The following is a 54,970-nucleotide window of genomic DNA, read 5'->3' as shown; positions in this document are numbered from 1 at the left end:
GAACTCGCACATGCAACCCCTCATAAATTACGACATACAGGAGCTACACTCGCTAAACAGGCTGGAACCTCTATGGAGGCTATTTCTGAAGCACTCACTCATAGTGATACGATTACAACTAAGACTTATGTGAACACTTCAAACGTAATCCCAATGGCTGTTGGAGAAATTGCCTTTCGTAATCTTAAAAAGTAATGGTGTGAATTTGGTGTGAAAAGTGGTGTGAATTTTGCTAAAAATCATCAAAAAAACACTCCATGGTGTGAACCATGAAGTGTTTCGAAACGTTGATATAATCGTATTGATTAACGTTTTGAGAATTGTGATGCTTTACGAGCTTTCTTAAGACCTGGTTTCTTACGTTCAACTTTACGTGAGTCACGTGTAAGAAGTCCTGCGCGTTTCAATGAATCGCGGAAGTCTGGGTCTACTTGAAGAAGGGCACGAGCAATACCATGACGGATAGCTCCTGCTTGACCTGCGTATCCACCACCTACAACGTTAACGAAAACGTCGTATGAACCTGCAGTTGAAGTAACTGCGAATGGTTGGTTGATTACAAGACGAAGGTCAGCGTGTGGGATGTACTCTTCAACATCTTTTTTGTTAACAGTGATTTTACCAGTTCCTGGAACAAGGCGAACGCGTGCAACAGCGTTTTTACGACGTCCAGTACCTGCATATTGTGCTTGTGACATACTTTATTGTTCCTTTCCTTAGATAAGTCCTGAAATATCAAGAACTTCTGGTTGTTGGGCAGCGTGAGTGTGCTCAGCTCCAACGAATACTTTCAATTTCATACCTTGAGCGCGGCCAAGAGTATTGTGTGGAAGCATACCTTTAACTGATTTCTCGATCAAACGTACTGCATTTTTAGAACGAAGTTCACCAGCAGAGATTGATTTCAATCCACCTGGGTGGTTTGAGTGAGTGTAGTAGATCTTATCAGTTGCTTTTTTACCAGTCAATTTAACTTTTTCAGCATTGATAACGATTACGAAGTCACCTGTATCAGTGTGAGGTGTGAATGTTGGTTTGTTTTTTCCGCGAAGCACGCTTGCAACAACTGCTGAAAGGCGTCCAAGAGGTACATCAGTTGCGTCAACAACGTACCATTTGCGTTCTACTTGGCCTGGTTTAGCCATGAATGTAGTTTTGTTCATGATTTCTCCTATATGAATGTCGTTTTTGTTTACAGGGCGGATGTTCCGGTCCGCAGGGTATTTGAAAGGTTCCGGGGCCTTACAAATGGGGTAAACAATACCGCCTACTATTGTATCAAAATTCTAAGATAAAAGTCAACCGATTTGGAAAATTATTTGCGATTTTCTTTTCCTATGACAAATCCGATCAAGGAATTTGGGCCGACGTGGGCGGAGATGACTGGTCCAAGGGGCGTTACAAGGACTTCGTCGATGCCTTCAAGCGCAAGCATTTCTGCCTTCAACGCTTCGGCTCCTTCTAGATCGTTTGTATAAGAGACCAAGGCTGTGCTTTCACCGATATCGGTTTTGATCAACTCCAGTAATTCTCGGACGGCTTTTTTGCGTCCACGAACTTTCGTAATGGGCACTAATTTCCCTTCTGCATCAATCCAGAGAATGGGCTTGATGCTGGCTAGACTTCCCATGATCGCAGCGCTCTTTGAGAGGCGACCACCACGCATGAGGTGGTAGAGATCATCGACGAGGAAATAGGTCCGCAGTTTTGGAGCTAGAGCCATGATCTCTTCTTTGGCTTCTGCTAATGAGCGACCCGCATCGCGCGCTGCTACTGCCCGCATGACCAGGTAGCCCTCTCCAATCCCAGCAGCCTTCGGATCGACAATCTCGATCACGGCTTCCGGGTAGTCTTCTAAAACCAGGTCTCGTGCCATGACTGCACTCTGATAGGTCCCAGATAAGACCGATGAAAAGGCTACATAAAGTACAGCTTTTCCATCTTTTGCAAAGTGCTTAAAGGTCTCCTGAAATTGGCCCACATTGACCTGACTGGTTGTCGGTTTGGCTCCATTTTTCATGGCTTCTAAAAGCTCAGGGCTGGTCAATTGACCTTCTCCTACTGTCTGGTAAACCGTCCCATCTAACTCAATGGTCAAACCCAGAATGGTTACCTGGTGTTCCTTGGCCCAGTTTTGGTCCAAATCTGCGGTCGAATCGGTTAAAATAGCAAATGTCATTACTTGTCTCCCATCATTTCTTGTAATTGTCGCAATACTTCGTGATCGAGTGGTCGCATGGGTGGTTTTTGATCGTTGACCACTCGCTGCGCCTGGTTGAGGTTTCCTTTGACGACTGCGACCCGTTTTTCTAACTCTCTGGCAGATACCCGAAGAGCTCCTTGAGCAAATACGGTCCATTGCTCATTTAAGTCACTGGTCGCTACCGAAACTTGGTGGAGGGGCGTATTAAGCTCTGCCGCCAAGCGCTCGATATAGTCATCTGCCGTCTCATCCTCACCGGTAAAGACCACCTGAACATTGAACTCCTCATAGGTCTGCCGCACTCCTGGCATATACTGGGCATCAAAGACACAGATGACTTCGATCCCTTCAAAGCTAGCATAGTGGCTCAGTTTTTGCAGGAGGATGTTGCGGGCTGCATCGAGCTCACTTTTTTGAAAGAGCTGGCGGGTCTCCTGCCAAAAGGCAATCATATTATAGCCGTCAACCAATAAGATTTTTCGTTTCATATCATTGCCTTTCTAGGATTATAGTCGATTGCGAAAGACCTCATACATAAGGATGGCTGCTGCCACACTGGCATTGAGGCTTTGCACATGACCATTCATGGGAATGGTAATCATCTCATCGACTTGCTTTTTGATGTTGGCTGAGATTCCTTTTCCTTCATTGCCAATGATCAAGGCTAACTTGCCTGCCGTATTCCACTGGTGCGATGGCGTGCCGTTCATGTCGGTTCCAAAGACCCAGAAACCCTCTTCCTTTAGCTTGTCTAAGGTTTGGCTAAGATTGGTCACACGCGCAATGGGAATGTGTTCCACTGCTCCGGTAGAAGTTTTAGAAACCACTGGGGTTACCCCGACTGCCCGGTGCTTAGGAATGATGACTCCTGATACATTGGTCGCATCAGCTGTCCGTAGGATAGATCCAAGATTGTGCGGATCTGTTAAACCATCGAGAATCAACAAAAGCGGGTTCTCTTCTTGGGCTGTCTGTTTCAGAATCGCTGCCAAGTCTGTGTAAGCAAAGGCTGCCACACGAAGAACGAAGCCTTGGTGAACAGCTCCTTCTGTCATTTCCTGCAGGGTTTTCTTTGGCGTCCAAGAAATCGACACCTTCTTTTCAGCTGCTAAGGTCTTGATCTTATCGACATTTTTTCCTCGGAGGTCTTCTTGAATATATAATTTATTGCCTGTATTGGCTTGTAAAGCCTCGGTGACTGCATGGACACCGTATACGATATCGTTATTTTCCATAGAACTAGTATACCACAAGAAAGGAGGATGAGGCCAATTCATGATATAATGAAATGAAATCTATCTCAGCGAAACCAGCAAAATAGAAAGGAAGCCATGCCTCTTTTTCAACGAACCATCAAGCTCACCTTGGCCACCTGTTTAGCAGCTGCCCTTGCTTATGCTCTGGGCTTGACCTATGCCATCTCAGCTGGCGTCATTGCCATCTTGAGTATCTCTGATACGCGTCGCAGTACGATCAAGCAAGCCTATCAGCGTTTTATGTCGACTTTGCTGGCCCTTGTGATCGGAAGTCTCGCTTTTTCCTTTTTTGGCTTCAACCTTTGGGCACTGGGAGTCTTTATCGCTCTCTATGTTCCATGCGCCTTTCTAATGGGCTGGCAGATCGGCATCACCCCTAGTACGGTCCTCGTCACCCATCTCTTGATTGAGCAGTCTACTTCCTGGGGGCTCTTGCTCAATGAACTTGCCCTCTTTTTAATAGGAACCAGCTTTGCCTTACTAGCCAATCTCTATATGCCCTCTCACCAGGCAGCGATCGATCACTATCATGATGTTGTCGAAGACCAACTAAAGAAGATTCTTGCCCGTTTTGCGGAATTACTTGGTAAAGGGGATGGTCGCAACGATGCCCGCTTGATCAAGGAATTGGATAGTATCCTAAAGGACGCTTTAAATCTGGTCTATCTGGATCATTCTAACCACCTTTTTCACCAAACCAACTACCACATTCACTACTTCGAAATGCGCAAGCGCCAAAACGATATCCTGCGGGATATGGCAGAAAACGTCAACCGCTGTCAGTTAGCAGCGAGTGAAAGTATGATCTTGGCTCAACTTTTTAAGAAGACTGCGCAACAGTTAAGTCAGGAAAATCCTGCCCAAAATCTTCTAGATGATATTACTCAGTATTTGGCGATCTTCCGCGAACGGCCCTTGCCCAAGACCCGGGAAGAATTTGAAACACGCGCCACCTTGCTCCAATTGTTAAGAGATTTAGAAACCTTCATTCAGGTCAAGGTTGATTTTTACCAACAATTTCATCAGGAGACAGAATAGACAGAGAAGCCCTTGCGAAATGCAAAGGCTTCTTTATTGCGGGAAATGTTGAAAACGCTTTCCTAAAATGGTATACTGGAGTAGGAAAATAACTTTTTAAGGAGGGTCTTCTATATGAAGTCTTCGTATAAGAAACATTTGTACACTACGACACTCAGCCTCTCAGCTGCTGTCTTGCTTTCTGTCATCGGTCATGGCCAAGTATCAGCCGATAGCTTAGAAGCGCCTCAAACAGAGCCAAGTACGGTCCTTGAAGCGGCACCCGCTACTGAGCAAGCTGTGACAGCTGAGACTGCCAGTCCTGCTACAGCTGAAAAAGGAGACACCGCAGCCCCTGCCACTTCTGCAGAAGCAACAGCGACTTCTGATGTGGCTTCTACTACAGAAGTTGCGCCAACCGCTAGTCCAAGCACTACCCGTGCGACAACGACCGCTGACCAAGCGACACGATTGGCTGATAGCACCATTTATCTCTCTGAAAAGAGTACGATTGATGACAAAGTCCAAGAAAAAGCTCAAGCTGCTGGCAAGATCAACTGGACCTTAGACAATAAGCCTCTCTCTGAGTGGAAAACTTGGGATATGGAGACAGGAACACTAAGCAAGGATCCATTCCTTACCATCACAGAGACCGCAAACGGAAATGATCTGGATCTCCACATCGACGTGCAGGATCTCTTTGGTGAAGATCTTAGCCTTCGGAGCCCAAATAATATCCGCCGGACTTATCGCAACTACATCGGCAATCATGAGCTGGTCGGAACCAATGCAGACTTGGGTGTGACCATCAATAAAACTCTTGTTTTTCGACCTTACCAAGACTACCATACACATGAAGAGATGCTAGCTGCTATCGAAAAATCCAAGGAAGAAGCGAAACCCGATCGTTTAGTGCAGCTGGAAACCCTTGGCAAGAGTGCCCAAGGCCGGGATATGAAGATGGGGATCGTGAGCAAGGACCAAGCCAGCATCGATCACTACCTGTCTAGTACCAACCCTACAGCTTTGACTAAGCCAAGCGAAATGCTGGCCGCACTAAAAGACAAGACCTTGGATTACAAATTACCTGTCTTAGTCCACAACACCCACGCGGATGAACAGCCAGGCATTGATATCATCACAGGCCTCTTCAATACCTTTGCGACCAAGGAAAAGGTGACCTTTAACACCACAGATGAAGCTGGAAATGCTAAAACAGTCACGCTAGATATTCCAAGCTTGCTCAATAAATTCATTTTCTTATTTGACTTCACGGAAAACCCAGATGGGGATGCTCTCAACCTGCGGGCCCTAGCAAACGGGCTCGATCCAAACCGGGATGCCAGCTACCAAACCAACCCTGAAGTTCGCACGGTTATCCAAATGATCAACAAATGGAATCCGATCGCTCTCTACGACTTACACGGTTTTATCAAAGAATTCTTGATCGAACCTGCAACGCCACCACATGATCCGAACTTCGAATACGATCTTCTGTCAGACCTGATGCTAGAAAATGCCCATCATATGGGACGGGCAGGAGTTGCCAATTCTAAATACAATAGTTACATCATTCCAAAACTGGATTGGGGCGATGGCTGGGATGACTCCTTCTCTGGCTATACAGGGGTTTATGCTGTCTACCATGGTATCTTAGGTCATACCATTGAAATTCCAGAAGGAAATGAAGAATCCTACAAAGCAGGTCGCAATGCTGTCCTAGGAGGAATTGACTTCCTTAACCAAGATCCGGACCGTCTCCTTGAGATGCGTCTCAACTTCTACCTGCGTGGTCTCAATAGAACCGAAGATCCAAAAGCCGAAAATGAACTGGTTGGCCCAAATGGGGAAATCGTTGGACGTGTGAAAAACAGTCGTCCGAAATTCTTCCCAGACTACTACGTCATCCCAATGAGCCTCGACAAAGACAACGATGCCCAAGAAGCCTTCAATATGATCGACTACTTCAAACGCAATGGTGTCCTCGTTAAGGAACTCAAAGAAGATATTGGCAACTATAAAAAAGGGGACTTAGTCATTGACATGGCCCAAGCCAAACGGGGCTATGCCAACCATATTCTCTACAAGGGCTCCAACGAATCTGCCTGGGCTGCGATGTACGCAGAATTGCTGGTTAACTTCCCAGATATGAGAGGGTTCAAGTCCGAACCTGTCTTTGCGGATGGTCTTTTCAATGGAAAATTAGGGGAAGTCACCACTACCCGTGCGACTCGTACTTCTGAGATCGATCCAAAAGCTCCTTACTATGTGATCGCAAATACCTCAGCCAGTGCCGTTAAAGCGGTTAACCAGGCTATTGCACAAGGAAAATCCGTCTACCTAACAGACGATGGCTACATCGTTGACCGCGATACCTTTGCTTCGCTCCTGCCAAACTATGCCATTTATGGGGATGCCCTCTACAAGGTACCAAGCGGACCAACCTTGAAACCGATGAAGGTCTACTCTCCAAACTACCACTATAATTGGGCTGGAGTCGATGCGCCTGCTCATACTAGTCTGGTCCTTGAAAAATTAGGCTTCCAAATCGTCAATACGCCAGAAGAAGCGGATGTTGTTATTTTGGAAAGCAACCGCTTTGATGCTTCCATATTTGGTAAGAAACCAACTCTCGTCATCGGCGGGGAAGCCATGCAGAAACTGGAAAAATTGGGAGTTCTTGCAGGATTTGACGCTGAAAAATTAAAAGGCGGTAGCGACTACGAAGGCTTGATGAAAGCGATCATTGATGATCAGGATCCATTGACCAGCGGATACAAGAAGAATACCCTCTTCTACTCCAACTCAGGAAACTGGATTGAAAAGGTTCCAGAGCATTTCAAAACCTTGATGAGTATCGCTCCGAGCGACTACTACATTGCTGGCTGGTGGCCACATAACGATGTTCTAGCCAACAAAGTCATGGCGATCTCTGGAGAACTCATGGGACAACCACTCTTTGTCTATGCAGGAAATCCAACCAACCGTCAACACCCTGTCCACTTCTTCCGCTGGGTAACCAATGCGATCTTTGGCAGCAAATTGGCTAGCTTGATGGATTACGTTCCAGCTAAAGAACCAGATCAAGTGGTGGTTCCAATTCATAACCAAACAACCACTCCACAGCCAATCTTGGCCAAGAAGGACACTCCTAAAGTGCTCCTTCCACAAAAAGAAACAACTGTGGAAAATGGAGAAAGCGTGCAAGCTTTGACTTACCAAGTAGGACAAAGCTTCCAAGAAAGTCCAGCTAAGGCACAATTGCCACAAACTGGAGAAGACACAACCGCACACTTCATTCTTTCAGGCTTCTTGTTAGCCGTTAGCGGAGGCTTCCTCCTCTTGAAAAAGAAAGAAGTTGAGTAAGTTCCAGGTTTAGACTTGGATGACACGAAAAGAACCTTCGCAGACGCGAAGGTTCTTTTTGGAGATAAAATATCTTTCAAAACTTTCCTTAGGTGAGTACGGACGTCAGCGAACTTCTTCGAAGTTCCATGACTTAGTTTTGAGCCTAAGGTCTCAAAACTCCCGAGTGTTTGAAACAATAATGTTTCAAACACTTTTCTCACAGCGGAAAGTTTCAGTTTATACTTGACTGATTCTAAAGTATAGAAAACTTTTATAATGTTCTCCAGAATATTTAATGAACATACTATTCTACATTAAATCCTAACACTGATGCAAAGTTTCTCCTTATTCCACCAATTCCAACACAACCGTTTGGTAAGGAGCTAATTCTAGCACTTGGTCTCCTTCTTGGAATAATCCTGCTGTATTATTTAAAACGACTGTTTTAATCGGAGCTGGCAACTCCAAGGTAGCCTGGCGATTTTGGAAATTGCTGACAACCAAGAGACGCTTGTCCCCACGGCGTTCGAAGGCAATGATATTCTCGCGGTCCCGATAAGCTGGGATCATATCTCCAAACCGGATGGTATTCCCATAGAGGGGATGGCGATACAAGGCCGTCAGCTGACGGTAATAATTCAAAATAGAATCTGGATCCTTTTCCTGATCTTCCACATTGATGGCAACATCTGGTTTGGGACTGATCAACCAAGCTGACCCATCGCTAAAGCCCAGACCTGGCTCTGCTGACCATTGCATGGGTGTCCGTGCATTGTCCCGGCTGTATTTGGCAATCGCAGCTAATGCTTCTTCCTCACTCAAACCAGCTTCTTTAGCCACATGGTAGCCATTGATGGTCGCGATATCATCAAAGTCCTCAACTGATTCAAAGATTTGGTTTTCCATCCCAATTTCTTGGCCTTGATAGATAAACGGAATTCCCTTGCGCAAAACCTGAATGGTCCCCAGGGCTTTTTTACTGGTATCGTTTACTGGACCTTCCACAATATAATGGGACACCCCACGAGGCTCATCGTGGTTTTCAATGATCGTCGAGAGAACCCCAATGCTATCCGCGCGCTCATGCGCTTGGAAAATACTTTCCTTGAGTTCATCTGCTGTTGGAAGACTATGGTCAAACCAGCCCTTTCCTTCCTGCCCTAAGCAGGTTTGTTTGAAATCAAAGATCGATGAGAAAACGCCATCTTTTCCAATGAAGAAATGCAACTCTTCGTCGGTTTCATTGAACACTTCCCCTACTGTGAAGGCATTGTACTTGGCGAAGGTTCGCTCATTTAACTCATGCAAGAAAGGTTCAATCGATTGGGCATTCACTAGAGACTCCAGTACTGGGACCAAGCCATTTTCGCGATCAGACGGAAGCGAACGCCATTCTAGATCTTTTTTGATATTGATAATAGCATCGATCCTAAAGCCCGCAATTCCCTTGTCCAACCACCAGTTGATCATCTTGTAAATTTCTTCGCGCAAGACAGGATTTTGCCAATTAAGGTCTGGCTGATCCTTGTGAAAAGAATGGAGATAGTATTTGTTGGTGCCAGGAACTGGTTCCCAGACACTGCCTCCAAAGTAACTTTCCCAGTTGTTGGGTTCCTTGTCACTTTCGATGAAATAAAAGTAATCTGCATAAGGGCCATCTGGATCTGATAGAGCTTTTTGGAACCACTCGTGATGACTGGAGCAGTGGTTAACCACCAAGTCCATAATGATAGAAATGCCCCGCTTCTTACCTTCAGCAATTAGCTCCTCCATATCTTCCATAGTTCCAAAAACAGGATCAATGGCATAGTAGTCTGAAATATCATAGCCCTGGTCAATAAACGGACTCTTGTAAATAGGCGATAACCAGAGAATGTCAATTCCTAAGTTTTGAAGGTAATCGAGTTTCTTCGTGATTCCTTTCAAATCCCCAACGCCATCACCATTGCTATCTTTAAAGCTTTTTGGGTAGATCTGATAAGCGACCTTCCCCTTCCACCAGTCTTTTTCCATGTTTTGTCTCCTTAAAATGAAAGAGACTGAGACATATCGTATCAGTCTCTACAGTGTCAGTAGGTATTAGTATACTGTTTTTTCAGTTTCTTTGTCGAAGAAGTGAGCTTTGTTCAAGTCAAATCCAAGTTCGATGGTTTCACCAGTTCCAAGGTAGTCACGTGCATCTACTTTAGCGATGAATTCGTTGTCACCAACTTGGCAGTACAAGTGAGATTCTGAACCAAGCAACTCAGATACAGAGATGGTTGCTTTCACGACTGATTCTGGGAATGTTTCAAGGAAAGCAGCTTCTGTATTCACGTCTTCTGGACGGATACCAAAGATCAATTCTTTACCATCATAGCCTTTTTCTTTCAAGACTTTCAAAGCACCTTCTGGAACTTTCAAGTTCAATCCATTGGCAACGATGTGTCCACCTTCCAATTTCACGTTAATGAAGTTCATGGCAGGGCTTCCGATGAATCCAGCTACGAATTTATTCACAGGGTTCTTATACACTTCTTGCGGAGTACCGATTTGTTCTACACGTCCGATAGTACCTGTACCAGCTGGGTTTTTAGTAGCAGACATGATAACGATACGGTCAGCCAATGTCATCGCTTCTGTTTGGTCGTGAGTTACGTAGATCGTTGTAGCTCCGATACGACGGTGGATTTTCGCAATTTCAGCACGCATGGATACACGAAGTTTCGCATCCAAGTTTGACAAAGGTTCGTCCATCAAGAATACTTTTGCATCACGGACAATAGCACGTCCCATGGCTACACGTTGACGTTGACCACCAGAAAGGTCAGCTGGTTTACGATCCAAGAATTCTTTCAAGCCAAGGATTTCAGCTGCTTCTTGTACACGTTTGTCGATATCTTCCTTGCTGTATTTACGCAATTTCAAACCAAATGCCATGTTATCGTACACAGTCATGTGTGGGTAAAGAGCGTAGTTTTGGAATACCATGGCGATATCACGGTCTTTAGGTGCCACGTTGTTTACAACAGTACCATCGATTGAACATTCACCTTCTGTGATATCTTCAAGACCAGCGATCATACGAAGAGTCGTTGATTTACCACATCCTGAAGGACCTACGAAAACGATAAATTCTTTGTCTTTGATGTCCAAGTTGAAGTCTTCAACTGAGTAATGTTCGCTATTTGGATATTTTTTATAAATGTGACTAAGATTCAATTCTACCATGATGGTACTCCTTTGATTTTTATAGTTCTATTGTAAATGAAAACGTTTTACAAATCTATGGCAAGTCTCACAAAAAAGAAAAAGAGTTTTGTGCAAGTTGCACAAAACTCTGGATTTATTTCGTTTAAATCACATCTTGTAAGACCAAATGATAGCACAGGGCTAGATCTGTCAGATTTTTCAACTGAAGACCCGTCAACTCCTCCCACTTGTCAATCTTGTATTGGAGCGAATTGCGGTGGAGATAGAGTTGCTGGGCGGCCTTGGTTACAACTGCCCCATTGTCCCAAAGAGCGACAATGATGTCTTGCAATTGATCTTGACTTTCAATCAACTGATGCAAACTTGCCTTGATTGGAGTGAGATCCAAATCTGCCTGCTCGATTCCCCACAGATAGAGTTGAGAAAAGCGATAGACACCTTGATGACCTTCTCGAATCCAAGCTCGAAAGACGGCCTGTTCTGCTCGGATAACCGGAGATACTTTCCCAGCTTTTGACTCAGTCCATATTTGCCCGACCATGATGGATAAGCGAATGTTGAAATCATACTCCATGGCAGAGACGGTATCTTTTAAGATATCAGCCACAACCAGCGACTGCTCTTGATCTAGAATGAGTACATAGTCCTGTCCACTCAGTTGCAAGACTGCCCGAAAGTTGGGCAAGAGTGTCTGCATCATCTCTAACCAAGAAGCCGTCCCTTCTGCTGTTGAATGCGAGAGGTGGCAATAGACGAGCTGCATTTTTTTGATGACTTGAGGGGCTTCTCCCTTTCCATCGATCAGGTACTGGTACCAAGGATTAGGGGCAACCTCTTCTTCACCACCCAACCAGGAAATCAATTGTTTTTCTCGCTCGGTTAGCTCTTCTTCCTTCAGCAGCAGCCATTGATGAGCCTGAAGGGGAATGGCTACATAACCAGCTGGTGGATTGGCTTGATCCGTCACCTCTGCATGAGGAAACCACTCTCTGATATTTTTCACTGCTTTCTTCCTTCTTCTACTTGCTGGATGCACCAGTCAATCAGCTCTTCTAGACGAGAGAACTCCCCCGTCATATGGAGATAGCCCATGACAGCCTCAAAGCCCGTCGACATGCGATAGGTCACGACATCCGCATTTTTGGCCTTGGTATGGCTATTGGTATTGCGACCGCGCTTGTAGATCTCCAACTCTTTTTCCGTCAGAATTTCTTGCTCCAGCATGCTTTCAATCAAGCTGGCCTGAGCCCTAGCAGAGACATAGCGGGTGGCAGCCTGGTGAAGCTTATTAGGCTTGGTCATACCTTGAAAAATCAGGTGTCTGCGAATATACATGGAATAGACCGCATCTCCCTCAAAGGCAAGGGCAATCCCATTGATTAGATTGACATCAATCACGTGTCCACCTTACACCTTCTTTTGTATCCAAGAGCTTGATTCCTTGTGCAGCCAATTCATCGCGAATGGCATCTGCTCGCGCAAAATCTTTCTTAGCCCGCGCTTCCTGACGTTCAGCGATCAAGGCTTCAATATCCGCATCCAAGACTTCTTCGACAAAGACCACTCCAAAGACTTCTAACATCTTGGTCAAGGCATCTTTGACGTCTTGATTGTAGTGACCTGAATTGATCCATTTAGCCAATTCAAAGACGACAGTGATTCCGTTTGCCGCATTGATATCTTCATCCATAGCGGCAATAAACTTGTCCACAAAGCCTTGCAAGTCTGCTGGATCTACTTCTCCTGTGAACGGTTGCTCATAGGTATTTTTCAAATACTTGAGGTTGGTCTCCGCATCGCGCACCGCTTTTTCTGTGAAGTTAATGGGCTTGCGGTAGTGCTGGGTTGCAAAGAAGAAGCGAAGCACTTGGCCGTCGATAGTCTTCAATGCATCATGCACGGTTATAAAGTTGCCTAAGGACTTGGACATCTTGACATTATCAATATTGACAAAGCCATTGTGCATCCAGTAATTGGCAAAAGTCTTGCCTGTTTTAGCTTCAGACTGAGCAATTTCATTAGTATGGTGTGGAAACTCAAGATCGGCCCCACCACCGTGGATATCAATAGTATCCCCTAAAATCCCCGTCGACATGACCGAACACTCAATGTGCCAGCCAGGACGACCAGGTCCCCAAGGGCTGTCCCAAGAAATCTCTCCTGGTTTGGCAGCTTTCCAGAGGGCAAAGTCGACTGGATTTTCCTTGCGAGCTGTTTCCTCATCTGTCCGACCAGAAGCGCCTAGCTCCAAGTCTTCCAAGGTTTTATTGGCTAATTTTGCATAGTTGTGGGATTTTTCCACACGGAAATAGACATCGCCTTGGCTCTCGTAGGCATAGCCTTTTTCGATCAAGTCAGCGACAAAACGAATGATGTCATCCATAAACTCGACCACACGAGGGTGGCGGGTTGCAGGTTTCACTCCAAGAGCCGTCACATCCTCACGAAAAGCTGCAATATACTTGTCTGCCACTTCCTGTGGCGTAATGCCTTCTTCTTTGGCACGGTTGATGATCTTATCATCCACATCTGTAAAGTTGGAAATGTAGGCAACTTCGTAGCCACGATACTCAAAGTAGCGACGAATCGTGTCAAAGGCCACCGTTGAGCGGGCATTCCCTACGTGGATATAGTTGTAAACCGTCGGACCACAAACATACATGCGGACCTTTCCTTCCTCGATGGGGATAAATTCTCGCAGATCACGAGACATGGTATCATAAATTTTTAACACGCTTCATTTCCTTTCTGTTTCTACTCTTTTGGCTTCATGTAAACCACCTGAGTCTGTGTGACAAAGCCAATCTTTTCATACAAGCGTTTGGCACCTACATTGCTGTCTTCCACTGCAATCTGAAATGCCTTATCATTTTGCTCAATGAGTTGGTTGATGAGGGATTTTGCTAGATAGCTTCCGTAGCCTTTTCCGCGTTCAAGTTCAGCAATCGCAAGTCCATAAAGGTAGTTGCTAGTTCCAGACACATCGACCGTACAAACGCCAATCACTTGACCTTCTTTGAGTAATATGTACAGCAGACTATCAGGATCCTTCAAGGCCTCTGAAATATATCTGTGGCTCACTTCCGGTGCTTCCACTTCATCTGAAAAGGTTTGGTGGTGGAGCTGGGCAATGGCTTCAAGATAAGAAGGTCCCGCCAAGAGCACATCGACATCCGAACGGGAATCTAATGCATAAGCGGTTCGATCACGTCCTAACCAGGTTTCTGTTTCGTCATCCTCAACCAGTCCCCAATTGCTGGCAAAATCAGGATGATTCTCTAGAAAAATACGCTCTGTCTGAAAAGTCACAGACTCAATTGGATAAGACGCCGTTTCTTTCTCAAAACTTCCATACAAAGCACGCGCAATTCCCTGACGACGGTGATTAGGGTGGACCAGGATCGCTACTTCCACATCTTGGTCATCCGCATAGATAGTTAATAGGCCAACAAGTTCACCTTTTTCATAATAAAGGAAAAAGGCCGGCATATCGGGATCAAAATTGAGCATATTGGAGAGATAAGGATCCCGAAACGTTCCGTCATACTTCTGACAGATGGCAATAAGGGCCTTTACTTCCAGTAGTTGGTGGTCATTCAATGTATTGGTTGATTGAATCACGTAGCGATCTCCTTACAAGCTCGAAGACCGATGGCTAGCTTCCTTAGCATGCTCCAGCTTGTTCATGTAGTATTCCCGTTTTTCTTCTTCTTGATGAATGACTGGTTCGTCTTTTCGACCGTGTACCCGCACAATCTTGGCAGGAACACCGACAACGGTCACATCACTCGGTACATCGGAGACGACGACCGCTCCCGCTCCTACTTTGGCTTTGGCCCCAATCTCAATCGGACCGATGACCTGAGCATGAGCGGAGACCAAGGCTCCTTCACGAACCGTTGGATGGCGTTTACCGACATCCTTCCCTGTTCCCCCAAGGGTCACCCCGTGGTAGAGCATAACTCCTTTTTCAACAATGGCCGTTTCCCCGATAACGAGGCCCGCTCCATGGTCGATAAAGACACCAGAAGCAATGGTCGCACCTGGATGGATCTCAATCTGAGTCCAAAAACGCCAAAATTGACTATGCATCCGCGCCAAGAGCTTAAAGCCATGGTTCCACAAAAAGTGGGAAACACGGTGAGCTGCCAGTGCTTTGACGCCCGGATAGGTCAAAAGGACCTCCAGCGAGGTACGCGCTGCTGGGTCATTTTCTTTTACAATATTGATGGTTTCACGCCACCATCCCATACCGTGCTCCTCCTTTTCTAATGCTTATTCTGAATCTTTTTGTGTAATGGTAAAGTCTTTTTTAGGTTTGTGGTCTTTATTGTGGTGACGAGGACGATCGCCATGACGAGGACCCTTTTCACCTTTTTCTTCTGAATGTTCAGGTTTTGGCGGACGTGGCAATAGTGCCTTCATAGAAGCATCGACACGACCTTTTTCGTCAATCTTGATAATCTTCACATCCACTTCATCGCCGATGGCTACCAAGTCTTCGACACGGTTGGTACGCGTCCAAGCCATTTCAGAGATGTGAACGAGGGCGTCCGTCTTGTCAAAAAGGTTGACAAAGGCACCAAATTTCTCGATCCGAACCACTTTGGCATGGTAGACTTCATCCACCTTCGCTTCACGAACCAAACCAGCAATGATTTCCTTAGCACGGTTGATGGCATCTTGGTCGCTAGAATAGATAGATACGTTTCCTTCTTCATCGATATCAATCTTAACGCCTGTTTCAGCGATGATCTTATCAATGGTTTCTCCACCCTTACCGATGACAATCTTAATCTTGTCGACATCAATCTTGATGGTATCAATTTTTGGAGCAGTTGGTGCCAATTCTGGACGCACTTCTGGAATGGTTGCTTCAATCACGTCAAGGATTTCAAAACGAGCTTTCTTGGCTTGAGCAAGTGCTTCAGTCAAAATTTCTGCAGTGATCCCTTGGATCTTGATATCCATTTGAAGGGCGGTAATCCCGTCACGCGTACCAGCTACCTTGAAGTCCATGTCTCCAAAGTGGTCTTCCAAACCTTGGATATCTGTCAATACCGTATAGTTATTTCCATCTGAGATCAGACCCATAGCAATACCAGCTACTGGGGCCTTGATTGGCACACCACCAGCCATAAGGGCAAGTGTTCCCGCACAGATAGATGCTTGAGATGAAGAACCATTTGATTCCAATACTTCTGCTACCAAACGGATGGCATATGGGAATTCTTCCAAGCTTGGCAATACTTGGGCAAGGGCACGTTCACCAAGAGCACCGTGACCAATTTCACGACGACCAGGTGCACCGTAACGCCCTGTTTCCCCTACAGAGTATTGTGGGAAGTTGTAGTGGTGCATAAAGCGTTTCTTGTACTCAGGATCCAAACCATCGATGATTTGGGTTTCACCCATTGGTGCCAAGGTCAAGACAGAAAGGGCTTGCGTTTGTCCACGCGTAAAGAGACCTGAACCGTGCACACGAGGAAGATAGTCCACTTGTGCATCCAAAGGACGGATTTCATCGACCTTACGACCATCCGGACGAACCTTGTCTTCTGTAATCAAACGGCGCACTTCTGCATGTTCCATTTGTTCCAAGATTTCAGCCACATCCCGCATAATGCGATCAAACTCTTCGTGGTCGGCATATTTTTCTTCGTAAACTGCTGTGACTTGGTCTTTGACTGCTTGAGTCGCAGCTTCACGAGCCAATTTTTCTTCTACTTGAACCGCTTTTTGAAGGTCACTGTTGTAGGCTGCGATGATTTCAGCCTGCAAGTCAGCATCTACATGAAGTAATTCCACTTCTGCTTTTTCTTTCCCAACTGCCGCAACGATTTCTTCTTGGAAGGCAATCAATTCTTTAACGGCTTCGTGCCCTTTAAGAAGAGCTTCCAACATGATTTCTTCCGACAATTCTTTGGCACCAGACTCTACCATGTTGATAGCGTGCTTGGTACCAGCTACTGTCAATTCAAGAAGAGAGCGCTCAGCTTGCTCTTGCGTTGGATTGATGATGATTTCCCCGTCAACATAGCCCACTTGTACCCCAGCGATTGGTCCGTCAAACGGAATATCTGAGATAGAAAGAGCCAAGGATGAACCAAACATAGCTGCCATTGGGGCAGATGCATTTTCATCGTAAGAAAGGACTGTGTTGATAACTTGCACTTCGTTACGGAAACCTTCCGCAAACATTGGACGGATTGGACGGTCAATCAAACGCGCTGTCAGAGTCGCATCTGTAGAAGGACGTCCTTCACGTTTCATAAAGCCACCAGGAAATTTCCCAGCCGCATACATTTTCTCTTCGTAGTTGACTTGAAGTGGGAAGAAATCCCCAGTTGCCATCTTCTTAGACATGACGGCAGCAGTCAAGACAGTTGACTCACCATAACGCACGACAACAGAGCCATTTGCTTGCTTAGCAACCTGACCAGTCTCTACGATCAACTCACGACCCGCAAAAGTCGTTTGAAACACTTGTTTTGTCATTGTAATCCCCTTTGGATTGATAAAATTATACGACTTGCCTACAAAGATCAAGATATTTTGGACGGTTCGGCTTGCCGAACATTTCTGTAGAAAAATAGGAAGGTGACGCCGCACTCGATGAGTGCTAGGAAGCTTATCTTTTTTCCTAAGAAATGAGGCCAAAATTCAGTTCATCAGGATACAAAGGGCGTGAAGAATCCCGTATGAAAATAGGAGATTGACGCAGTGTGCCACGCACACCAGGAAATCTATCTTTTTCACTAGGGATTTAGCCCGTGTTCAACTATCAAGATACTAAGGCCGCAAAAAGCAAAGTAAAAATAGGAAACTGGCGAAGTCTTCGATGAAGACAAGACAGTTTATCTTTTTTACACAGCTTTTCGGCTGGGTTCAATTACTCAAGATATTTTGGACGGTTCGGCTTGCCGAACATTTCTGTAGAAAAATAGGAAGGTGACGCCGCACTCGAGGAGTGCTAGGAAGCTGATCTTTTTTCCTAAGAAATGAGGCCAAAATTCAATTACCCAAGATACCAAGGCCACCCAACTCAATGAGATAGGTATTTCAAGAGCCCATCTATATGTTATATCCTCATCTTTGTATCCAAGCACGTATACCTTTTATTTTAACATATTCAAGCCCAAAAGAAAAAGGCTTTGAGGGCCTTTTTCTTTGATTCTTCAGCAAGTTCTATATAAAAATTTTAGAGCTAGATATAGCTTCTGATTATTTTTACGATTTCACGAATTCTGTGCTGTCGACATAAAAGCGTGTTTTGTGGGTTCCACCCTTGTAGTTCTTGTTGTTGCGTTTCAAGACAAAACGTCTGTAGGGTTCAGAAGTCCCTTGGATCGATGTGGTCACTTCAACTGAATCTTCATTGATCACCCATTCATCCGGTGAAGGAATTTCCATCGGTGGCATCGCTCCGCCACGACCACCAGCTACAATTTCGTAAAAGGCCTTGTCTTTTGTCGAATAGATCCAGCCATCTTTCTTTTCATTTGTTAGTTGGATCAACTGGTCTTGTGACAGACTACGGATAGAGTCCGATGTCTCTTCAGCATTCAATTTATCAATGATATCTTGTAAATTATAGGTTTCTGGCGTGTAGGTATTGTAGTAATCAATGAACATGTCTTGCGGGTAACCATCAACCGCACCGTGATCATTGTTCAACTCCAGCAAACGAGTCGGTTGCACCTGAAGTGAGTAGGTCAAAGACGCACTGTTTTCAATAATCGAATAGATGTCCGCTTGGTCTGCTTTTGATAAGGTCCCAATGGCTTCTTTATCATGTTCATCTGACTTAGCTTCTTCTGTTTGCTCTTTTTCTTGGGCTTTGTCAGATGATTTTTTGACCGATGAAGCCCCTACCGGACTGTGCTTACGCTCATAGCGTTTTGGGGCGCAGGCTGCTAGGGAAAGCAAGAGGGCTGCAGCTAGTAAATATGTTCCAATTTTTTTCATGTTTGTCTCCTTATTTTTCAGTTCACACGGTAGTACAAATCGTTCCCATTCGTAGCATCACTCTTACTCCAGTAAATGGATTCACTGCCACCTTCTCTTGAAGGAATGAAAAGAATAGGCGTGTCATTCGTTGCCCCAGGCATCCGACTAACTCCGTGTAAATTGCCTTCCTTGAAGTAAAAACCAGAAAATTGAACACCATTGACAGCACTACCATTGACCTTCACAATTCCTTGCGCATCAAACTCAATGCTCGTACCGTACTTATTTTTCCAAACTCCCGCTACACTTGAGAAATTTCCAGCTTTAATTTCTTCTAGATTCATTCCAGTCTTTGTAGCGGCAGGCGCTGAAGCTGATTCAGTATTGCCACTCACGCGCGTTGTATAGTCAAGGGCGATCCAGCCTTGCCCAGATTCCAATTTGCCCCAAGTATGGCCATCCGCGTTTACTGTTTCCGTAATGGTGTGAGTTCCTTTTGCGATCATTCCTGCAGATGGGGCGGAGGTAGACGGTTCTTTTCGAATACGAAGATCGGCCACGCTAACTTGTACTTGGAAGCTTTCTGATTTTTTCTCTTCTGCTTTCGCTGTTGATTTGGAATTCCCTGAACCATCAAATTTTTTCCAGTCAAGCTTACTAAGGTCCAACTTCTTGGCTGAAATCCCAAGAGCCTGTTCTGCCGTTTCCTTCCCACCAATTTGAATGGTTGCTTTCTTTTCTTCCTTTGCTTCCCCTTTTCCTAGCGAATAAAGGGTCAATTCCATTTCTGGATTCACAGATTGCCAAGTAGCATAGACGATTTGTCCATTGTCAAAAAGATCTAAGCTAGAGCGATAGCCACCTGCAGAAGCCACATAGGCTACATGGAGCAAGGTTGGCTGGTTATCTTTCAAATAATACACAGCAGCAATCGTTTTGCCATCCCCAATCAGCAGTTCATCATTACCATCACGATTAAGATCCTCAAAAGCATATTGCCACTCATTGGTGCTTCCAAGTGTTTGAAGGTTAAAGACATAGGCATATTCTTCTGAAGTTGCTTCGATCTTCTTTAGTTCATTTTGTAAAGCTGTTTGGTCCTTAGTATTAATGGCAACCGCATAAGATTTATAGCGATCTAATACATCTTGATAATACTTCTGACCTGTATCTTTCTTCTCTTTTTTAACTGATGATGACGTTGCTGTCTTTGGTTTGCTTTGGCGTTCATAGCGTTTGGGCGTACAAGCCACCAGAGCTAGAACGGACGCACCCGCCAGTAGTGAAATCATAACCTTTTTCATAAAAACCTCCTCATATCTATCCTAGTATATCAAAAATGGTCAATTTTTCCAGCTCTTTTCAAGATTTTTACATAAGCATTTTCCCCTCTCCCTCTATGTTTCTGTCCTATTTTCTGCTATACTTAAGGAAGAATACCGATCAAAAGGAGAACATTATGGAATTAAAAAAACGTTCTGAATTTCCTGAGAACGAACTCTGGGACCTCACAGCCCTCTACCAAGACCAGGAAGACTTCTTGCGTGCCATTGAAAAAACACGTGAAGAAATCAATGAATTTGTCCGTAATTACAAGGGCAACCTCCACACCGTTGAAGACTTCGAAGCTGCCTTTGCGATTTTTGAGCAAATTCAGATCCAACTCAGCCACATTGGCAACTACAGCTTTATGCCACAAACCACTGACTTTGGCGACGAAGCTTTTGCAGAAATTGCCCAAGCAGGGATGGATTTCGAAACTTGGGCCAGCGTCGAACTTTCCTTCTTTGATGATGCTTTGGTAGAATCGGATGAAGAAGTCCTCGAACGCCTGGGGCAACTCCCTCACCTCACTTTTGCCATTCGTCAGGCTAAAATCAAAAAAGCTCACTACTTGGGAGCTGATGTGGAAAAGACCTTGACCAACCTGGGTGAAGTCTTCTACGGGCCTCAAGACATCTATACCAAGATGCGGGCAGGCGACTTTGAAATGGCTGATTTTGAAGTGGATGGAAAAGTTTACAAGAATAGCTTTGTTACCTATGAAAACTTCTACCAAAACCATGAGAATGCGGAAGTTCGTGAAAAAGCCTTTCGTTCCTTCTCAGAAGGTCTCCGCAAGCACCAAAACACGGCTGCTGCTACCTATCTAGCTCAAGTCAAGTCTGAAAAACTGATTGCAGATATGCGGGGCTACGACTCTGTCTTTGACTATCTCTTGGCTGAGCAGGAAGTAGATCGTGCCATGTTTGATCGCCAGATTGACCTGATCATGAAGGACTTCGCTCCGGTCGCTCAAAAATTCCTCAAACACGTAGCCAAGGTCAACGGCCTTGAAAAAATGACTTTCGCTGATTGGAAGTTGGATTTGGACAGTGCGCTCAACCCAGATGTTACTATTGATGACGCTTATGACTTGGTCATGAAATCGGTGGCACCTCTTGGCGAAGAATATTCTCGCGAAATTGCTCGCTACCAAACCGAACGCTGGGTCGACTTTGCGGCCAATGAAGGTAAGGATTCCGGTGGGTATGCAGCTGACCCTTACCGCGTCCATCCTTATGTCCTCATGAGTTGGACAGGACGGATGAGCGATGTTTATACCCTGATCCATGAGATTGGACACTCTGGTCAATTCATCTTCTCAGACAATAACCAAAGCTACTTCAACGCCCACATGTCGACCTACTATGTGGAAGCTCCTTCTACCTTTAACGAGCTCCTCCTCAGCGACTACTTGGAACACCAGTTTGACGATCCTCGTCAAAAACGCTTTGCCCTAGCTCACCGCTTGACAGATACCTACTTCCACAACTTCATCACCCACTTGCTAGAAGCAGCCTTCCAACGCAAGGTCTACACCTTGATCGAAGAAGGTGGCACCTTCGGCGCTAGCAAACTCAATAGCATCATGAAGGAAGTCTTGACAGAGTTCTGGGGAGATGCCGTTGAAATCGATGACGATGCAGCCTTGACCTGGATGCGCCAAAGCCACTACTACATGGGGCTTTACAGCTATACCTACTCAGCTGGCTTGGTTATCTCAACAGCGGGATACTTGCATTTGAAAAACTCCGAAAACGGAGCTAAAGATTGGCTAGACCTCCTTAAATCAGGTGGCAGCAAGACCCCACTTGAGTCAGCTATGATTATCGGAGCAGATATCTCGACTGACAAACCACTCCGCGATACCATCCAATTCCTTTCAGACACTGTCGATCAAATCATTGCTTACAGTGCCGAATTGGGAGAATAAGTACAGTTTTCAGACTTAGTTTATTCTAAGTCTGATTTTTTATTTAAATATTACCAGTTAGTGATTGAAAGCGCTTTTATATTATGGTATGATTATTCTTGGATAAATATCCGAAGGGAGTAACATTATGAAAAAACGGTTGATTTTAACAATCTTAATTGCGTTATTATTTGGAGCTTGCTCAAATCAAAATGAAGCTTCTCAAAAAGAAACTGAAAAACAGGTAGGTTTCGTTCAAAAAGAAGAAAAAGCAAAAAAAGAACGCGACGAACAGGAGAAAGCAGAAAAAGAGAAAAAAGCAAAGGAGGAGCAAGAACGAAAAGAAAAAGAAGAGCGCGAGAAAAAGGCGAAAGAAGAACAGGAACGAAAAGAAAAAGAAGAGCGTGAAAAGAAAGAGGCTGAAGCAAAACAACTTGCTGCTCAAGCTGAAGCTGCCGTACAAGCCTTAGAAAACAATCAAGTAACAGAAAATATCGCCCCAGCCCAAGCTGCCATCGCAAATGTAGCTGATCAAGGAACAAAAGATCGCTTAACTCATCGTGTTGGATTAGTACAAAATGCCATTACTGTCAGGGAACAACAAGCTGCTGAAGCTGAACGAGCTCGACAAGCCGCAGCTGCTGAGCAGGCAAGACAAGCCGCGGCTGCCCAACAAACGCAGCAACAACAAGCATTTGTCACACAACCTCAACAAGGGGGCTATCGAAATTGTAGTGAAGCACGCGCTGCAGGTGCTGCACCGCTATACAGAGGACAAGCTGGTTATAGCCCTCGTTTAGATAGAGATGGTGACGGTGTTGCTTGTGAATAAGAAATTAACGATTCTCATTTTGTCCATTTGCACAACATCTCTGCTTGCTATTTTATACTTGAATTTCAAAAAGAGAGAAATTATTACTCCAGATTCTTACAAGGAAGCAATGACTTACGTCAAAAAGATTCCGCTATCTGAAGTACAAGAGAAAATCAACAATAAAGAAGATTTCATTCTCTATATCGGTCGCGAATCCTGTCCATACTGTCAAAAATTCGCTCCTAAATTAGCAGTTGCTATTCAAAAAACGAATCAGACCGTTTATTACCTGGATAACGACTCAAAGGAGCGAAAAAACATCACAGCTTTTGCACATGATATGAATGTCAAGACGGTACCAAATTTGTCAACTTTTAAAAAAGGTAGTAAAGAAAACTATCTAAAAAAAGGTAGCAAATCAAGTATCGAAGAGATTATGGATCTCTTGACTCAATAAGCCAATTTTAAAAGGTCAATACAAAAAGAGTAAGATAGAACGATTCGTTCCCATCTTACTCTTTTTTACTAACTTAACTCTGCCACAATGGCCTTAATTTGTGCTGCGGTATGCACTCCTGCTACTTGTTTAACAACCTGCCCATCTTTTTTAAAGAGCAAGGTTGGAATGGACATAATGCCGAAAGCACGCGCTGTTTCTGGATTTTCATCCACATCCATTTTTAGGATTTTTAACTCATCTTCCGAAAGTTCTTCCGATAATTTTTCTAAAATAGGAGCTTGCATGCGACATGGACCACACCAGGTTGCCCAAAAGTCTACCAAGACCAAACCTTCTTTTGTTTCTGCTTCAAATGTTGCGTCTGTAATTGCTTTTGCCATTTTCTTTCTCCTTTAGTTTTGGTACTGCGTCAAATCTTGCTTCATCAAATAGAAGAAAACATCCCCGTAAGTCCCTTGGTAATCCAACTCATGCCCATTATAGGTCAGTTTCACAACAGGATAAAAATCTGCTACCCCAATCAAGCAAGCTTGTTGGGAGCGTTCAAACTCTTCGTAGGAATCAAAATGCATGACTCTTTCTTGTTTTGCACTGTCTAGATATGTAATTTCAATCATATCGATAACCTCTATTTCTTATGATGCATCAATTGTAACTCTAGACATTACATCTGTCAAATAAAACGACTTCCTCAGAATGATGAATCTCGTTCGATAAGGAAAAGACAAGAAAAAAGCCCTCTGAATCCAGAGAGCTCCATTCTTGCTAGATAAAACGTTTCTAGACAAGGCGACGAACCGAAGATTGTACCGGATTTCTTCTGAAAACAAAAAATCTCCCCGAAGGGAGATAGTTCTGGTCTATTTTACCTTACGATGCTAGGAACCGTAGCCGAAGATTATACTCGAGTATATCGAGGCAAGGTGACAAAAAACAAAAAAGCTACTCAACTAGAGTAGCTTTATTTCAAGATATGCTCAATTGAACACGGCCTAAGCACTTGGCAAAAAAGAACAGCTCCCTGAATTCAGAGAGCTGTTTTGAGCTCGGGCTAAAATCCTAGTGAAAAAGATGAAACTCCTTGTGTTCATCGAACACTGTGTCGTTTCCCTATTTTCATACGGATTTTTGGCGCCCTTAGCATCATGATTAACGACGAAGTCCAAGAGAGTTGATCAACTCACGGTAACGGTTAACGTCGTTTGTACGAAGGTAAGCCAACAAGTTACGACGGCGACCGATTTTCTTCATCAAACCACGGTAAGTAGCGTGGTCTTTTTTGTGTTGTTTGATGTGTTCGTTCAAGTGGTTGATTTCCCAAGTAAGGACAGCAACTTGTACTTCTACTGAACCAGTGTCACCTTCGTGACGTGCGTATTGTGCAATGATTTCATTTTTTTTCTCTTTTGAGATTGCCATGATAAGCTCCTTTTCTTTATGCTCTATCCGAGTGGCAGGTTTGGCATATCCTGCTACCAAGAAAGAGTTAGTTGTCTATTCGACCTTCTTATTCTACCAAGATTTCATCTTTCTGTCAAACACTTATGTTTCCTTTGAGAGGAGCTTTTCTCTTTTCTAAAAAGAACCTTGGGAATTTGGACAATTTGATGGAACATTCTTCAAGCAACTTATTCAAAAGAGAGTGGGACAGAAATCGGTAATTCGTTAGAATTTGATTTCGTCGTCCCACCTCCGCACAGTTGAGTAGGGCTGTAAAAGCTGATGAAATCAGCGTAGTAGAGCCCACTCAACCACTGCGTCTTGCTCGACAATCCAAAAATAATTGAGAGGCTAGGACTTTTGTCCCAGCCTCTTTATCGGTATGAAGCTTATTTCTCTTTCCATTTACCACGCAAGAGCAAAGCCAAAGCAAAAATTGCTAAGAGGGCACCGAGTATGGTCAACCCGTAAGCAACAACTTCACCAGTTGATGGAAGAATTTTTTTCTTTCCTTCTTTTGGTGTAGTTGGAATTTCTGGTTTTTCCGGTGTGCTTGGTGGTGTGGTAGGAGGTGTTGTTGGTGGTGTCGTCGGTGGAGTTGTTGGCGGTGTCGTTGGTGGGGTTGTAGGCGGAGTCGTTGGCGGTGTGCTTGGTGGTGTGGTAGGAGGTGTTGTTGGTGGTGTATGACGATTGGTTACCGTGAAACCATCAATGTTGCTTGTATAACCTGCTACTGGATCCTCTGTAATCGTGTAGGCAATCTTCTTACCTTCCTTGTATACAGGTAGATCCGTGAAGCTTGCCTGCCAATTATCAGTAGCTGTGATTTCTTTTACAGCTACTTCTTGACCATCCGCAAGGAGACGAACTGTGATTTTTTCAGGACGAAGACCATCTTTATTGTCTGCATCATCCCAGATCTTCTTGACCGCTACTTCCGTTACTTCTGGTGTGCGGCTATTGGTGATCACTACATTTCCCTTGTTACTGTCATCGACCGTACTAGTATAGCCTTTGACTGTTCCAACTTCTTTCACTTGGTACTGAATCTCTTTGCCTTTCGCTTTTAGAGGCAAATTGCTAAAGGTATGAGTCCAGTTATTTTTAGCAGAAAGTTCCACTTCTTTTCCTTGAGCTTTGCCATCTGCATAGAGCTGTACCTTAATGGCGCTTGGACGTTTGCCATCTTGGTCATTGTTGTCTTCCCAACGTTTTGTAACAGTGACGCTGGTTTTACCTGGCTTGTAGCTATTGGTAATGGTTGTTCCATCAATCGCAGCAGAGTAATTGGCTACTGTGTCTTCTGTGACTGTGTAGACAATTTGTTTACCGTGATTGTATTTTGGAAGATTGGTAAAGACTGTCTTCCAATCAGTTGCTTCACTGAGCTCTTGGCTAGCTACTTCTTGACCATCCGCAAGGAGACGAACAGTGACCTTGTCAGGACGAACGCCATCTTGGTTGTCATTGTCTTTCCAAACTTTCGTTACTGGAATCTCAACAACTTCTGGTGTCCGAGTGTTAGTAATATTACTTCCTTCAATAGTTGTTTCATAGCCTTCAACAGGTTCTTCTGAAACAGTGTAGGCAATGACATTGCCAGCATCATCGACCACATCGAGATTATCAAAATGATAAGTCCAAGTTCCTGCTGCATCTGGTTTCACTTCTTTAGAAGCGACTTTGACACCATTTGCTAGGAGATTGACTGTGATTTTTGATGGACGCTTGCCATCTTGGTTATCATTATCATTCCATGTCTTTTGACCAGCAACGCTTGTTTTTTCTTTTTGGTTTACGACATCACGAGAAATCGCGAGGTCATTTCCAAAATCATCCTTGCTGATCTTGATAGGTTCTTCAGAGAGCACATAGCCTGTCGGAGCTTGAATTTCTTTAACCGTATAAGCCTGCTTGATCAAGCCCGTAATGGTGCCAACACCATTCTCATCTGTCGTAATGGTTCCCACTTGCTCACCTGTATCATCTGCTGTCACAGCAAAAACAGCACCTGCAAGAGCCTGACCATTTTCACCTTTTTTATGAATGGTGAAGGAGTATTTCTCACCATTGAAGTCTCCATCAAGGAATTGATACAGAATATCTGCAACCTTATTTTGCTCCTTGATTTCTGTCGCGGTCATCATCGCATTGTTTTTGTAGGATGTATTGATGGCTGGGACCTTGTCCAAATAAACATCATAGCGAACAGTCATCCCTTGTTCTGGAGCTAGATCTCCGATATGAACCGTCAGAGAACGACCGTCAGCACTGACAACAGGGGAATAATTCTTGGTTACATTTGTAGTATTCCGCAGATGATAGGCACCATCTTCGTTATCGACCTGCCAAGTTCCTGTATGGATGTTGACAGAATCTGCTTTGATTTTTCCATCTGTAAAGGCCAATTGGTCCTTAATATCAATATTATGAAGGGCAGTGTGACCTTGATTGATGTTCAAGGTATAGGTCAATTTTAATTTATTATCTGAGTTGGTCCAACCCCATTTGCTAAAGACTTCTGGAGTAGGAGGATTTTCACCCGGATTCACCCCTTTGTAATCGATATTCCCACCTGAAATCACTTTCTTATCGATCGTGAGAGTAAAATCAAGTGTCTTTTGACCTTTGACGACTTGGTGGTCTACACGCGCAAAGAAACGCAGTTTTCCTGTCACATTGGCCATTCTTTCAGGATAATCCGTATAGGTTACAGTGATGACTTTTCTTTGATCATCTACCGTTGCTGTCGCAACTTTTTGACCACTTGGATCCAGCAGATCGATGGTGTCCGTTTCAAAGACCTTAAAGTCATCTCCAAGTTGGATAACGGTCTGATCTCCCTTTTTTACACGTCCATTCGGCAACACAAAGTTTGCTTCAACTTGAAAACTCTCCCAAACACCGAGTGGATCTGTAATCGCTCCACCAGTTGATTTCGATATGTTTACAGATGTCACAACATCATTGATCGTATCTGCATGGACTTTAGCTGGACTATTGGGTTTGGCAAATCCTAAAGCCGCTAGTAAAAATAGGGCAACTGCTATCACAACAGAATAAAGCCTCTTTTTCATAAACGATTTTTCTCCTTTTTCTACGTTTACTAGATAAGGTATGTGAGTCGAAAAATTATCACTACATATTGTGATTTTATACACAACCCATCTTTTTTCATTATAAACAATTTGCTTTGATAGTACAAGCAATTAAATTCATTTTTTGTCTTTTCAGTACATTTTCTTGATACAAATAAAAACAAGCAGTCTGTAAGAATCAGACTGCTTGTTTTTTTGCTTATAAGGGAACTCCGAAGACCTCTAGGGACTTGAGTTCAGAAGGATGGAGTCTTCGCCATTCTCCCAATTTCAGGCTTGGATCTAGCGTTAGAGGACCCATAGAAATCCGCTCTAAATCCACCACTTCCTTGCCACAGGCAGCGACCATGTGCTTGACCTGATGGAATTTTCCTTCAGCAATTTCGATTTCGACGTAGGAGCTGGTATTTGCCTCATCCACCTCTAAGATCTGCAATCTCGCAGGCAAGGTGGTGAAGTCTTTGAGGGCAATGCCTGCTTCAAAACGGGCTACATCTGCCTCATCCATGATCCCAGCCACATGGGCACGGTAGATCTTCGACACATGCTTCTTCGGCGAAAGCATGGCATGGGCGAGCTTGCCATTATTGGTCAAAAGGAGTAAGCCATGGGTATCGATATCTAGACGCCCGACAGGAAAGACTTCCTTGTGACGGGCTGTCTCATCCAATAAATCCAGCACAGTTTGGTGGTGATCATCTTCAGTCGCTGAGATGACCCCAGCTGGTTTATTAAGCAGATAATACACGAAGGTTTCATGGACCAGGTCTTCTCCCATAAAGGTCACCTGATCCTTGTCTGGATCAATCTGCAGTTTGCCTGCTGTCTCATTTTTCCCATTTACTGCGATTTTCTTTTGCTTGAGGAGTTGCTTGACCTCGGTCCTGCTCCCCACGCCGCAATCCACTAAAAATTTATCTAGCCGCATAATTACTTCCCGCTCTTTCGCACAATCCAAAGGCCAAAAAAGGAAACCAGGATCATGAGGATACCAGAAAATCCAAAAATGAAGACTGGAGCAGATGAGATCGTCCCTAATAGACTAAGGACAAAGGTCGTTGCGATCGAACCTGTACTACATCCCAAAACCGCAATGGACGTTGCCTGGCTCAAGACCCCTGCTGGCATCTTATCAGATAAGACATTGTAAACTGTTGTCAAAGCCACACTGTAGGCGAAGCCAGAAGCAATGGTTACAAGGGCAAGAATCAAGAGATTTGGAGAGACCCCGATCAACATTTGGGCCACACCATAAGCTACTCCCGAAACCAATAATAAACGATCACGGAATAGATAGGTCAAGGGCGAGAAAGCCAAACCTGCCAAGATCCCAACAAATTGCATGGCTGCTAAAATAACCCCCGCAGTTTGGGCAGTGCCATGTCCCACTTGCTCTACCACACTTGGAATCCGAACGGTGATCATGACATTGGACAAGACGATAGCTGCCGCAACGACTGCTAAGCCGAGCGCTGTCCGCCATTGACCCCCTGTCATCTTGACATCCCGGTGTTTTTCCTCCACTGCTTCCGTCGTAGATCCATAGGGCACAAATAAGAGATACAAAAGTAAGATAGGAATGCTGATGCCGTAAACGAGAAAGGCAGCCTGCCAGCCAAAGCGAATCAAAAGGCTAACTCCAAAGGTTAAAACGGCCGTCCCAACAACCTCTGCAGAACCACGAATACCAAGGGTTTGGACGCGTTCTTTTCCTTTATAGCGCTCACTGATAATGGCAATAGCAGAAACATTGAGCAAACCAACTGCCATCCCGAAAATAATCCGAGACAAAAAGACAACCGGATAAGCTGGACTGATTAAGGGAATAAAGCCACATAGAGCGTAAGCAACTAAGCCCGTCACAATCATCTGACGCTCTGAAAATAGGCGTCCAATCCATTTATTGAAGATGAGTGAAACCATGATCCCGGCAGAAGGAAGCGAGACCAAGAGCTCAATCATGCTGTGAGGAATTCCCTTGTAATAGGCAAACATGGCCGACTGCGCACTCGAAATCGAAAACGAGGTCGTCAAAATAAATGAAAGCGCGAGAATACTCACTTTCTCCATGATTTTTTTCATTATTCTATCCTTTAAACTAATCTTTTTTTCACACTCCTCCTATAATAACACGAGCTAGTGACAGGACGCAATAGATTGAATTAAAAAAACGAAATGATTTCTCCATCATTTCGTTCGTGCTAACAATTGTGAGGCAAAAACTCCCGTTAGGACCATCAAAGCACCAATCCAGACAAAGAGCAGGTTATTAGAGGGAGCTAGTGGCGTCACCAACTGGATGAAGAAAGAAGAGAGGGCTGATCCGAGATTGCAGCCGATCAAGACCAGCGAGGTCGCAAGGTTCAGGAGATTGGTCGGGATTTTTTCAGATAGGTGATAGAAGATACTGGTGACTCCCGTACTGTAAGTAAATCCGGCTAAGAGGGTTCCTAGAACCAAGCTCCACAGCTGTCCGGACAAGCCAATCAAAGCCAGAGCTAGACCGAAACCAATGCACATGATCATGAGCAAGTTCTTTTTGAAAACATGTGTCAAACTGGCAAAGCCTACCCCTGCTACAATCCCTGTTAATTGCATCAGACTCAAGACGGTTCCAGCTGTTGTCGCCGTTCCCATACGAGCGTCAACAATGATATCCGGCACGCGCAGGCTAATGATGGAATTGAAACAAATGATGATACCAGCAATCACGGCTAGCATTAGACTAAAACGCCATTGAGGAGAGCGAAGGCGGACGGATCCTGACTTTTTCACCTTCAAGCTAGCCTGTTTTTTCTCCTTAGGATAAGGGACAAAAAGGATATAGAGGAGTAAAATCAAGTAACCACCACCATATACGGCAAAGATCGCTGGCCAGCCTAGGGGTAAGAGTTGTCCCACCATAAAGGTCAAGATGGCAGAGCCCACCACTTCAGCAGATCCCCGATAGCCCAGCATCCGAGTCTTGTCATTGCCCGAGTAGCGCTCACTGATAATCGAAATAGCCTTGGCATTGATCATTCCTGTCCCCAAACCAAAGAGCAAACGACTTAGAAAGATGAGAGGATAGTCCTGTACGACCAAAGGCAAGAGCCCGCTAGTTGAAAAGAGTAAAAGCCCTGCGACAATCATCTGACGCTCACTCATCCACCGCTCGATCACGCTATTTAAAAAGAGCATGGCCACGACCGCAAAGGCTGGCAGGGAAACCAAGAGTTCTACCTGGCCTGCTGAATAGCCGAAGTGGCTAAAATAGGCCTTCATAGCCGGCAAACCGGCTGTTATTGAAAAAGATGAGATCAACATGAGCGACAAGCTCAAGAGACTGATTCTTTCCATTGTTTTTTTCATTGTTTATTTCCTACACTTTACTGGTAACATTTGATTTTACTGGTTTTTTCAGAAAAGATTCAAACTAGTATTTTTAATAGAATCCTAGTATAATCAATTTAGAAATAGAAAAACAGGACATTTGTCCTATTTTAGGAGATTGAGATGAAAAAAATTTCCCCATCTACCAGACTCAAGGAAATCATCACAGACTACCAATTGGACCAGATCTTTCCGGGCGACTGCCTCAGCCAGCTGGACCTCGTTCTCTACCAGGCTGGAGATTATATCTGCCGCCAGGGTTCTGAGCAAGATGTCATTCCTTATTTTCTCAAAGGCCGGCTCAAGATCGTTCACAGTCTTGAAAACGGCAGTGACACCATCCTTGAAATCCAAGAAAAACCTGGACTCTTAGGAGAGATTGAGCTCCTGCTCGATCGGGTCTGTATTACATCGGTCATTGCAGACCAGGACTCGCTAGTCGTCCAGCTCCCAGCCCAGCACTTTAAGAAACGCCTCCTGCTTGATCCAACCTTTTTGCGCTCTACGGCCAAGACCTTGGCTGAGAAATTGCACCAGATCAACTATTTGGCTCCTGCCAACTTTCATTATTCGGTCAAGGAACGCCTCGCTACGCATTTTCTGGAACATTGCGATGAAAATGGGACCCTCAAACCCAAGATGAATCAGCTGGCCCTGCGTTTTGGGATCAGCTACCGCCACCTTAACCGCGTCATCAAGCAGATGATCGAAGAGGGGTTAGTCCAAAGAGAAGGGCGAGTCTATACGATTTTAGATCCCAAAATGATGAGTGATTTGTCCATCAAACATGCGGAAACCGTCGACAGATAACTTTAATTTTAGGCTCTTTTGTGTTATCATGGAGGGTAGAAAGAAAGTGAGAGTAAAACGATGAAAGCAATTGAAAAAGTTACAAGAGCATCCCATTTGATTGATATGGATGACATTATCCGCGAAGGAAATCCCACACTTCGAGCGGTTGCGGAGGATGTGACCTTCCCTTTGTCTGACCAGGAAATTATCCTAGGTGAAAAAATGATGCAATTCTTGCACCATTCTCAAGACCCTGTCATGGCTGAAAAACTCGGCCTCCGTGGAGGAGTGGGACTCGCGGCCCCTCAGCTGGATATCTCAAAACGGATCATCGCTGTTTTGGTTCCCAATCCAGAAGATGCCGATGGCAACCCACCAAAAGAAGCCTATAGTCTTCAAGAAGTCATGTACAATCCAAAGGTTGTCGCCCATTCTGTTCAAGATGCGGCTCTTGGCGACGGGGAAGGCTGTCTCTCTGTAGACCGCAACGTCCCAGGCTATGTGGTTCGCCATGCCCGTGTGACTGTTGAGTATTTCACAAAAGATGGGGAAAAGAAACGCATCAAACTCAAGGGCTACAACTCCATCGTCGTTCAACATGAGATCGACCACACCAACGGCATCATGTTCTATGACCGCATCAACCCAAATAACCCATTTGAAATCAAAGAAGGCCTTTTGATTTTAGAATAGAGCAAATAACAAAAAAGTAAGGTAGTAGTGATGATTCACTACTACCTTACTTTTTTTACGAGACTGCGTCTACCGATTTCTGTCTCTCGGCGCAGTGGTTGATTGACGGTACTCGAACCTTTCGGTTCTTCGTCCAGTCTAATCAACTGTGTGGGGGCAGGACTACGAAATCGAGACTGCGTCTACCGATTTCTGTCTCTTGGCGCAGTGGTTGATTGGAACTACTCCTACCTACGGTACTCGTACTTCCTAATCAACTGTGCGGGGGTACTAAAAAGGTCCTGCGGACCTTTTTTGCCCGAGCATTAAAACCGAAAAGCGAGGTAGAAATCAAACTCTTCGAGTTACTGATTTCTGTTTCTCGGCACAGTGGTTGATTGACGGCACTCGAACCTTTCGGTTCTTCGTCCAGTCTAATCAACTGTGTGGGGGCAGGACTACGAAATCGAGACTGCGTCTACCGATTTCTGTCCTGCTCCCTATATTGCCCAATCTCCGTTGCGGAAGACTGGGACGCGGGTGCCATCTTCTCTGATGCCGTCGATATCCATTTGGCTTGAGCCGATCATGAAGTCGACGTGGACGTCTGAGCGGTTGAGGCCGGCTGCTTCGAGTTCTTCTTCTGTGAACTCTGCACCACCTTCTACGCTGGTTGCATAGGCTGCCCCGATGGCCAAGTGGTTAGAGGCATTTTCATCAAAGAGAGTGTTGAAGAAGGTAATGCCTGATTGGGAAATTGGGCTTGGATCTGGTACGAGAGCACATTCACCCAAGGCACGCGCTCCCTTGTTTTTGAAGACCAAATCTTTCATGACTTGATCGCCTTTTTCAGCTGTGATATCCACAATTTCTCCATTTTCAAAGGTCACTCTGATCCCTTCAATGATGTTCCCATTGTAGCTAAGCGGTTTTGTAGAGGTGACATAACCTTCAGCACGACGGAAGTCAGGAGCTGTGAAGACCTCTTCTGTCGGCATGTTTGGCAAGAAGCTTTCGCCTTGGGCATTGATGGCTCCGGCAGATTCCCAGACGTGGTTTTTCGGCAAGCCAAGAGTCAAGTCAGTTCCTGGCGCAGTGTAGTGAAGGGCTGAGAATTGTTCCTTATTCAGTGTATCTGCCTTGCTCTTGAGAATAGCAGCATGCTCTTCCCAAGCCTTGACTGGATCTTCCTCATAGACTCGGCAAGTCTTGAAGATTTGATCCCACAGGAGATCCACTGCTTCTTCATCGCTCGCCGCATTTGGGAAGACTTTTTTCGCCCATTCTAAACCTGCTGCTGCAGCAACAGTCCAGCTGACCTTGTTAGACTGAGTGGCGATGCGCATTGGTTTCATGGCAATGCCCAAAGCCTTGGCAGAGGCAGAAAGCTTCTCTGCATCGACACCATTTAAGGCACCTGGATCAGATGAACGCACACCCAAGCGACTGGCCTTGTGTTCCAAGAGGTAGTTCATTTCCGCAATCTTGTAGTCCGGTACATTGTCCAAGCGATCCATCGGTGCATGGAGGAATTTCTCCCGGGTAGTGAAATCATCTGCCCATTGGACAATAACTTCGTGCGCACCCAAAGCATAGGCTTCCTTCACAATCAAGTGGGCCAATTCTCTTTGTTCCACATCAATGTTCAAGACCAAGGTATGGCCAGGTTGCACGTTGATGCCGTTCGCCACTAACAATTTAGCGTATTTTTCGAGGTTTTCTTTAAAATTTGGTAAAACCATTTTTTTCTCCTTCATAAGTGAATGATCTCCTCCTAGTATACCATAAGTCCATGCAAAAAGAGAGTGGGACAGAAGTCATAGCCTCTTAATTGTTTTTGGATTGTCTAGCAAGACGCAGTGGTTGAGTGGGCTCTACTACGCTGATTTCATCAGCTTTTACAGCCCTACTCAACTGTGCGGAGGTGGGACAACGAAATCGAATTCTAACGAATTACCGATTTCTGTCCCACTCTCTTTTTCTTGTTCCTTCTAGCTTAAGGAAGAACATAGCCTTGATCATCCACGGTATGGGGTTGTTCAGAATTACTATTCTCTCTCAAAGCTTCCAAATCTTGATCCAAAATGGAATTGTAGTCTGTACTTCCTTCACGGGTTACCCGAGTTGATACTTGGCGCAAGAGTTTTTCATTGAGATTGCGAACCCAGCGACCATTACTATGGTCATTGGCACGCATATAATTCCCTTTCACAATCTCTCCATAAAGAGCTTCATTGACTTGGTAGCCTTGCTTACGCAGTCCCAACAGACCGATCTCAACGATCTCATCTGGGCTGTAGTCTTCAAAATCAAATGTAGTCGGGATCCGGCTTTGCAGACCTGAATTGACCTGCAAGAAGTCGTGCATCTCTTTCGTATAACCGGCAAAGATTATAACGATATCGCGACGGTGGTCCTCCATAAATTTGAGGACTTCATCCAAAGCTTCCTTCCCAAAATCATCATTTGAACCGGTAAAGAGGGTATAGGCCTCATCGATAAAGAGGACCCCACCCAGTGCACTTTCTAGGACTTCGCGCGTCTTCAAGGCTGTTTGACCTTGGTAGCCTCCAACCAGATTGCTCCGGGATACTTCGATGAACTTCTTCTGCTTGATAACCCCCTTTTGGAAGAGGATATTACCCAAAATGCGGGCCACAGTCGTTTTCCCTGTACCGGGATTTCCAAGAAAGAGGGAGTGCAAGGTCGTATCTTCAACGATGCCACCTTGTTCAGCCCGTTTTTGGTTGAACTCAGCCATGGCCACGAATTGTTCAACTTGCTCTTTCACCTTAGCAATTCCAACCAATCGGTTGAGGGCAGCCATCCCATCTTCTTCCTTGTCGGCTCCTGCTTGATACTTACCTTGGTTAAGGACAACATCGATATCGCTATTGAGGATGGTCTCAATATCGTCAGAACCTTGGGCCACCACCCGATCCGCCATGGTCTTGGTCAATTGCTCATCCAAGTTACGGATCCAGCGACCATTGCTCTTATCTAGTGAGCCATCATAAGCCCGCTTAACATGCCGCGCATAGTAATCCCGGTCTTCTAGTTTGTAGTCTCCTTTGCTTAGGATCATTTCACCTAGTTGGACAATCTCATCTCCTGTGAAATCTTCAAAGATGAAATTATTTGGCACCCGAGAACGAAGGCCTGGATTGGTTTTTAAGAACTCCTCCATTTCCTTGGTATAGCCGGCAAAGATAATCATGATGTCGTCACGATTGTCCTCCATAAATTTGAGGATGGTATTGATCGCCTCGATCCCAAAGTCCGCACCGCTGTCCTTTTTATCCAAGCTATAGGCTTCATCAATAAAGAGGATGCCTCCTCGCGCTTTTTCAAGCAGGGCTTGGGTCTGTTCAGCTGTTCCTCCAATATTCGAAGAGATCAGATCGGACTCCGTTGCTTCCACGAAACGGAATTCTTCCCCTGAGAGGACACCTGCATCAAAGAGCACTTGTCCCAATAGACGGGCCACAGTGGTTTTCCCTGTACCAGGATTTCCCATAAAGGCAGCATGAAGGGTTTGTTTTTCAGGAGCCTTGCCACTGGCGATTCGTTTCTTGTTAAATTCCACCATGTTGATCATTTTCTTGATCTCATGTTTGACTTTTTCAAGACCAATCAGGCTATTGAGTTCTTGAAGAGCATCTTGTTTCTTCTCTGGTCCAGAGTCTCTTGCGGTAGTTGGAGCCACCGTTGCATCCGTCGCTTGTCCCGTAGGAACGACTTGCGCATTGCCCTTGGCCACTTCTCTACCAACAAGATAATCACAGTCATCCTCAATTTCCTTGGTCAGATCACGCGCATCCCCTTGCTTATAGGTCATGGTGCCCACCTTCGCAAAGGCTCCACCTTGAAGCCGTATATTGGGATCCGCAATCTTATGACAAATCATATGCTCAGCCATCAGCACACCATCATCAAAAACTCCAAATGAAATGGTTTCGGCATTCTCATTCAAGAAGGTTGTTTCTCCAGTCAGGGAAGCAAAGGATTCTTCATAGACGCATAAAAATTCTGAAAATGTAGCTTGATGAGCTCGGATCATACTATTGTATGAATTGATGGAGGTCATATGATCCGAATCCGAATTGAATTGAACATTATTATCAAGACAGACCCCAGTACCAGTAGGCAACTCAATTTTACAGTTTTCAGACTCCCAGATGACATTCCTCAACCAAACTGGTGGAAAGTCCTTTTCCAGATCCCCGCCTGTAATCGTTGAATTTTTTGCGATCACTTCTGAGTCCTTGGCATGGATCGTATTATTCCCAAATATTTCAATATGGACATTTTCTAAGGCCAATTTAGATCCTTCTGACAGATCAATCTTAGAAAAAATCGTTGAATTGCGAATAGTCAATTCCGAAGCGGACATACCGATGGCACTTTGGTGTTTTTCCGGAACCTTCATCCCGACTCCTTCCAGTGTCAACTTCGAATGCGTATCCATATAGATAAAAAATTCATTATTTGTTGGAGTGGTTGCTTCAAAATAGACCTGTTTACAGGTGATATCTGAGCTATTCCATAAGAGCAAGGTAGTGTAATTCCCACCAACTTTAAACCACAGATCTTCAAATGTCACCTGAGCTCCCTCTACAAATCGGAAGGAAGCCTCAATCGTGTTGTTAAACATGCGCCCATTGCCATTTGGATTTGGGACCACATGCCCCACAAAATGAAGGTTCTTGTCGATCTCGATCACTTTATTTGTCGGCCATTGAAAGACATACCCATTTTCAAACTCGATGGTATCACCATCCTGCGCTTTTTCAAGCGCATCCATAAAGTTCCAACTATTATTGTAAGGCCCTACTAAATATCTTGCCACGCGCTTTTCCTCTGTTTCATTTTTTCTGTTTCCTTGTTACAAACACTTGTCACTAAAAATTGTAACACAATCCAGTGCCAAAGAAAACACTTATCAGATCTGAAAGGACTGAAAAACCTCTATTTTCAAAAGGAAAATAGAGGCTGTCAGTTAATCTTTCAAGGCTGAAAATAAGCCGGCTAGAGCAATCGCTCCTGAGATCATCGCGGTGGAAAGGAGCAGCACATTGTCTGCCACTTCTAGCTTGTACTCAAAGACTTTTTCAGCTGGTTTGTCTTCTGCAAAAATTTCTACCTTCATGTTCTCCTCCTTTGTTTCTAGAACAAATCATCAAAGAGGCTCAACTGGTTATCCTCTGGCATATTGCCCAGAATGCCCATTTCATCCATCTTTTCAACCAGTGTAGACGAAACACCGCCTCGTTTCCGGAGCTCGGTCTTAGAGAGGAATTCTCCTTCTTCACGCGCCCGCACGATTTGCTTGGCAACGTTCTCTCCCAGACCATCCATAGCGACAAATGGTGGAATCAGCGTATCCCCATCGATCAAGAATTCTGTCGCCTGACTGCGATAGAGGTCTAGCTTGCCAAACTTGAAGCCCCGCTCCCACATCTCATTGACAATCTCAAGGGTGGTGTAGAGATCGATCTCGACGTTGGAAGCTTCATTATTCTTGCGTTTCTCAGCGATTTCCTTCATCCGCGCTTTCACGGCCTCAAGGCCGGCCCCCATGGTCTTGACGTCAAAGGCCTTGGCCCGAATCGAGAAGTAAGCACAGTAGTAATAAAGTGGATGATGCACCTTAAAGTAGGCCACACGAAGGGCCATCATAACATAGGCCGCCGCATGGGCTTTAGGGAACATGTACTTGATCTTACCACAGGACTCGATGTACCATTCAGGAACATTGTTTTCCTTCATGGCTTGGATGTAGCCATTGCGCTCTTCTTCTGAGATTTTGAGCCACATGCCTTTCCGCACGCGCTCCATGATGGTAAAGGCCATCTTAGGCTTGAGACCCGCGTGCATAAGGTAAACCATGATGTCGTCCCGACACCCGATAACGGTTGATAGATCGGCAATGCCCGCCTTGATCAAGTCTTGGGCATTTCCCAACCACACGTCGGTACCGTGAGACAGACCAGAGAGCTGAAGTAACTCCGCGAAGGTCGTCGGATGGGTCTCTTCGACCATGCCCCGAACAAAGTTGGTCCCAAACTCTGGAATCCCCAACATCCCTGTCGGCGTTCCGATCTGCTCGGCTGTCACCCCTAGCACTTCTGTCCCAGAAAAGAGGGCCATGACCCCTGGATCATCCATAGGGATATCATTTGGATCGATGCCTGACAAGTCTTGAAGTTTCCGAATCATGGTTGGATCATCGTGTCCCAGGACATCAAGCTTGAGGACGTTCTCATCGATATCGTGGAAGTTAAAGTGGGTGGTCTGCCATTCAGCTGTCACATCATCTGCCGGATACTGGACCGGAGTAAAGTCATAGACATCCATATAGTTTGGAATAACAACGATCCCCCCCGGGTGCTGACCGGTCGTCCGCTTCACCCCAGCGGCACCTTGGGCCAGACGTTCGACCTCGGCATCTCGATAGTACTTGCCAAAATCACGCTCATAGCCCTTGACAAACCCATAGGCTGTCTTGGCCGCAACCGTACCTACTGTTCCTGCCCGGAAGGCGTATTCTTCCCCAAAGATATCACGAACATCCAAGTGGGCGCTCGGCTGGTCTTCCCCAGAGAAGTTCAAATCGATATCGGGTACCTTGTCCCCATCGAAACCAAGGAAGGTTTCAAAGGGAATGTCCTGCCCATTTTTGCTGAGCTTGTGGCCACAGTTTGGACAATCCTTGTCTGGCATATCAAAACCAGATCCATAAGAACCGTCTGTGATGAACTCACTGTATTGGCACTGGCTGCAGACATAGTGAGGCGAGAGCGGATTAACCTCGGTGATCCCGATCATGGTCGCGACAAAGCTGGATCCAACGGATCCACGCGATCCAACCAGGTAGCCCCGCTCATTGGAACGGTGCACCAGCATTTGCGATGCCAGATAAATCACGGCAAAGCCATTCCCCAAGATAGAGGTCAATTCCTTTTCAATCCGCAGATCGACAATATCAGGGAGCGGATTACCATAGATCTCAAAGGCCTTCTGATAGGTTAACTCGGCAACTGTCTCTTCGGCCTTGTCGATAAAGGGTGTATAGAGGTCGCCCTTAACCACTTCGACAGGCTCAAAGGTCTCTGCTAGTGCATTGGTATTTTCAATAACAATCTGACGCGCCAATTCTTCTCCCAAAAAGGCAAATTCATCCAACATTTCATTGGTGGTTCTGAAATGCGCTTTAGGAAGTGGCGCTGGCTGGGCATCTTCTCCATGCCCGATGGTCCGGTTGATCATGGCCCCTTGACCGAGACTGCGGACAATGATCTCCCGATAGATCTCATCTTCCGGTTCCAGATAGTGGACATTCCCTGTGGCAAGAACGGGCTTGCCAAGGCGATCTCCCACCTCAATCAAGCTCTTGATAATGGTCTGGAGCTCCTCCATGTCCTTGACCTGTTCCTTGGCAATGAGGGGCGCATAGATAGCCGGTGGCATAACCTCGATAAAGTCGTAGTACTTGGCCACTTCGACCGCCGCATCCACTCCTTGCGACATGACCGCATCAAAGACCTCCCCTTCTGAGCAGGCCGATCCGAGGATCAAGCCCTCGCGGTGGGCGTCCAGCACGGTCTTTGGAATCCGTGGAACTCCTTCGAAATACTTGGTCCCAGAAAGAGAGACCAGTTTAAACATGTTCTTAAGGCCGGTCTGATTCTTGACATAGAGAGTCGCATGCTTGACCCGGGCCTTCTTATAAGAATTCTCATCGATCAAATCGATATTCAGATCCTTGAGATTGGTCACCCCATGCTTTTCAGCGACATCTTTGATGAAGATAAAGAGCAGGCGTCCCGTTGCTTCCGCATCGTAGTTGGCCATGTGGTGGTGCTCCAAGCCTACTCCAAAGCGCTTGGTCAATGGTCCCAAGCCATGCCGTTTAAAATCTGGGTAGAGGTTGCGGGCAAATTCCAGCGTATCGATGACTGGCTGGGTAATCTTTGGTAAGCCATAACGCTCATAGTTAGCATTCATGAAGCCCACGTCAAAGGTGGCATTATGGGCAACGAGAACCGTTCCCTCACAGAAGGCCTGAAATTCCTTCAAGACCTGCACCAAGGGCTTAGCCCCCCGGACGTGCTTGTTGGTGATCCCTGTCAATTGGGTCGTAAAGGCGGACAGAGGATGGCCCGGATCGATAAATTCGTCAAATTCCTCAATGACATTGCCCTTGTACATCTTAGAAGCAGCGACCTGAATCAAGTCATTGTAGATGGCTGACAGTCCTGTCGTTTCCACGTCAAAGACCACATAAGTCGCTTCATTGAGGTCCAGATCCACCTCGTTATAGGTGATGGGCACCTTATCTTCTACGATATTGGCTTCCATCCCATAGATCAGCTGGATCCCAGCCTTCTTGGCTGCTTTAAAGCCATGCGGGAAACTCTGCACATTGCCATGGTCAGTGATAGCCACCGCCTTATGCCCCCACTCAGCTGCCTTGGCGATCAGCTCTTCGACTTCCGGCAGGGCATCCATAGTCGACATATTGGTATGCGCGTGAAATTCTACCCGGCGCTCGCCCTCTGGCATCAGGTCCTTGCGGGCATAATGGACGACTTCCTGGATGTCTTGGACATTCATGGTCAAATCGCGCGTGAAATTGTTCATTTCGATATTTCCCCGCACCCGTAGCCAGCTGTTCTTCTTGATCATGTCAAACTTCTGGGCTTCTTCCTCATTTTTGACCCATTTCTGAAGGGAAAAACTAGAAGTATAGTCGGTCATCTTAAAGCTGATCAAGACCCGACCGGTCCGTGTTACCTTGTGCTCCACGTCAAATACCACACCCTCAAAGACAATCCGGTTCTCTTCCGTTGTGATCTCGATCATCGGAGTGATCTCGGCCTTGTCTAGCTTAGGTTTAGCCGCAGCCTTCTTAGCTTTGAAATCAAAGGCCGGCTTTTCTTCAATCGCAGGTGGCGGAGCCATCTGGGCCAAGGATTCCATAGCCCGCAAGGTCTCTTCATTGGCCGCTTGGAAGATCTTTTCATTTTCCTCCTCAAAGCGCGCCACTTCTTGCTCTGTCAACTCCTCATCAGACTCCACCCGACAGGTGAAATGCGGAAAACCAAAGGCTTCCAACTGCTTGGCAAGGTTAGGCAAATGGTTCTTGCGGAAATGCTCCGTATCAACCGAAGAAGGCCCTGAGATGATCAATTCCTGCCCTTCTGCGCGCACCTGCAAGTCTTGGTAGAGCCCCTTAAAGCCTTGACTAGCGCAAGGGCCTTCCTCAAAGACCTCACGATAGTAAGCCTGCAATAAATCCGCAGAAAAATCCTGATTGGCCACTTGGATGGTAAAGGTGGCCTGGTTTCCTGTCTTTGAAAATTCATCCTTCAAGCGCTGGCGCAATTCCTTAAACAAAGCAATCGGCAAGACTTCCGCAAAAGCAAAGCGGAACTCCCAAATCCGACTGACCTTGTGCACCACGACTTCTTGAATCTCCGCATGCAAAAAGGCACTGGAAGATCGCATCTCCAGCGGCATATCCAGCTGATCCATTAAAATTTCAAAGGTGTTGGACATTGTTTCTCCCTTGATCTTGATTCTTTTGCTCGCTTTTGAGTAGCCTACTTTCTAAGCAAAAACAGACCATTCAAAAACATTCGTAACCCTTATTTTATCACAATTTAAGGATTAATTCGAGGGAGAAGTGAAGACAAAAAAATCACCGATAGGACGGTGATTTCTCGATGATTGGTTAACAGCAGGCAATCCTGATTACTCTCCACTTGTTGCTTCTGTTTCTGAGCTGGAACTTGGTGTCCGCAGCAAGTCCTTCATCTGAGACTGGACAGCTTCTCTCGAGCTTTGTTCTTGCTTTTGGATATTCTCCACAGCAGGTTGCAATTTCTGCTGGATTTCCACTTTTTCCACTTGCTCCTTTTGCGCTTGGAGGGTCGGACGGTACATGGCAAAGAAAGCCCCGATGACTACGATCAAAGCGATCAGGCTCACCCCATAGCGTTTTGACTGCTCTTTAGAGTCGACCTTGACGCCCTTCGTCGAAAGCTCCTTCCACTCCGGATGCTCTTTCTCACAGGCATCTTTCTTGGTCTTTGTCGGCATGACCAAGACTTGGTTCATCAAGGAAATCATCCCCATAACCACAAGTAAGTAGGGAATATAACGCGATTGATTGAAGATCATAACGATCAATAACACAAGACCGATCCCTGCAATCCCCACATTAAAAGCAAAACGCATCAAAAATTCTTTTTTCACCTGTAAATAAGTTTCTTTAGACATCAGTCACTCCTCATTCATTATTTATACTTCATTCCTTACTATCATACCGAAAATTAATTTTAAGAGCAAGTTCGTCACTAGGTGGAGAGAGTTGAGGGAAAAAAAAGAGAGAACCGTGATTCTCTCTAAAATTAATAGTATAGATTTTCAGTATAAACCATTGATGATAAAATTCTATCGTGTTATTTAGATTTCGTTACACCTTTTTTAATTGTTGTTGCATTCTCATCAAGCCAACGTTGATAGATTTCAGCAAATCGCTCCTCTTCTTCATCGCTATAACCAGGATACACAACTTTATCTACATCTTCACGATTAAAATAAAATAACTGTTCTGGATTTAATCCTATTGGATAAAATGCAGCAGAATAATCAAAAAGAACACTTTCTCCATTTTGATCAATAGTCACACCCCTATTAAGAATCATGAGTTTTTGACTTCCGTCTTTTAAGTATACGATTGTTCCGATTGGTAAAATAGACATTTATTTGTTTTCCTTTCAATTTATAATTTCTCTAATTCTAAAATACTCTCCGTTATCATATTAGCAGTCTTGAACTTTTAATTAATCATTTACCATCCAAACACTTTCTGAATTTTGTTATACCTCTTTCAGTTCTTTAAATTCTAAGTATTTCTTGTTATAATCATAAATCAATGGAATAGCGCCAGATTCAATCCAAATAAATACATAAGCCAACATACCATTCAACACTAGAATGGCAGCTTCTGTTCCATCATCCTCTCCCATATAAATGGCTAAAGCAATTGCATGTAAAAGAATAAACAGATAGGCATGGAATTGTCTTTTTTTCTTATTATTCTGAAAGACTATTTTAAACCTCTTCTTTTCCTGCGATAAACGACTTGAAATCTCCTTCCTCGATTTCATTAAAATACTTTGATAGACAATATAAGCTACCAAAATAGATATAAGAAATAAAGATACTTTTAAATACAGATTATGACTAATATCATAATATCTAAAAATTGATGTTGCTACTCTATACAAAAGAAGGCCAAAAAAACCACCTACCATACTCATTCCTGAAGGACCCATATTAATTCTTTTGTCAAAATTTTTATTCTGACTATCAAGTTCTATCAAATCCACTTCAAGATTTTCAGGGGAAAGTCCCCAATAATAACTCTTTGGTCTCGTGGAGTTGGAATCGAGAACATACTTTTTCTGTCCCATCTCTAACACATCAAAATAAGCAACATCTAATCCTCTAAAATTAATTTTCACATTTACCACCCAAACACTTTCTGAATTGATTTAAAACCTGAATCGATAGCATTACCAACGTTTTTGATTCCTTTGCGCCATCAAATCGATATCGCTAGCCACTTGATTCGTTTTCCAAGGAAGTGTTGCCCGCACTACCCGATAATATTTCAGGCTATTTCGATAGGTCTGACCATCCACTCTATATTCTACAATTGGGACATCTACAATCTGTGTCCTCTTATAGCCAACTACCACTCCCTCAACGCTCTTTGATGAGAGGGTCTTAATCCTAACTTCTCTTCTATAAAAATGTCCAAAAAAGAGTACGGCAAACAAAGGAAATCCAATAACAGTCGTAGCAATTACTAGAAGTATTCTGATATCGGGCATACTCATCACCTACTTCATCATCAGATCTGACATACTCAGACTCATCTTCGTTCCATCTGTTATACTTTCGACAATTGATTGTTGCTCCTTGGTCAAAGGAAGCAAAAAGATCGTTGCCGATTGAGTAGGTAATTTACCATTTTCAGAAATACTATACTCCACTAACTGATTTTGATATATCGATTGCCCATCATAACTCCAATTGAGCTTAAACTCTGCATCATGATCAATATTCGTTGTCGTTTTGTTGACCAACATAAATACTACATATTCTTGTTGGTTCAAAGTATAGGTGCTACCTGTATAATACAAAGTAATCTCACCTTGCTTGCCAGCTTCCGGATGCTCTTTAACTAACTTCTTGCCTAGTTCGATCAAGTCAGATGTTTTTCCTTCATACTGAGGTGCTACTACAAATTTCAAGCCCTTTTCCTCTTTAGCAGACGAGGAAGCCTTTGTGCTTTGCTCTGTTTTGCTTGCAGTCGTCTCCTTGGCCTCTTTTTTCAACTGAGCACAAGCTGTTAATACAAACACACTCGCCAGTAATACCATCATCTTTTTCATGGATCATTTCCCTTCTTTTATGATTGAGTTAGATTTAAAAACATTTTCTACTATCATACAGAAATTTAGGTTGAAGAGCAAGTTAATCACTAGGTAGAGAGAATTGAGGGAATGAAAAGAGAGAACCAATTTGGTCCTCTCCAGGTTGTAACTTTTTATCAACCCACTACAGTTGACAAAGAGCCAAATAAAAACTTCTTAGTAAATTTCCTTAGAGGAATATGCAAACTCTCAAGCGCTGAGAAATTTTTAGATAAATCAAACCAGCAATATTAGTTACGACTGATCATCATATAAAACTAAATTAATTTGATCAACGTCTCCTTTGGGAATTTCCGGATGTTCTTTAATCCATTCTGCTAATCCCTTTTGGATTCGTTTCTCATTTTCACTAACATATCCTTCAAAGACTACCTCACTTATATCCTCATGGTTAAAGTACGTTATTTTATCTGGCTCAAGTCCAGTAAGCTGGTTAACCGCTGCATAATCAAAGTAACACATTTTCTCTTTAATATTGAAAATTGGATGTCGAAGTACTATCATTACAGGTATTGTTCCACCTTCTAGATATACCACACTCCCTAACGTCAATAATTTATTTTTTTTCATCAATTCTCTCCTTTATATATTGAAAAAAATTATACAAATCTAACTATTACTCTCCTCAATCTCTACTTCTACAACCTGATCATGTTCATCAATAACAATTCCATTATAAAATAGAAAAATATAAAGTGCTATAGGTAACATTAAAAATAGTCTAAACTGAACAAAATAGGCAAATAAAAATATTGGTAAGACAAAAATAAGAAATAAAAAAACATAGGCTACACTTTTTATAAAAAATTGTTTCAACATTACCAAAAACTATTCCCTTCTTTTGTCGTTTTTAATGGTGTCAGCGCTCTAACTCTTCCAATGCGCTTAAGAAATGATTTTCTTTTTTCTAGGTAAAATTTTAATTTCAATTTTCTATATACAAATACGTATAAAAATGAAATGAACACTGTTAAAATAAGAATCAATAAATTTAGACTGCCTTGATATAAATTCATTCCTGTATTTGTAGGTCCAAACCAAAACTCAATCGGAATAATCATACGAGTAACTGCAGATAAGAGAACAACAATTCCAATAGTAGAATAATTCTTAACTCTGTTTTGTCTTGGTTCCATAGTATGTCTGATAAATTGATATTTCGTTTGATAAATGTTAAAAGACCTCTTAATTGATAAACTACAATTTCTTTGTACAAGATATTCCTGACCCGTATCTGTCACAATAAGGTACCAACCTTTTTGGATAGTCTTATCATTTAAAGTTATATTAAAAACACGTCCCTTAATATTTTTTTTATCTACCATGAAAATAAACCTTTAACCCCGTTCACAACATTATTCCAGCCAGAAACAACAGCTTTGCCGACATTATCCTCAAATTTTTTCACCTCTGGAAAAGCTTCTCTAGCCCATTCATTTGCATATGATATACCAATCCCAATAGCAACTGTTGCACCAAATCCTAAACCAATTGGATTAGATATTATACCTGCAGTGGCCAATGCAGCACTTCCTCCTTCAATTAAAGCAAGAGTCCCCGCAGTCGCTGCAGTATTGGTAATTTCTTTTCCCCAAGCCTCATCAGCTGAATCTCCAAAAAGCATATCAATACCAACGCCTGCTACTAGACCAAGTCCTGTACTAACACTTTTTCCTATAGCTCGACTTGTTCCTTCAATAGAATTTTCCGTTGCTTCCATGGCAGCTTTAGTAGCCCCTGGTGTTCTTCCCATATTTTTTCCATTACTCATGGTAATGTTATATCTATTCGCATATATTTCAGCACTTTTCTGGGCAGCTTTTTTAGCACCAGCATTAATAATCTTATCTTCGGTATCACTACTTATTTTTTCTATTGCTACTGCTGTAGAAACATCACGAGGTGCATTTTTTGCAGTCTCTTCAATTTTCTTATTTCTCTTAATTTCTTGTTTCTTTTTGTCATTATATGCATTTAATTTCTGTTGAATATTTTCCGGTAATTCTCTATTAGAATATCGACTCTTGTATGCATTGATCTTCTTCACATCATCATCAGATAGTTCCTTACCTTTATTTGCCTTTTCAAGAACCTTCTGATAATCTTCATCAATCTTGGCTTTCTTATCCCATTCGCCTTCGATACTCTTAGCCCAGTTTAACGTTTTTCCAGAATGTTTGGGGAATGTCCCACCGAAGCTCGCAAAATCTCCCTGTATCATATTCAATCCGGAAGCCAAGTTTTTCACCACAGTGTCCATGCTCTTAGCACCTTCTCCTGAGAATACTTCATTGGAACTCCCTGCAAATAGATTCAACTTGCGAAGTTTTTCCATCTTCTCATTTTTTTGAGATGTTAAACTATCCATGCGAGAAGATATATTTTGCAGGAGACTCTTATCCGCATGATCACTACTTTCCATAGCACGAAAAGTACCTCTGAGACTACTAATACTACTTTCAAGGCTTTGGATTTCACTTTCAAGTACGGCTGAATCCAGATCTTCTCCCCCAACTTCTGACCGATATTTTGAGGGGAGTTTGGGCACGGCTTCACTGAGGTACTCAGAATACATGATTGCCCCTTTAATCAGTGGCGTAATCACACTCACTCCATATTTTTTCCCTGAATCATAGGCACTCCCTTGCAAGTCACCCGCTCCATTGAAGTTAGAGAGGGCTTTAACCGCTGAATTATAGGCAGTTACCCTAGCTTTTCCAACGGAAGACATGGTCTGTCCTTGTGCATCCGATGATCCTAATACCATTTTGACCATATTACTTTTTCGACTCCTGTTCTATTAATAGTTTCTTTCTAGCGTGGTAGAGTTCATTTAATTGCTCATCCAGCTGATTTTCTCGCTTCTTAATATCCGCTCTTCGTCCTTCAGACCATTCTTCAACCATAGCTCCGATGCCTTCTACACTCACGATTAGATTTTCGTAGACTTGATAGTCTTTGGAAGATATGGGCAGCGTTAAGATCTGACGAAGAGGTTTTAAGCTTTGTCGATGTAGTTCAAACATTTCCTTTTCTGCTCTCTCCACTTTCCTTTTTTCTAAGTTCAGCTGATCGAGCGATTGGGTAATGTTTTTCTTCTTTTTATCGATCTCTTCTAAGGTGATTGGTTTCATTATTCTGCAAAGTATCCCGAATTTGGTACAAACTCTCCGCTCTCACCAGGAGCTGCACTGGTTTCTGGTAAATTAGATGTATTGGCATCGATGTTGGACGCGATATTACTATCCATGGCTACAAATTCTGCCGCAACCCCATGGATCAATTCTACAAAATCATTTAGCACACCACTAATTGAGGCTGCATAGTTGGCTTCCTCTGGAATTTTTTCTGCAGCTGTACTATTTCCTGGATACTCACTCGATCCATCTAGTGTGACTGGGCCAGGTGCTGTTATACTTCCTGCCGCACTCGCTATTCCTGAAGCGATAGAACTTGCGACTTCTTCTCTACTCTGTATTGGTGTCATATAGTTACCTCCCTATCCATTCTTGGTGATTTTAAGTTTAATAGCTTGCTTGCGATCATGCAAGTAAATTTCATCTGAAGCAAGACGTGCTTCTCGATTATTATAAGGCTTATCTAGGAACATTTGATCCATCAATCTCATACCGATCATAAACCATTGAGCATTGCCTTTGAGATATTTCGGTACTTCATTGATGTTATTTCCAAGATAGGCATATTCACTTCCTATTACAAAGTGCATACCAACTCGTGGTCCATTATCAAATAGATAGCGTAGATCTTTTTCTGTGAGTCCGTGATCAACAATTGCCTTAATAGTTGGCATCATGATCAACCAGTCTGAATATAGATCTTTTTCAAGACGACGATCAACCTCATATATTAATTGTTTAGCAATTTCAGAGATTTCTTGGCTACTACTAATATAAGTAGAAACTCTATCCTTGTAGGCAATACATTCTTCTAATGGATCCACCAGCATAATATGTAATTTTGATCCAAATTGAAGTGCTGTATTTAACAAATGTTTTTGCTGATTTTCCAGTGATTCTGGAGAGTCCGCCATAAATACCAGATTTTTCAAGCGATCAAATGGAATCTTGATAGTTTTGACCATTTCAAAGTCAAGTCCAATTGGAAATTCTAGATTTTCCATGGACTCTTTCACGTCCTCACGTCCATAGAAGGCTGCTTCTGTCAACTCATCTGGCACCATTGGGATGCCTGCTGGGGTGCGGCCTGTCCACATCTCTTTGAGGCTTTGGACTTGATCGCGGAGGTTGTTGATGATTTGGATATCATTGTCTCCTGCGACTGGCAGGGCGAACTGGACGACATCGACTTCGTCACGCTTCATGAGCGCGCGTCCCTTGATGTCTTCCATCGTAGACGCCAGTGGGGTTGCTCCTACGATACCGCGGACTTCAGAGATATCATTTTGTGGCAAGGTCAGCTGGTGTTTGAAGTTTGAATAGAGCTGAGCACGTAGGTTGTTCTGACGGCTAGCTGTGATGATCAGGTGCACACCGATGCTGAGACCTTCACGGGAGATCCGCATGAAGAGCTTGAAGAGGTCTGTCTCATAAGGCTCGTCCTTCATAGACTCATAGCTATCCATGAGGATGACCATGGTTGGCTCTTGCTTACCGGTCACTTCACGGTAGAGGGCGATGGTGCCGACACCATGCTCAGACAGGAGCTTCTTGCGACGATCCAACTCGCGGTTGATGATCCGGATGAATTTCTGGATTTTCTCCGTCTGATCCAGCAAGAGGCTATCGGCCACATGTGGCAATTGAGTCAGGGGCGCTAAACCATTGGTTCCGAAATCCAGCAGATACATGGTCAGATTTTCTGGACTCTGCTTGCGAGCCAGATCCATTGCGGCAGTCTGGAGGAAAGTGGTCTTTCCTGTACCTGGACTTCCGTAAAGGAGGATATTCCCATCTTTTGACAGATCGATAGCGACTGCTTCTTGCTTTTGCGCTTGTGGGATATCGGCTACCCCGATCAGGACGCTTGGAGCTGTCCGTTTTTGCCAAGCCTCGATTGGCACGACCTTTTCCAACTCATCCAGCGTAATCCGCTCTTTGAGGGGTGGCAACCATGGTTGGGCCACAGCTGCGATACCTTCTTGTTGATGCAAGTGGTTGATTTCTTGCACGATGACATCCAGCTCTGTTGGCACTTCCTTGATTTCTTCTGCCATATCCAGACCGGAGAGGTCTTGATTGAGGACTTCGTATTGGCCCAGTTCATTGATCAAGTAGATAGTATGGTCTTCGATCCCTAGCTGGTCCTTTTCAGGCTGGTAGTCTGCTCCAGACCAAGCGGTTTGGAAGAGTTCATAGACTTCGTTGTTCCCCACTTGGAGGTAGGCACGACCGGTCTGAGTGATCTCAGCTGCATCTGCTGTCCGCAGCATCTCCATAGAGTCGCCACGGTCTGCCACCTTGAGGGCTAGCTTGAAGCGGGAGTTGGACCAGATCTGGTCATCCACGACCCCAGAAGGTTTTTGCGTCGCAAGGATCAAGTGTACCCCGAGGGAACGCCCGACACGCGCGATAGAGACCAATTCCTTGATGAAGTCTGGTTGGTTGACCTTGAGTTCGGCGAACTCATCACTGATCAAGAAGAGGTGAGGAAGCGGTTCAGTCGCTTCACCGAGTTTAAATTTCTTTTGGTATTGGTTGATATGGTTAACCCCATATTGACCAAAGAGGCGTTCCCGACGATGGATCTCCGCATTGATAGAGGCCAAGGCCCGCATAGACTGGGCACCATCCAAGTTGGTGATGGTCCCCAGCAAGTGAGGCAGATCCTTGAAGAGGTTGGCCATTCCCCCACCCTTGTAGTCGATGAGGAGGAAAGCCACATCGTGTGGGTGGAAATTGACGGCAAGGCTCAGGATATAAGACTGAATGGTTTCAGACTTACCAGAACCGGTTGTCCCTGCGATCAAGCCGTGTGGTCCATGAGCTTTTTCATGGAGATTGAGATAGACCAAATCGTCCTTCCCGCGCAGACCGATCGGCACGGCCAAACTTTGGTAAGGGGCATGGCTCTCCCAACGACTCAAGACCTTGAGGTCATTGAAAGTTTCTGCCTGGTACATTTCAAGGAAGGTCACCGAGTCCGGAATTGAGCTCTTGAGCTGTTGGATATGCTTGAGAGGGGCAAGACCACGCGAGATGGCTTCCTTGTCATAACCTTCAGGGAAGTGATCCAATTGGAAGTCAAGCTCTCGAAGAACCCCTTCTTGCAAGAGCAATTGCCCTTGGTTGCGGTCCTTGATAGAGATAACCGTTTGAATATTTTCTGAAAGAGATGAGAGCACGTCTGCCACATAGATAATGGAGCAACCGAGCTCTGTCGGATCCTCACGGAAGAACTCCATGATGACATGGTCCAAAATCAAGGTTTCATCGGTGATGAGGACCACATAGTGAGGGTGGAAGATCTTGGTATCATTGGCTTTTTCTTCCTCTTTTTGCGCCTTGCGGAGCTTGAGGATTTGGTTGAGACTGTTCAAGACCTGATCGCGTGTCCGCTGATTGTAGACAAAGCTACGGACATTCATGTCTTGCAGAGTCGCATGGGGCAACCAGCGCATCCAATCCCAGCTTTCTTTTTCCTCTTCTGGAATGATCGGAATAATGGTCAGATCATGGTAAGAGTGAAAGACAGCCAATTGGGCAACCAGGAGTTGCAACTGCTCTAGCACGATAGGACGAGGACCGACGTACCCTACAGGTCCTCGATTAAGGCTGGCTACAATCGGAAGATTGTCGATCTTTTGATGAGCCTGGAACAGGGCATAGCCTTCTTCTTCCAAGGCATCTTTCTTCCCACTGCGTTCTTCCTGACCATATTTGAGCTCATAGCTGGTTGGAACCTTGCCCAAGCCCAAACGATAGGCCAAAAAGTCAAAATGAAGCGGTGTTTTTTCGTAGATCCGCGAGTCATAGCGTTTGACCATCTTGGTCAAGTCTTCAATCGCAGGGAAATGGTAAAACATGCCTTCTCTCTGCTTACGAGATAGCTGTTCCAAGTCCTTGGCCTTGTCCTTGAGATAGAGATGGTAGAGCTCCACGCGCTCTTTCTTGTCTTCTTTGTATTTCTTACGATTCTTGAAGAAGCCTTGGACCGAAAAGATCACACTGACCACAGACATGGATACTGTCGCGATGATATAGAGACCCCGCGGTTGGAAAATGGTGATCAAGAGGGTCACCCCAACCATGATGAGGGGTGGCATGATCAACTTCAAGAGTTCATCTGATGGCTTTTGAGGCTCTGCACCTGGAGGATTGATCAAGATCTTGTCTTCCGAACTTCGGTAGATGATCCGCGGAGACCGGTGGTACTCTGGATAGTCCTTGTAGAAGTCATAGCGTGAATGCAAGCGCGGCACCAGATAAGGACTCACTTCGACAGCCCCTTCCACGCCAAATTCTTCCGGATAGAGCTTAAAGGTCACATCTCCAATAGCCAGTTCATCCCCAAAGGCCAGTGGAAAAGTCGCTTCACTGACGAGTTTATGGTTATGGTAGAGTTTTCCAGATAAGAGCTGACAAGTCCAAGTCTGCTCTTTTTTTACAAGGAGAAAGCGCACTGGATAATGCAAGCGCACATCCGCACCCTTTTCATCTGCTACGAGAATTTCTTCCTTGTCTAGCAGTTCATAGGTATGGACTTCTCCTGTCGCCAAGTAGCAGACCACATCCCCAAGGATTTTGCTATTTTCAAGCACACCCTTGTCTTCACCATACTGGTAGAAGATTTCTCCTTGACTCCATTGGAAATGAAGGGGATTTTCTTGCGAAGCCAGGGTCAACTGAGCTGTTTCTTGATTCGATACGGTGGCTGTTTTCCCCTCTTCTAGCGCTAGCTCATAGCGAAAACCTTTTTTATAGAGTATGATACGTTTTTTCATAGACTACTCCTTGTGGTCGCTAGACTCAGTCGAGCTTGCAGTTGTAGAAGACGAGCTTTCTGTTGAGGAACCTTCTGTAGACGAAGCTGTTGTTGAGCTGCTAGTGGAAGCTTTGGTTTCATCTGTCTCTGCTTCCAAGAGTTTAGAGCGGGCATCCCAGTATTTCTTGTATTCGCCCTCAAGCTCAGAGAGTTTCTTCTCGCGCTGTTCACCAGAGAGTTTTTCGCTATCACGTGTCGCCTTGATTTCTTTACGAAGGGCATAGATGATCAAGTCTGAATCGTCGATCCGCTTGGCTGTATCCAGCGCTTGGGTAAAGTCATGACGACCGATATAGATCCAGTAGTGGAGATAGAGGCTGTCTGACTTGAGTGTGACGTTGTTAAGGATGACCTTCTTTTGGTCTTCTGAGAAATTCAGGCCTTGCAAGTAAGACGTCGCCAACTCATATTTCTGTGTCGTTGGAAGACTGCTTGGAGCTACTCCCTCTAGCTCATCGATCACACCAGTGTAGTCTACCTTGAGATAGGCTGTATCTGCTTGAAGCAACTTTTCTTTAAAGGGTGCTTGGAAAAAGACTAAATAGATCAAAGGCAAGAGTAAGAGGGCCACTACAGCTGAAAGCCATACTGTTGCCAACTTAAAGATTCGGTGTTGACGACTTGAAACCAAGGTCAAGGTTTTTTCTTCCTCTTCCTTGCGTTCTTGGTAGGCTTTCTCTAAGAGAGCTTTCATCTCTTCTAAGCTAGCGGCATCACGGATTTCCACCAAGAAATCAGGTAGATCTTCTAATTCAAGTGTCCCTTGATAGAGCTCCATGAAATCCCAGTCCCCAAAAAGAGTGACCGCATAGCACTTGGCCTGCCGCAAGAATTCAACCTGATCCCACTTGCGTGGCACCATCATTCCCGGCACCCCGCGATAAGCGATCTTGACCTGCGCATCCTTGGTCACAAACAAATTGATAGGATGCAACATAAAGGTCACCGGAAGCTCCAAGGCTGGCGCCAAATCTAAGACATTAATGGCTAGACGCAGACGGTCTGAAACCGGTAATTCTTGAATTTCTTCAGCACTCAAGCCTAGCGCATCTGTCTGATAGGTCATATGAATCTGGTCTTGATCCGCTGTCATGCTTTGCTCTAAAAACAAGGGATGATGGAGATCCAAAATCCATAAATTGCGTAAATCCTGGCTATCCACTTCTGAACGCTTGAGGTCCAGCCGCCAGCTCGTTTCTTCTTTTTCAAAACGGAAGACTTGTTCTTCCAGTGTAAATTGTTCTTCTTTCACCTTACCACTCCTCAATCTCGATCAGATCACCACTCGTGATCGGATACTCTTGTACCACCTTGCCTTCATCCAGCAAGATGCCCTTATTTACCACGCGCAACTGATACTTGCTTCTAGGTTCCATGGCAGACCCAAAGATCTGATCCAATTCCCGAATCAAGCGTCGCACCTCCATCCGTGTTGGGATTCGGAGATCATGGCTTGCACCATTCATACGGAAGGTGACATTGATATGTTGCTCCATTTAGGCCTCTTTTCTATAGATTCGATAGGAAATATAGCCAGCAATCCCAAAGAGAAGGGCACTCCAAGCCAGCATTTGCAAGGCTGGAATAAAATCCGACAAGCTGGCCGAATTGTCCTCCACATTGGACTCGAATTTAGATAATTTTTGA

The 54,970-nt window shown here is 44.5% G+C and carries 48 protein-coding genes (1 of these 48 cut by a window edge); 8 read left to right on the top strand and 40 right to left on the bottom strand.

All coding sequences use genetic code 11. From position 1 onward, the window contains the following. A partial coding sequence (locus tag I2E70_RS06075) for a tyrosine-type recombinase/integrase (RefSeq protein WP_195423973.1) occupies positions 1 to 195 on the top strand: 195 nt, incomplete at its 5' end. A gap of 110 nt (positions 196 to 305) precedes the next feature. Here I2E70_RS06075 and rpsI read toward each other — a convergent pair. From rpsI to rlmB, 5 genes are all read right to left on the bottom strand, one after another. Next, positions 306 to 698: a 30S ribosomal protein S9 gene (gene rpsI / locus I2E70_RS06070; protein WP_002893764.1), complete on the bottom strand. Its 393-nt coding sequence runs from the start codon at positions 696 to 698 to the stop codon at positions 306 to 308. Between the two features lie 18 nt (positions 699 to 716). Then, a complete protein-coding gene (gene rplM, locus I2E70_RS06065) occupies positions 717 to 1,163 on the bottom strand; it encodes a 50S ribosomal protein L13 (RefSeq protein WP_002876943.1) in 447 nt (148 codons plus the stop codon). 152 nt (positions 1,164 to 1,315) lie between these two features. Beyond that, a complete protein-coding gene (locus I2E70_RS06060; RefSeq protein ID WP_195423971.1) occupies positions 1,316 to 2,179 on the bottom strand; it encodes a DegV family protein in 864 nt (287 codons plus the stop codon). After that, complete coding sequence (locus I2E70_RS06055; protein WP_003004212.1) at positions 2,179 to 2,691, bottom strand: NYN domain-containing protein; 513 nt, start codon at positions 2,689 to 2,691, stop codon at positions 2,179 to 2,181. The genes I2E70_RS06060 and I2E70_RS06055 overlap by 1 nt, the downstream gene beginning before the upstream one ends. Positions 2,692 to 2,709: 18 nt before the next feature. Further along, a complete protein-coding gene (gene rlmB / locus I2E70_RS06050; RefSeq protein WP_031576142.1) occupies positions 2,710 to 3,438 on the bottom strand; it encodes a 23S rRNA (guanosine(2251)-2'-O)-methyltransferase RlmB in 729 nt (242 codons plus the stop codon). Positions 3,439 to 3,534: 96 nt separating this feature from the next. On the opposite strand from rlmB, the gene I2E70_RS06045 reads away from it, so the two are divergent. Together I2E70_RS06045 and I2E70_RS06040 are read left to right on the top strand one after the other, a co-directional pair. Further along, a complete protein-coding gene (locus I2E70_RS06045; RefSeq protein WP_125334922.1) occupies positions 3,535 to 4,497 on the top strand; it encodes an aromatic acid exporter family protein in 963 nt (320 codons plus the stop codon). A 114-nt stretch (positions 4,498 to 4,611) separates the two neighbouring features. Next, a complete protein-coding gene (locus I2E70_RS06040; RefSeq protein WP_195423966.1) occupies positions 4,612 to 7,842 on the top strand; it encodes an LPXTG-anchored zinc carboxypeptidase in 3,231 nt (1,076 codons plus the stop codon). A 327-nt stretch (positions 7,843 to 8,169) separates the two neighbouring features. Here I2E70_RS06040 and I2E70_RS06035 read toward each other — a convergent pair whose 3' ends face one another. From I2E70_RS06035 to I2E70_RS05990, 10 genes are all read right to left on the bottom strand, one after another. Beyond that, on the bottom strand, positions 8,170 to 9,837 hold the full coding sequence (locus I2E70_RS06035) for an alpha-glucosidase (protein ID WP_195423963.1): 1,668 nt from the start codon (positions 9,835 to 9,837) through the stop codon (positions 8,170 to 8,172). Positions 9,838 to 9,903: 66 nt separating this feature from the next. After that, positions 9,904 to 11,034, bottom strand: a complete 1,131-nt coding sequence (locus I2E70_RS06030) for an ABC transporter ATP-binding protein (protein ID WP_003010064.1) — start codon at positions 11,032 to 11,034, stop codon at positions 9,904 to 9,906. A 124-nt stretch (positions 11,035 to 11,158) separates the two neighbouring features. Then, positions 11,159 to 12,019, bottom strand: a complete 861-nt coding sequence (locus I2E70_RS06025) for a helix-turn-helix domain-containing protein (RefSeq protein WP_070674832.1) — start codon at positions 12,017 to 12,019, stop codon at positions 11,159 to 11,161. Then, a complete protein-coding gene (locus tag I2E70_RS06020; protein WP_049475172.1) occupies positions 12,016 to 12,414 on the bottom strand; it encodes a Mini-ribonuclease 3 in 399 nt (132 codons plus the stop codon). Before I2E70_RS06020 ends, I2E70_RS06025 begins: the two co-directional genes overlap by 4 nt. Beyond that, positions 12,407 to 13,750, bottom strand: a complete 1,344-nt coding sequence (gene cysS, locus I2E70_RS06015; protein ID WP_049483812.1) for a cysteine--tRNA ligase — start codon at positions 13,748 to 13,750, stop codon at positions 12,407 to 12,409. Before cysS ends, I2E70_RS06020 begins: the two co-directional genes overlap by 8 nt. 20 nt (positions 13,751 to 13,770) lie before the next feature. Next, positions 13,771 to 14,637: a GNAT family N-acetyltransferase gene (locus tag I2E70_RS06010; RefSeq protein ID WP_195423960.1), complete on the bottom strand. Its 867-nt coding sequence runs from the start codon at positions 14,635 to 14,637 to the stop codon at positions 13,771 to 13,773. 12 nt (positions 14,638 to 14,649) lie between these two features. Beyond that, the gene (gene cysE, locus I2E70_RS06005; protein WP_195423957.1) at positions 14,650 to 15,267 is read right to left on the bottom strand and encodes a serine O-acetyltransferase; all 618 of its coding nucleotides are present in this window, start codon (positions 15,265 to 15,267) and stop codon (positions 14,650 to 14,652) included. 24 nt (positions 15,268 to 15,291) lie between these two features. Further along, positions 15,292 to 17,514, bottom strand: a complete 2,223-nt coding sequence (gene pnp / locus I2E70_RS06000) for a polyribonucleotide nucleotidyltransferase (RefSeq protein ID WP_021154408.1) — start codon at positions 17,512 to 17,514, stop codon at positions 15,292 to 15,294. A gap of 732 nt (positions 17,515 to 18,246) precedes the next feature. Next, a complete protein-coding gene (locus I2E70_RS05995) occupies positions 18,247 to 18,984 on the bottom strand; it encodes a hypothetical protein (protein ID WP_049475177.1) in 738 nt (245 codons plus the stop codon). A gap of 17 nt (positions 18,985 to 19,001) precedes the next feature. Then, a complete protein-coding gene (locus I2E70_RS05990; RefSeq protein WP_195423955.1) occupies positions 19,002 to 20,270 on the bottom strand; it encodes a DUF6287 domain-containing protein in 1,269 nt (422 codons plus the stop codon). A gap of 155 nt (positions 20,271 to 20,425) precedes the next feature. On the opposite strand from I2E70_RS05990, the gene pepF reads away from it, so the two are divergent. From pepF to I2E70_RS05975, 3 genes are all read left to right on the top strand, one after another. After that, entirely contained in the window at positions 20,426 to 22,222 is a 1,797-nt protein-coding gene (gene pepF, locus I2E70_RS05985) for an oligoendopeptidase F (protein ID WP_195423952.1), read from the top strand. Positions 22,223 to 22,349: 127 nt separating this feature from the next. Next, positions 22,350 to 23,033: an excalibur calcium-binding domain-containing protein gene (locus tag I2E70_RS05980; RefSeq protein WP_049491642.1), complete on the top strand. Its 684-nt coding sequence runs from the start codon at positions 22,350 to 22,352 to the stop codon at positions 23,031 to 23,033. A gap of 109 nt (positions 23,034 to 23,142) precedes the next feature. Beyond that, complete coding sequence (locus I2E70_RS05975) at positions 23,143 to 23,472, top strand: thioredoxin domain-containing protein (RefSeq protein WP_229056572.1); 330 nt, start codon at positions 23,143 to 23,145, stop codon at positions 23,470 to 23,472. 68 nt (positions 23,473 to 23,540) lie between these two features. Here I2E70_RS05975 and trxA read toward each other — a convergent pair whose 3' ends face one another. From trxA to I2E70_RS05940, 7 genes are all read right to left on the bottom strand, one after another. Further along, positions 23,541 to 23,855, bottom strand: a complete 315-nt coding sequence (gene trxA, locus I2E70_RS05970) for a thioredoxin (protein WP_003013593.1) — start codon at positions 23,853 to 23,855, stop codon at positions 23,541 to 23,543. A 12-nt stretch (positions 23,856 to 23,867) separates the two neighbouring features. After that, positions 23,868 to 24,092: a DUF4649 family protein gene (locus tag I2E70_RS05965; protein WP_049475182.1), complete on the bottom strand. Its 225-nt coding sequence runs from the start codon at positions 24,090 to 24,092 to the stop codon at positions 23,868 to 23,870. 532 nt (positions 24,093 to 24,624) lie between these two features. Beyond that, positions 24,625 to 24,894, bottom strand: a complete 270-nt coding sequence (gene rpsO, locus I2E70_RS05960; protein ID WP_003004251.1) for a 30S ribosomal protein S15 — start codon at positions 24,892 to 24,894, stop codon at positions 24,625 to 24,627. 410 nt (positions 24,895 to 25,304) lie between these two features. Next, complete coding sequence (locus I2E70_RS05955; RefSeq protein WP_195423949.1) at positions 25,305 to 27,992, bottom strand: Cna B-type domain-containing protein; 2,688 nt, start codon at positions 27,990 to 27,992, stop codon at positions 25,305 to 25,307. A 220-nt stretch (positions 27,993 to 28,212) separates the two neighbouring features. Next, a complete protein-coding gene (locus I2E70_RS05950; RefSeq protein ID WP_195423946.1) occupies positions 28,213 to 28,941 on the bottom strand; it encodes a pseudouridine synthase in 729 nt (242 codons plus the stop codon). Positions 28,942 to 28,943: 2 nt separating this feature from the next. Beyond that, positions 28,944 to 30,095: an MFS transporter gene (locus I2E70_RS05945; RefSeq protein WP_049491635.1), complete on the bottom strand. Its 1,152-nt coding sequence runs from the start codon at positions 30,093 to 30,095 to the stop codon at positions 28,944 to 28,946. A gap of 105 nt (positions 30,096 to 30,200) precedes the next feature. After that, a complete protein-coding gene (locus I2E70_RS05940; protein ID WP_049491633.1) occupies positions 30,201 to 31,364 on the bottom strand; it encodes an MFS transporter in 1,164 nt (387 codons plus the stop codon). A gap of 144 nt (positions 31,365 to 31,508) precedes the next feature. Between I2E70_RS05940 and I2E70_RS05935 the strand changes: the two genes are divergently transcribed. Beyond that, on the top strand, positions 31,509 to 32,195 hold the full coding sequence (locus I2E70_RS05935) for a cyclic nucleotide-binding domain-containing protein (RefSeq protein ID WP_195423942.1): 687 nt from the start codon (positions 31,509 to 31,511) through the stop codon (positions 32,193 to 32,195). A gap of 60 nt (positions 32,196 to 32,255) precedes the next feature. Continuing rightward, positions 32,256 to 32,870: a peptide deformylase gene (def, locus tag I2E70_RS05930; protein ID WP_003004253.1), complete on the top strand. Its 615-nt coding sequence runs from the start codon at positions 32,256 to 32,258 to the stop codon at positions 32,868 to 32,870. A 479-nt stretch (positions 32,871 to 33,349) separates the two neighbouring features. Here def and I2E70_RS05925 read toward each other — a convergent pair whose 3' ends face one another. From I2E70_RS05925 to essA, 18 genes are all read right to left on the bottom strand, one after another. Beyond that, on the bottom strand, positions 33,350 to 34,591 hold the full coding sequence (locus I2E70_RS05925) for an aminopeptidase (protein WP_195423939.1): 1,242 nt from the start codon (positions 34,589 to 34,591) through the stop codon (positions 33,350 to 33,352). A 254-nt stretch (positions 34,592 to 34,845) separates the two neighbouring features. Continuing rightward, the gene (locus I2E70_RS05920) at positions 34,846 to 37,698 is read right to left on the bottom strand and encodes an AAA family ATPase (RefSeq protein WP_195423938.1); all 2,853 of its coding nucleotides are present in this window, start codon (positions 37,696 to 37,698) and stop codon (positions 34,846 to 34,848) included. A gap of 150 nt (positions 37,699 to 37,848) precedes the next feature. Next, on the bottom strand, positions 37,849 to 37,998 hold the full coding sequence (locus I2E70_RS05915; RefSeq protein WP_118228571.1) for a hypothetical protein: 150 nt from the start codon (positions 37,996 to 37,998) through the stop codon (positions 37,849 to 37,851). A 17-nt stretch (positions 37,999 to 38,015) separates the two neighbouring features. After that, on the bottom strand, positions 38,016 to 42,410 hold the full coding sequence (locus I2E70_RS05910; RefSeq protein WP_195423936.1) for a PolC-type DNA polymerase III: 4,395 nt from the start codon (positions 42,408 to 42,410) through the stop codon (positions 38,016 to 38,018). Between the two features lie 195 nt (positions 42,411 to 42,605). Beyond that, entirely contained in the window at positions 42,606 to 43,133 is a 528-nt protein-coding gene (locus I2E70_RS05905) for a hypothetical protein (protein ID WP_195423934.1), read from the bottom strand. A 182-nt stretch (positions 43,134 to 43,315) separates the two neighbouring features. Further along, positions 43,316 to 43,618 (bottom strand): DUF4176 domain-containing protein, encoded by a 303-nt coding sequence (locus tag I2E70_RS05900; RefSeq protein WP_195423932.1) that lies wholly within the window; start codon positions 43,616 to 43,618, stop codon positions 43,316 to 43,318. Between the two features lie 117 nt (positions 43,619 to 43,735). Continuing rightward, entirely contained in the window at positions 43,736 to 44,392 is a 657-nt protein-coding gene (locus I2E70_RS05895; protein ID WP_195423930.1) for a DUF443 family protein, read from the bottom strand. 42 nt (positions 44,393 to 44,434) lie between these two features. Then, positions 44,435 to 44,620 carry a hypothetical protein gene (locus I2E70_RS05890; protein ID WP_229060276.1) on the bottom strand — a complete coding sequence of 62 codons (186 nt, stop codon included), beginning with the start codon at positions 44,618 to 44,620 and terminating at the stop codon, positions 44,435 to 44,437. A 144-nt stretch (positions 44,621 to 44,764) separates the two neighbouring features. Further along, the gene (locus tag I2E70_RS05885) at positions 44,765 to 45,319 is read right to left on the bottom strand and encodes a hypothetical protein (RefSeq protein WP_195423928.1); all 555 of its coding nucleotides are present in this window, start codon (positions 45,317 to 45,319) and stop codon (positions 44,765 to 44,767) included. Positions 45,320 to 45,595: 276 nt separating this feature from the next. Further along, entirely contained in the window at positions 45,596 to 45,931 is a 336-nt protein-coding gene (locus tag I2E70_RS05880; protein ID WP_195423926.1) for a DUF4176 domain-containing protein, read from the bottom strand. 248 nt (positions 45,932 to 46,179) lie between these two features. Then, positions 46,180 to 46,686 carry a hypothetical protein gene (locus I2E70_RS05875; protein ID WP_195423924.1) on the bottom strand — a complete coding sequence of 169 codons (507 nt, stop codon included), beginning with the start codon at positions 46,684 to 46,686 and terminating at the stop codon, positions 46,180 to 46,182. Further along, complete coding sequence (locus I2E70_RS10570; protein WP_229060275.1) at positions 46,680 to 48,137, bottom strand: hypothetical protein; 1,458 nt, start codon at positions 48,135 to 48,137, stop codon at positions 46,680 to 46,682. The genes I2E70_RS05875 and I2E70_RS10570 overlap by 7 nt, the downstream gene beginning before the upstream one ends. Position 48,138: 1 nt before the next feature. Further along, complete coding sequence (locus I2E70_RS05865) at positions 48,139 to 48,495, bottom strand: DUF3958 family protein (protein ID WP_070590426.1); 357 nt, start codon at positions 48,493 to 48,495, stop codon at positions 48,139 to 48,141. Then, positions 48,495 to 48,848 (bottom strand): TIGR04197 family type VII secretion effector, encoded by a 354-nt coding sequence (locus I2E70_RS05860; RefSeq protein ID WP_070590423.1) that lies wholly within the window; start codon positions 48,846 to 48,848, stop codon positions 48,495 to 48,497. Before I2E70_RS05860 ends, I2E70_RS05865 begins: the two co-directional genes overlap by 1 nt. 12 nt (positions 48,849 to 48,860) lie before the next feature. Beyond that, positions 48,861 to 53,282 (bottom strand): type VII secretion protein EssC, encoded by a 4,422-nt coding sequence (gene essC / locus I2E70_RS05855; protein ID WP_195423921.1) that lies wholly within the window; start codon positions 53,280 to 53,282, stop codon positions 48,861 to 48,863. Between the two features lie 3 nt (positions 53,283 to 53,285). After that, positions 53,286 to 54,575, bottom strand: coding sequence for a type VII secretion protein EssB (gene essB, locus I2E70_RS05850; RefSeq protein WP_195423918.1), 1,290 nt, complete (start codon positions 54,573 to 54,575; stop codon positions 53,286 to 53,288). 1 nt (position 54,576) lies between these two features. Then, the gene (locus tag I2E70_RS05845) at positions 54,577 to 54,819 is read right to left on the bottom strand and encodes an EsaB/YukD family protein (protein WP_013904565.1); all 243 of its coding nucleotides are present in this window, start codon (positions 54,817 to 54,819) and stop codon (positions 54,577 to 54,579) included. Continuing rightward, positions 54,820 to 54,970 carry the 3' portion of a type VII secretion protein EssA gene (gene essA / locus I2E70_RS05840; protein WP_003009984.1) on the bottom strand. 305 nt of this gene lie beyond the right edge of the window, so 151 of the gene's 456 nt are visible here — the last part of the coding sequence; the start codon falls outside the window, past its right edge — the gene reads right to left on this strand; it ends in the stop codon at positions 54,820 to 54,822.

Source organism: Streptococcus parasanguinis (assembly GCF_015556095.1).
GTDB lineage: Bacteria > Bacillota > Bacilli > Lactobacillales > Streptococcaceae > Streptococcus > Streptococcus parasanguinis_Q.
The sequence above is the reverse complement of the archived record's forward strand: the minus strand, read 5'-3'. Positions and strand labels throughout refer to the sequence as shown.

Coding starts and splice junctions, on each gene's coding strand:
- rpsI (WP_002893764.1), bottom strand. CDS start 698: ATGTCACAAGCACAATATGCAGGTACTGGACGTCGTAAAAACGCTGTT.
- rplM (WP_002876943.1), bottom strand. CDS start 1,163: ATGAACAAAACTACATTCATGGCTAAACCAGGCCAAGTAGAACGCAAA.
- I2E70_RS06060 (WP_195423971.1), bottom strand. CDS start 2,179: ATGACATTTGCTATTTTAACCGATTCGACCGCAGATTTGGACCAAAAC.
- I2E70_RS06055 (WP_003004212.1), bottom strand. CDS start 2,691: ATGAAACGAAAAATCTTATTGGTTGACGGCTATAATATGATTGCCTTT.
- rlmB (WP_031576142.1), bottom strand. CDS start 3,438: ATGGAAAATAACGATATCGTATACGGTGTCCATGCAGTCACCGAGGCT.
- I2E70_RS06045 (WP_125334922.1), top strand. CDS start 3,535: ATGCCTCTTTTTCAACGAACCATCAAGCTCACCTTGGCCACCTGTTTA.
- I2E70_RS06040 (WP_195423966.1), top strand. CDS start 4,612: ATGAAGTCTTCGTATAAGAAACATTTGTACACTACGACACTCAGCCTC.
- I2E70_RS06035 (WP_195423963.1), bottom strand. CDS start 9,837: ATGGAAAAAGACTGGTGGAAGGGGAAGGTCGCTTATCAGATCTACCCA.
- I2E70_RS06030 (WP_003010064.1), bottom strand. CDS start 11,034: ATGGTAGAATTGAATCTTAGTCACATTTATAAAAAATATCCAAATAGC.
- cysE (WP_195423957.1), bottom strand. CDS start 15,267: ATGGGATGGTGGCGTGAAACCATCAATATTGTAAAAGAAAATGACCCA.
- pnp (WP_021154408.1), bottom strand. CDS start 17,514: ATGACAAAACAAGTGTTTCAAACGACTTTTGCGGGTCGTGAGTTGATC.
- I2E70_RS05995 (WP_049475177.1), bottom strand. CDS start 18,984: ATGAAAAAAATTGGAACATATTTACTAGCTGCAGCCCTCTTGCTTTCC.
- I2E70_RS05990 (WP_195423955.1), bottom strand. CDS start 20,270: ATGAAAAAGGTTATGATTTCACTACTGGCGGGTGCGTCCGTTCTAGCT.
- pepF (WP_195423952.1), top strand. CDS start 20,426: ATGGAATTAAAAAAACGTTCTGAATTTCCTGAGAACGAACTCTGGGAC.
- I2E70_RS05980 (WP_049491642.1), top strand. CDS start 22,350: ATGAAAAAACGGTTGATTTTAACAATCTTAATTGCGTTATTATTTGGA.
- I2E70_RS05975 (WP_229056572.1), top strand. CDS start 23,143: ATGACTTACGTCAAAAAGATTCCGCTATCTGAAGTACAAGAGAAAATC.
- trxA (WP_003013593.1), bottom strand. CDS start 23,855: ATGGCAAAAGCAATTACAGACGCAACATTTGAAGCAGAAACAAAAGAA.
- I2E70_RS05965 (WP_049475182.1), bottom strand. CDS start 24,092: ATGATTGAAATTACATATCTAGACAGTGCAAAACAAGAAAGAGTCATG.
- rpsO (WP_003004251.1), bottom strand. CDS start 24,894: ATGGCAATCTCAAAAGAGAAAAAAAATGAAATCATTGCACAATACGCA.
- I2E70_RS05955 (WP_195423949.1), bottom strand. CDS start 27,992: ATGAAAAAGAGGCTTTATTCTGTTGTGATAGCAGTTGCCCTATTTTTA.
- I2E70_RS05950 (WP_195423946.1), bottom strand. CDS start 28,941: ATGCGGCTAGATAAATTTTTAGTGGATTGCGGCGTGGGGAGCAGGACC.
- I2E70_RS05945 (WP_049491635.1), bottom strand. CDS start 30,095: ATGAAAAAAATCATGGAGAAAGTGAGTATTCTCGCGCTTTCATTTATT.
- I2E70_RS05940 (WP_049491633.1), bottom strand. CDS start 31,364: ATGAAAAAAACAATGGAAAGAATCAGTCTCTTGAGCTTGTCGCTCATG.
- I2E70_RS05935 (WP_195423942.1), top strand. CDS start 31,509: ATGAAAAAAATTTCCCCATCTACCAGACTCAAGGAAATCATCACAGAC.
- def (WP_003004253.1), top strand. CDS start 32,256: ATGAAAGCAATTGAAAAAGTTACAAGAGCATCCCATTTGATTGATATG.
- I2E70_RS05925 (WP_195423939.1), bottom strand. CDS start 34,591: ATGGTTTTACCAAATTTTAAAGAAAACCTCGAAAAATACGCTAAATTG.
- I2E70_RS05915 (WP_118228571.1), bottom strand. CDS start 37,998: ATGAAGGTAGAAATTTTTGCAGAAGACAAACCAGCTGAAAAAGTCTTT.
- I2E70_RS05910 (WP_195423936.1), bottom strand. CDS start 42,410: ATGTCCAACACCTTTGAAATTTTAATGGATCAGCTGGATATGCCGCTG.
- I2E70_RS05905 (WP_195423934.1), bottom strand. CDS start 43,133: ATGTCTAAAGAAACTTATTTACAGGTGAAAAAAGAATTTTTGATGCGT.
- I2E70_RS05900 (WP_195423932.1), bottom strand. CDS start 43,618: ATGTCTATTTTACCAATCGGAACAATCGTATACTTAAAAGACGGAAGT.
- I2E70_RS05885 (WP_195423928.1), bottom strand. CDS start 45,319: ATGAAAAAGATGATGGTATTACTGGCGAGTGTGTTTGTATTAACAGCT.
- I2E70_RS05880 (WP_195423926.1), bottom strand. CDS start 45,931: ATGAAAAAAAATAAATTATTGACGTTAGGGAGTGTGGTATATCTAGAA.
- I2E70_RS05875 (WP_195423924.1), bottom strand. CDS start 46,686: ATGGTAGATAAAAAAAATATTAAGGGACGTGTTTTTAATATAACTTTA.
- I2E70_RS10570 (WP_229060275.1), bottom strand. CDS start 48,137: ATGGTCAAAATGGTATTAGGATCATCGGATGCACAAGGACAGACCATG.
- I2E70_RS05865 (WP_070590426.1), bottom strand. CDS start 48,495: ATGAAACCAATCACCTTAGAAGAGATCGATAAAAAGAAGAAAAACATT.
- I2E70_RS05860 (WP_070590423.1), bottom strand. CDS start 48,848: ATGACACCAATACAGAGTAGAGAAGAAGTCGCAAGTTCTATCGCTTCA.
- essC (WP_195423921.1), bottom strand. CDS start 53,282: ATGAAAAAACGTATCATACTCTATAAAAAAGGTTTTCGCTATGAGCTA.
- I2E70_RS05845 (WP_013904565.1), bottom strand. CDS start 54,819: ATGGAGCAACATATCAATGTCACCTTCCGTATGAATGGTGCAAGCCAT.